The 57267-nt window shown below is 66.5% G+C and carries 51 protein-coding genes, 2 tRNA genes and 1 pseudogene (2 of these 54 only partly in view); 25 read left to right on the top strand and 29 right to left on the bottom strand.

Annotation, left to right across the window (positions count from 1 at the left end; genetic code table 11):
• Positions 1-469 carry the 3' portion of a response regulator transcription factor gene (locus O5K39_RS14630; RefSeq protein ID WP_271144344.1) on the top strand. 149 nt of this gene lie to the left of the window's left edge, so only the last 469 of its 618 coding nucleotides appear in the window; its start codon lies beyond the left edge, outside the window; it ends in the stop codon at positions 467-469.
• Positions 470-485: 16 nt separating this feature from the next.
• Here O5K39_RS14630 and O5K39_RS14625 read toward each other — a convergent pair whose 3' ends face one another.
• Both O5K39_RS14625 and O5K39_RS14620 read right to left on the bottom strand, forming a co-directional pair.
• On the bottom strand, positions 486-3866 hold the full coding sequence (locus tag O5K39_RS14625; protein ID WP_271144343.1) for a hybrid sensor histidine kinase/response regulator: 3381 nt from the start codon (positions 3864-3866) through the stop codon (positions 486-488).
• Between the two features lie 120 nt (positions 3867-3986).
• Entirely contained in the window at positions 3987-5657 is a 1671-nt protein-coding gene (locus O5K39_RS14620; protein ID WP_271144342.1) for an MFS transporter, read from the bottom strand.
• Between the two features lie 776 nt (positions 5658-6433).
• On the opposite strand from O5K39_RS14620, the gene O5K39_RS14615 reads away from it, so the two are divergent.
• Both O5K39_RS14615 and O5K39_RS14610 read left to right on the top strand, forming a co-directional pair.
• A complete protein-coding gene (locus O5K39_RS14615; RefSeq protein WP_271144341.1) occupies positions 6434-8761 on the top strand; it encodes a TonB-dependent receptor in 2328 nt (775 codons plus the stop codon).
• A 120-nt stretch (positions 8762-8881) separates the two neighbouring features.
• Positions 8882-9901: a LacI family DNA-binding transcriptional regulator gene (locus O5K39_RS14610; RefSeq protein ID WP_271144340.1), complete on the top strand. Its 1020-nt coding sequence runs from the start codon at positions 8882-8884 to the stop codon at positions 9899-9901.
• A gap of 58 nt (positions 9902-9959) precedes the next feature.
• On the opposite strand, the gene O5K39_RS14605 is transcribed toward O5K39_RS14610, so the two are convergent.
• The 13 genes and pseudogenes from O5K39_RS14605 to O5K39_RS14545 form a co-directional block, all read right to left on the bottom strand.
• Positions 9960-11132, bottom strand: coding sequence for an MFS transporter (locus O5K39_RS14605; RefSeq protein ID WP_271147167.1), 1173 nt, complete (start codon positions 11130-11132; stop codon positions 9960-9962).
• Positions 11133-11172: 40 nt separating this feature from the next.
• Entirely contained in the window at positions 11173-12150 is a 978-nt protein-coding gene (locus O5K39_RS14600; protein ID WP_271144339.1) for an ROK family protein, read from the bottom strand.
• Positions 12147-13850: an alpha-amylase family glycosyl hydrolase gene (locus O5K39_RS14595; protein ID WP_348637110.1), complete on the bottom strand. Its 1704-nt coding sequence runs from the start codon at positions 13848-13850 to the stop codon at positions 12147-12149. The genes O5K39_RS14600 and O5K39_RS14595 overlap by 4 nt, the downstream gene beginning before the upstream one ends.
• A gap of 374 nt (positions 13851-14224) precedes the next feature.
• Positions 14225-14392 (bottom strand): annotated as a pseudogene (locus O5K39_RS14590) (IS5/IS1182 family transposase); the annotation flags it as partial.
• A 247-nt stretch (positions 14393-14639) separates the two neighbouring features.
• Positions 14640-16826 (bottom strand): M3 family metallopeptidase, encoded by a 2187-nt coding sequence (locus O5K39_RS14585; protein WP_271144337.1) that lies wholly within the window; start codon positions 16824-16826, stop codon positions 14640-14642.
• Positions 16827-16972: 146 nt separating this feature from the next.
• Positions 16973-18817, bottom strand: a complete 1845-nt coding sequence (locus O5K39_RS14580) for a hypothetical protein (RefSeq protein ID WP_271144336.1) — start codon at positions 18815-18817, stop codon at positions 16973-16975.
• On the bottom strand, positions 18814-20982 hold the full coding sequence (locus O5K39_RS14575; protein WP_271144335.1) for a DUF4175 family protein: 2169 nt from the start codon (positions 20980-20982) through the stop codon (positions 18814-18816). The genes O5K39_RS14580 and O5K39_RS14575 overlap by 4 nt, the downstream gene beginning before the upstream one ends.
• Entirely contained in the window at positions 20979-22166 is a 1188-nt protein-coding gene (locus O5K39_RS14570; protein ID WP_271144334.1) for a BatA domain-containing protein, read from the bottom strand. The genes O5K39_RS14575 and O5K39_RS14570 overlap by 4 nt, the downstream gene beginning before the upstream one ends.
• Complete coding sequence (locus tag O5K39_RS14565) at positions 22163-23047, bottom strand: DUF58 domain-containing protein (RefSeq protein ID WP_271144333.1); 885 nt, start codon at positions 23045-23047, stop codon at positions 22163-22165. The genes O5K39_RS14570 and O5K39_RS14565 overlap by 4 nt, the downstream gene beginning before the upstream one ends.
• Before the next feature lie 8 nt (positions 23048-23055).
• Positions 23056-24054: a MoxR family ATPase gene (locus tag O5K39_RS14560; protein ID WP_271144332.1), complete on the bottom strand. Its 999-nt coding sequence runs from the start codon at positions 24052-24054 to the stop codon at positions 23056-23058.
• Positions 24055-24099: 45 nt separating this feature from the next.
• Entirely contained in the window at positions 24100-24822 is a 723-nt protein-coding gene (locus O5K39_RS14555) for a DUF4159 domain-containing protein (protein WP_271144331.1), read from the bottom strand.
• A gap of 13 nt (positions 24823-24835) precedes the next feature.
• Positions 24836-26170 (bottom strand): TldD/PmbA family protein, encoded by a 1335-nt coding sequence (locus O5K39_RS14550; protein ID WP_271144330.1) that lies wholly within the window; start codon positions 26168-26170, stop codon positions 24836-24838.
• 34 nt (positions 26171-26204) lie between these two features.
• Entirely contained in the window at positions 26205-27839 is a 1635-nt protein-coding gene (locus O5K39_RS14545; protein ID WP_271144329.1) for a TldD/PmbA family protein, read from the bottom strand.
• Between the two features lie 227 nt (positions 27840-28066).
• Here O5K39_RS14545 and O5K39_RS14540 point away from each other — a divergent pair, with 227 nt between their 5' ends.
• Positions 28067-28234: a hypothetical protein gene (locus O5K39_RS14540; protein WP_271144328.1), complete on the top strand. Its 168-nt coding sequence runs from the start codon at positions 28067-28069 to the stop codon at positions 28232-28234.
• A 187-nt stretch (positions 28235-28421) separates the two neighbouring features.
• Here the strand turns inward: O5K39_RS14540 and O5K39_RS14535 are convergent.
• The 5 genes from O5K39_RS14535 to O5K39_RS14515 all read right to left on the bottom strand — a co-directional run bounded on the left by O5K39_RS14535 (position 28422) and on the right by O5K39_RS14515 (position 32160).
• Positions 28422-28511: transfer RNA gene (locus O5K39_RS14535), tRNA-Ser, on the bottom strand.
• 87 nt (positions 28512-28598) lie between these two features.
• A complete protein-coding gene (locus O5K39_RS14530) occupies positions 28599-29537 on the bottom strand; it encodes an NAD regulator (RefSeq protein WP_271144327.1) in 939 nt (312 codons plus the stop codon).
• 5 nt (positions 29538-29542) lie between these two features.
• A complete protein-coding gene (locus O5K39_RS14525; protein WP_271147166.1) occupies positions 29543-30136 on the bottom strand; it encodes an HD family hydrolase in 594 nt (197 codons plus the stop codon).
• Positions 30137-30269: 133 nt separating this feature from the next.
• The gene (locus O5K39_RS14520; RefSeq protein WP_271144326.1) at positions 30270-31193 is read right to left on the bottom strand and encodes a methyltransferase type 11; all 924 of its coding nucleotides are present in this window, start codon (positions 31191-31193) and stop codon (positions 30270-30272) included.
• 94 nt (positions 31194-31287) lie between these two features.
• A complete protein-coding gene (locus O5K39_RS14515; protein ID WP_271144325.1) occupies positions 31288-32160 on the bottom strand; it encodes a MoxR family ATPase in 873 nt (290 codons plus the stop codon).
• 981 nt (positions 32161-33141) lie between these two features.
• Here O5K39_RS14515 and lipA point away from each other — a divergent pair.
• The 4 genes from lipA to O5K39_RS14495 are packed head-to-tail and all read left to right on the top strand — an operon-like array spanning position 33142 to position 36233.
• On the top strand, positions 33142-34104 hold the full coding sequence (gene lipA, locus O5K39_RS14510; protein WP_271144324.1) for a lipoyl synthase: 963 nt from the start codon (positions 33142-33144) through the stop codon (positions 34102-34104).
• A 49-nt stretch (positions 34105-34153) separates the two neighbouring features.
• Positions 34154-34609 carry a type II toxin-antitoxin system RatA family toxin gene (locus O5K39_RS14505; RefSeq protein ID WP_271144323.1) on the top strand — a complete coding sequence of 152 codons (456 nt, stop codon included), beginning with the start codon at positions 34154-34156 and terminating at the stop codon, positions 34607-34609.
• Positions 34606-35727, top strand: coding sequence for an NAD(P)/FAD-dependent oxidoreductase (locus tag O5K39_RS14500; RefSeq protein WP_271144322.1), 1122 nt, complete (start codon positions 34606-34608; stop codon positions 35725-35727). The genes O5K39_RS14505 and O5K39_RS14500 overlap by 4 nt, the downstream gene beginning before the upstream one ends.
• Positions 35724-36233 carry a GNAT family N-acetyltransferase gene (locus O5K39_RS14495; protein ID WP_271144321.1) on the top strand — a complete coding sequence of 170 codons (510 nt, stop codon included), beginning with the start codon at positions 35724-35726 and terminating at the stop codon, positions 36231-36233. Before O5K39_RS14500 ends, O5K39_RS14495 begins: the two co-directional genes overlap by 4 nt.
• On the opposite strand, the gene O5K39_RS14490 is transcribed toward O5K39_RS14495, so the two are convergent.
• Positions 36230-36565 carry a hypothetical protein gene (locus O5K39_RS14490; RefSeq protein ID WP_271144320.1) on the bottom strand — a complete coding sequence of 112 codons (336 nt, stop codon included), beginning with the start codon at positions 36563-36565 and terminating at the stop codon, positions 36230-36232. The two genes, O5K39_RS14495 and O5K39_RS14490, sit on opposite strands and share 4 nt — an antisense overlap.
• A gap of 188 nt (positions 36566-36753) precedes the next feature.
• Between O5K39_RS14490 and rpmF the strand changes: the two genes are divergently transcribed.
• The 12 genes from rpmF to lpdA all read left to right on the top strand — a co-directional run bounded on the left by rpmF (position 36754) and on the right by lpdA (position 47159).
• Positions 36754-36936 carry a 50S ribosomal protein L32 gene (gene rpmF, locus O5K39_RS14485; protein ID WP_168048533.1) on the top strand — a complete coding sequence of 61 codons (183 nt, stop codon included), beginning with the start codon at positions 36754-36756 and terminating at the stop codon, positions 36934-36936.
• Between the two features lie 103 nt (positions 36937-37039).
• On the top strand, positions 37040-37654 hold the full coding sequence (locus O5K39_RS14480) for a hypothetical protein (RefSeq protein ID WP_271144319.1): 615 nt from the start codon (positions 37040-37042) through the stop codon (positions 37652-37654).
• 75 nt (positions 37655-37729) lie between these two features.
• Positions 37730-39007 (top strand): phosphopyruvate hydratase, encoded by a 1278-nt coding sequence (eno, locus tag O5K39_RS14475; protein WP_271144318.1) that lies wholly within the window; start codon positions 37730-37732, stop codon positions 39005-39007.
• A 112-nt stretch (positions 39008-39119) separates the two neighbouring features.
• Positions 39120-39437, top strand: a complete 318-nt coding sequence (locus tag O5K39_RS14470; RefSeq protein WP_271147165.1) for a septum formation initiator family protein — start codon at positions 39120-39122, stop codon at positions 39435-39437.
• A 123-nt stretch (positions 39438-39560) separates the two neighbouring features.
• Positions 39561-40586: a pyruvate dehydrogenase (acetyl-transferring) E1 component subunit alpha gene (gene pdhA / locus O5K39_RS14465; protein ID WP_271144317.1), complete on the top strand. Its 1026-nt coding sequence runs from the start codon at positions 39561-39563 to the stop codon at positions 40584-40586.
• The gene (locus tag O5K39_RS14460) at positions 40583-41074 is read left to right on the top strand and encodes a DUF3291 domain-containing protein (RefSeq protein WP_271144316.1); all 492 of its coding nucleotides are present in this window, start codon (positions 40583-40585) and stop codon (positions 41072-41074) included. The genes pdhA and O5K39_RS14460 overlap by 4 nt, the downstream gene beginning before the upstream one ends.
• Positions 41071-42432 (top strand): pyruvate dehydrogenase complex E1 component subunit beta, encoded by a 1362-nt coding sequence (locus O5K39_RS14455; RefSeq protein WP_271144315.1) that lies wholly within the window; start codon positions 41071-41073, stop codon positions 42430-42432. The genes O5K39_RS14460 and O5K39_RS14455 overlap by 4 nt, the downstream gene beginning before the upstream one ends.
• Positions 42429-42755, top strand: a complete 327-nt coding sequence (locus tag O5K39_RS14450; protein WP_271144314.1) for a DUF5076 domain-containing protein — start codon at positions 42429-42431, stop codon at positions 42753-42755. The genes O5K39_RS14455 and O5K39_RS14450 overlap by 4 nt, the downstream gene beginning before the upstream one ends.
• On the top strand, positions 42752-44035 hold the full coding sequence (locus O5K39_RS14445; protein ID WP_271144313.1) for a pyruvate dehydrogenase complex dihydrolipoamide acetyltransferase: 1284 nt from the start codon (positions 42752-42754) through the stop codon (positions 44033-44035). The genes O5K39_RS14450 and O5K39_RS14445 overlap by 4 nt, the downstream gene beginning before the upstream one ends.
• Before the next feature lie 153 nt (positions 44036-44188).
• Positions 44189-44668, top strand: coding sequence for a glutathione peroxidase (locus tag O5K39_RS14440; RefSeq protein ID WP_271144312.1), 480 nt, complete (start codon positions 44189-44191; stop codon positions 44666-44668).
• A 37-nt stretch (positions 44669-44705) separates the two neighbouring features.
• On the top strand, positions 44706-45659 hold the full coding sequence (locus tag O5K39_RS14435) for a DUF3667 domain-containing protein (RefSeq protein ID WP_271144311.1): 954 nt from the start codon (positions 44706-44708) through the stop codon (positions 45657-45659).
• Between the two features lie 96 nt (positions 45660-45755).
• Positions 45756-47159: a dihydrolipoyl dehydrogenase gene (gene lpdA / locus O5K39_RS14430; protein WP_271144310.1), complete on the top strand. Its 1404-nt coding sequence runs from the start codon at positions 45756-45758 to the stop codon at positions 47157-47159.
• Positions 47160-47202: 43 nt separating this feature from the next.
• Here the strand turns inward: lpdA and O5K39_RS14425 are convergent, their stop codons facing one another.
• On the bottom strand, positions 47203-47874 hold the full coding sequence (locus O5K39_RS14425; protein WP_271144309.1) for a hypothetical protein: 672 nt from the start codon (positions 47872-47874) through the stop codon (positions 47203-47205).
• Positions 47875-48148: 274 nt separating this feature from the next.
• Here O5K39_RS14425 and O5K39_RS14420 point away from each other — a divergent pair, with 274 nt between their 5' ends.
• Entirely contained in the window at positions 48149-49516 is a 1368-nt protein-coding gene (locus O5K39_RS14420; protein ID WP_271144308.1) for a DUF4861 family protein, read from the top strand.
• Positions 49517-49520: 4 nt separating this feature from the next.
• Here the strand turns inward: O5K39_RS14420 and O5K39_RS14415 are convergent, their stop codons facing one another.
• From O5K39_RS14415 to O5K39_RS14385, 7 genes are read right to left on the bottom strand one after another with little or no spacing between them, the layout of a single operon-like run.
• Entirely contained in the window at positions 49521-49703 is a 183-nt protein-coding gene (locus O5K39_RS14415; protein ID WP_013269402.1) for a DUF3606 domain-containing protein, read from the bottom strand.
• A 55-nt stretch (positions 49704-49758) separates the two neighbouring features.
• Positions 49759-50859, bottom strand: coding sequence for a PLP-dependent cysteine synthase family protein (locus tag O5K39_RS14410; protein ID WP_271144307.1), 1101 nt, complete (start codon positions 50857-50859; stop codon positions 49759-49761).
• A 47-nt stretch (positions 50860-50906) separates the two neighbouring features.
• Entirely contained in the window at positions 50907-51722 is an 816-nt protein-coding gene (locus O5K39_RS14405; RefSeq protein ID WP_271144306.1) for an MBL fold metallo-hydrolase, read from the bottom strand.
• On the bottom strand, positions 51715-52515 hold the full coding sequence (locus O5K39_RS14400) for a TatD family hydrolase (RefSeq protein ID WP_271144305.1): 801 nt from the start codon (positions 52513-52515) through the stop codon (positions 51715-51717). The genes O5K39_RS14405 and O5K39_RS14400 overlap by 8 nt, the downstream gene beginning before the upstream one ends.
• Positions 52515-53522: a DNA polymerase III subunit delta' gene (locus O5K39_RS14395; protein ID WP_271144304.1), complete on the bottom strand. Its 1008-nt coding sequence runs from the start codon at positions 53520-53522 to the stop codon at positions 52515-52517. The genes O5K39_RS14400 and O5K39_RS14395 overlap by 1 nt, the downstream gene beginning before the upstream one ends.
• Entirely contained in the window at positions 53519-54157 is a 639-nt protein-coding gene (gene tmk / locus O5K39_RS14390) for a dTMP kinase (protein WP_271144303.1), read from the bottom strand. The genes O5K39_RS14395 and tmk overlap by 4 nt, the downstream gene beginning before the upstream one ends.
• Positions 54158-54206: 49 nt before the next feature.
• Entirely contained in the window at positions 54207-54998 is a 792-nt protein-coding gene (locus O5K39_RS14385) for a septal ring lytic transglycosylase RlpA family protein (RefSeq protein WP_271144302.1), read from the bottom strand.
• A gap of 141 nt (positions 54999-55139) precedes the next feature.
• Between O5K39_RS14385 and O5K39_RS14380 the strand changes: the two genes are divergently transcribed.
• The 4 genes from O5K39_RS14380 to O5K39_RS14365 all read left to right on the top strand — a co-directional run.
• A tRNA-Ser gene (locus O5K39_RS14380) sits at positions 55140-55229 on the top strand.
• 533 nt (positions 55230-55762) lie between these two features.
• Complete coding sequence (locus O5K39_RS14375) at positions 55763-56137, top strand: cytochrome c (protein ID WP_271144301.1); 375 nt, start codon at positions 55763-55765, stop codon at positions 56135-56137.
• Between the two features lie 104 nt (positions 56138-56241).
• A complete protein-coding gene (locus tag O5K39_RS14370) occupies positions 56242-57003 on the top strand; it encodes a helix-turn-helix domain-containing protein (RefSeq protein ID WP_271144300.1) in 762 nt (253 codons plus the stop codon).
• A 75-nt stretch (positions 57004-57078) separates the two neighbouring features.
• Positions 57079-57267, top strand: partial view of a pyridoxamine 5'-phosphate oxidase family protein gene (locus O5K39_RS14365; RefSeq protein ID WP_271144299.1) — the 5' end (the start) only. Its footprint extends 327 nt past the window's final position; only the first 189 of its 516 coding nucleotides appear in the window; its start codon is at positions 57079-57081; its stop codon lies beyond the right edge, outside the window.

Genomic DNA, 57267 nt, shown 5'->3' with positions numbered 1-57267 from the left:
GCTGCTGCTGGACCTGAAGCTTTCGGACAGCGAAGGCTTCGCCGGACTGGCCGGCATTCGGGCCGACTTCCCCGCCGCGCCCGTCGCAGTTGTCTCCGCGAGCGATGACGAGGGCACCGTTCGCCGGGCGCTTGCGTTCGGCGCAGCAGGCTTCATTCCCAAATCAGCCACGCTTGAAACCATGGCGGAGGCGCTGGGGTCCATCCTGGGTGGCGACGTCTGGGCACCGGCCTTGTCGGAGCTGGAGCCTGGAGAGTCGATGGAATCCCGGATCGCCAGCCTGACGCCTGCGCAGCTCAAGATCCTGATCGGTTTGCAACAGGGACGACTGAACAAGCAGATCGCTTTTGACCTCGGCGTGACCGAGGCGACGATCAAGGCGCATCTGACCGGCGTCTTCCGAAAGCTGGGCGTTCATAACCGGACCCAGGCCGTGATCGCCGCCCAGGCGCTGACCACAGAGGTCTGAAATGGCCTGACTGGGTTCAGGTCCCCCGTGGGCTGGACAGGAAGGCTTTCAGGATCGCGGGCTTGACGGGCTTGGCCATCAGGATGACGCCGAGTGCCGCCGTGCGAGCCATCAGGGTGGGGTCGGCGTCGGCGCTGATCAGGGCGAGATGGCCGATGCCGCGCGATTTAAGCGCTTCGATCACGCTCAGACCATCGGGACCTTGCCCGAGATGAAGATCGACGAGCGCAGCGTCGAATGGCCCATCGATAGCCAGCGCCGCGGTCGCACTTGAGGCCGTGACGACGCTCATACCCCACCGGGACAGCAGAGCGCTCAGGGCTTCGAGGATGGCCGGTTCATTGTCGACGCAAAGCACTCTCAGGCCTGCCGGCGTCGCCGCTGGAGGAGAGGGCGAGCGCGTCTCCGGGGCCTGGGCCGCCGCCAGGGGCACCGTCACGGTGAAGACCGACCCGCGGCCCGGGCGTGAGCGAAGGCCCAGGGGATGGTCGAGCAGGCTGGCAACCTTGCGCACGATCGCCAGACCGAGGCCGACCCCGGGTTCGTCACCGCCCTGTCCCGGGAGGCGCGTGAACTCGGTGAAGATCGCCTCCTGCTGGTCCTCGGCGATCCCGCGCCCGGTATCGATGACATCGACCCTCAGGGACTGTCCGACCTGGCGTGCGCCCACCAGAATGCGTCCACTGTCGGTGTAGCAGACCGCGTTGCCCGTCAAGTTCTGGAGCAGGGATCTCAGCAGGTCGGGGTCCGACGCGACCCACCGGCTGGAACCGACGACAGTCAGTTGTAGTCCTTTTTCGAGCGCGAGAGGTGTGAACTCACGGCGGATGTCGTCGAACAAGGCCTCGACCGAGAGAGCACGGACAACGGGGCGCACGCCCCCGGCCTCCAGTCGCGAGAGGTTGAGCAGCGCCTTCAGCAATCCGTGCGCCGACTCGATCGAGCGGTCGGCATGCTCGACCAGCCTGCGGGTCTCCGGCTCCTTTGCGCCCTGGCCTTCCTTGAGGGCGGCGATGAACAGGCGGGCCGCGTGCAGGGGTTGGAGCAGGTCGTGGCTCGCTGCGGCGAGAAATCGGGTCTTGGAGGCGTTGGCGTCTTCTGCCGCTTGCCTGGCCTCGACCAGCCGCTCGGTGCGGTCCGCCACGCGCGCTTCCAGCTGCTCGTTGGCTTCCTCAAGCGCCTGGGCGGCGCGACGGAGCTCGGTGATGTCGGTGTAGCTGGTGACATAGCCGCCGCCCGCCATCGGTGCGCCGGTCGATTTCAGGATGCGGCCGGTGGGCTGGGCCCTTTCGTGATCATGGGGTTCGCGACGCCGGAGCGCCTCCAGCCGACGTTCGACCCAGGCATCGAGATCGCCCGGGTCGACCTCGCCCCGTTCGGCGTTGAGACGATAAACCGAGGCCACCGACTGACCGACATGGACGAAGCCCGCAGGCAGGCCGAACATCTCGATATAGCGGGCGTTCCAGGCGATCAGACGCAGGTCCTCATCGACGACGCTGACGCCCTGGTCGATGTTGTCGAGGGTGGCCTGAAGCAGTTCGCGGTTGAACTGGACGGCCTGGGACGCCTCGTCCAGCATCCGGACCACATCCTCGGGCGCACGGCCGCCTCCGGCCAGGGCCGCCGAGATGACCCGACGGGCCGACGACGCCCCGACGGCCCCCGCAAGCATACGCTCCGCCGCGCGCGCCAGGCCGGCGTCGGCAGGTTCTGCGTCCCTGAGGGCTCTGCCCGTCTCCCGTCCAAAGGCGGCGAAGGCCCTCTCGGCACCGGGGTCGCCGACGAACCGGGCGACAAGGACTTTCAGGTCTCCGACCGACGCCCCGAAGGGCACCGCGGACTGCTCACGCCAGTCCGGGCCGAGGCGATCGACGAAGGCGTGGGCCTGGATCCGGTCTATCAGTCGCGGTGGGGCAGCGCGCGAGACGAGAAGATAGACGATCACGTTGAGACCCAGGCTGAGAAAGACGGCCAGCGGCAAGGGGTCGTCGAGACCAAATGGACGGATCGTCCCCGCGCCGAGCGCAGATCCGATCTGCGGCAGGGCGAGCAGGATGAGCCAGACGCTTGTGCCGCAAATGATCCCTGCGACTGCACCGCGCGCATGGCCGCCTCTCCACAACACGGCTCCGAACAGGGCGGGTGCCAACTGTGCCAGAGCCGAAAAGGAGGTCAGACCGATGGACGCCAGTCCGGTCGCCTGATCCAGGGTCTGGAAGTACAGCCATGCCAGAAACAGGATCACGCAGATGACGATCCGTCGGACCTGAAGGATGGTCCGGGAAATGTCAGAGGCGTCTCCCCGCCGCCGCCAGCGCGCCCCGGCAACCAGGGGCAGGATCAGGCTGTTGGACGCCATCGCAGACAAAGCCACCGTCTCCACGATGACCATTGCCGTTGCCGCAGAGAACCCACCGACGAATACGATGGCGGTCAGGAGCCTTTCGCCCTGGCGGAAAGGGATATCGAGCACGAGCATATCCGGATCGCTGATCCCGGAGAACAACCCGCCTGCCGCGACAAGGGGCAGCACGGCCAGGCTGGTCACGATCAAATAGAGGGGAAACAGCCACCGGGCGCGCCGGACGTCCCGGGGCTCACCCGACTCCACGAAGCCGACATGAAACTGGCGTGGCAGGCAAAAGATCGACAGGGTCGCCAGTAGGAGGATGGCGACGAAGCGGGCGTCGATCTCGGGCAGTACGGCAAGTTCGCCCAGGGCGACCGCGACGTCGGTGGTGTCGGGCGCACCCAGCAACAGGATCACGGCGAAGCCCGCCACCGCGACCAGGGCGGCCAGCTTGACCAGGGACTCCACGGCGATCGCCCGGATCAGGCCACGGTTATGCTCCGTCAGGTCGGGCCGGCGCGCCCCGAACAGGATCGCGAAGCCTGCCAGGGCCAGGGCGATCAGGCTGACGGTGACCTGCTCGGACCCGGCCATCTGGGTTCCCGCCGTGACCAGGGTCCAGGCCATGGACATCGATTTGAGCTGGAGGGCGATATAGGGCAGGGAGCCTACGATCGCGACACAGGCCACCAAGGCCCCCAGACCCTGGCTCTTGCCATAGCGGGACGAGATGAAGTCGGCGATGGAGCCTGCGTTTTCTCGCCTGGCGGCGGCGGCGATCCGCTTCCAGACCGGGAACAGGACCACGATCCCGATGATCGGCCCGAGGTAGATGGGGAGGTATTCCCAACCCTGGCGCGCGGCCGTACCCACCGCACCATAGTAGGTCCATGAGGTGCAGTAGATGGCGAGGCTGAGCGCATAGGCCCAGGGGCCAAGGCCACGCCGGGGCCTGCGAACGCCAGGCCGTTCGCCCCGCCAGGCGACGACGAACAACACCGCCATGTAGACGGCGACCATCGCCAGGATCATCAGGGCGTACATCAAGGCCTCACAGACCGCTTAACGCGCCAGGACGCAAGCCGAAGAGCGGACCGGTCCTTCGACCGATCCGCTCCGCGAAGGCTCATATCCGGTGCCGACACGATGTCGATCACAGGCCGATCAATGGTGGATGTCTACGTCCTTGCCTTCCTTGACCAGGAGGAAGCCGAGCACTGCCGTCGCGATCGCAATGACGATCGGATACCAGAGGCCGTAGTAGATGTTGCCCGTGGCGGCCACCATGGCGAAGGCTGTCGTCGGCAGGAAGCCGCCGAACCAGCCGTTCCCGATATGATAGGGCAGGGACATCGAGGTGTAGCGGATATTGGTCGGGAACATCTCGACCAGTGCCGCCGCGATCGGCCCGTAGACCATCGTCACATAGAAGACGAGGATGAACAGGATGCCGATCACGACCGGCTTGTTCACGAGGGCGCTGTCCGCCTTGGCCGGATAGCCTGCGGTCTTGAGCGCCGCTCCCAGGCCCTTGTCCCAGTCGGCCTTCTGGCTCTTGAAGTCCGCAGCGGACAGGGCTTCGCCCCGGAAGCTGGGGATCACGACCGATCCGACACGGACCTCGGCCACCGTCCCGGCCGGAGCCGCGATGTTGGAGTAGGTCACGCCGGCCTTGGCCAGGTAGGATTTGGCCAGGTCGCAGGACTGGTTGAAGACGGTCTTGCCGATGGGATCGAACTGCAGATTGCAGTCGGCGGGGTCTGCATAGACCGTGACCGGCGACGAAGCCGTCGCGGCGGCCAGTTGCGGGTTTGCCGCGTTCGTCAGGGCGTGGAACAGCGGGAAATAGGTCAGGGCCGCGATCAAACAGCCGCCCAGAATGATGGGCTTGCGACCGATCTTGTCCGAGAGCCAGCCCCAGAAGACGAAAAAGGGCGTGGCCAGCAGAAGCGCGATCGCGACCATGATGTTGGTCAAGCCACCGTCGACCTTGAGTATCTTCTCCAGGAAGAACAGGGCGTAGAACTGGCCGGTGTACCAGACCACCGCTTGTCCGGCTGCCAGGCCGATCAGGGCGATCAGCACGATCTTCAGGTTGGGCCACTTGCCGAAACTGTCCTTGAGCGGCGTCTTGGAGCCCTTGCCTTCGTCCTTCATCTTCTGGAAGGCCGGGCTTTCGGCCAGCTTCAGCCGGATCCACAGGGACACGCCCAGCAGCAGGATGGAAACCAGGAACGGAATGCGCCAGCCCCAGTCGGCGAAGGCCGCCTCGCCGATCGTGTAGCGGACGCCGACGATGACGATCAGGCTAAGCATCAGGCCCGCCGTCGCCGTGATCTGGATGAAGGAGGTGTAGAAGCCGCGCTTGCCGTGCGGCGCATGCTCGGCGACATAGGTTGCCGCCCCGCCATACTCGCCGCCCAGCGCCAGGCCCTGCACCAGTCGCATGGCCACCAGGATGATCGGCGCCGCGATGCCGATAGCAGCATAGGGCGGCAGCAGGCCTACGACGAAGGTCGATAGCCCCATAAGCAGCATCGTCACCAGGAAGGTGTTCTTGCGTCCCCAAAGGTCGCCGAGGCGCCCGAACACGATGGCCCCGAACGGACGGACCGCAAAGCCGGCGGCAAAGGCCATGAGGGCGAAGATGTAGCCGGTCGTCTCGTTCACGCCTGAGAAGAACTGGGTCGTGATGATCGCGGCCAACGACCCATACAGATAGAAGTCGTACCATTCGATCACGGTACCGACGGACGAGGCGAGGATGACAAGGCGGGATCGCTTGTCGAGAGCCTTCTGGTCCATTTCGGGCGCACCCACGGCGCTGTCGGTCATTCGTTAGCCTCCCAAGAAGATCTCGCCGTTCATCGGCTGTTCTGTCGCCCCTGAACGGGCGTCAGGTCGATCTGTGGCCGTGTTTGGCCTCATACGGGAGATCGACTTTGGTCGAACACGGTCTGGGCTGTGCCGGCGTGGGGCTGTGGATGAGGATGCGCCGCTATTGAACTCAATCCCATCTGATGGGAGCGCCACTGGCAGGGCCTGCACTCTCCCTCGTCTCAGTGGACGCCTACGCGAGGTGCCGAGTCCCGGATTGTGCGAGATTCGGCTTGGCCGCGTGCAGACACCGGGCGTGTCAGCGCTGGCCTGACAGACATCACCACTGCCGGCCAGATGAAGCCCGACAGAGCGTCACCACAGTCCGGATACACCCTTACAGCGCAGGGGCGGTGCCCAGATCACAGTACCATAGGAATCCAGCAATGAATTCCGCGCCTCGATGTCCCGCTAACCCTGGTCTGAAGCACCGATTGAACCATCGATACGTGAGTTGAGCCGACCCCACGCTGTTCTGTTCGCAGGCAAGATTTGTCAGGCGACCCTAGCCTCGCTAGCGGCCATGCAATCGATTGTAGCAATCGATTGCAGAGCATGTATAGTTCTATCACGGGCTCGATCAGAGGTCTGAGGGAAAAGGGACGACAATGAAGCGGATGACGATTGTTTGCGCAGGCGCGCTGATGGCGGCGCTAGGCACCACCGGGGCCTTGGCCCAAACGGCGGGCTCCCAGCCCGCGGAACCTGAAGCGACCACTGTTGACGAGATCGTTGTGACGGCTGTGGCAGGTTCCAGCACGACCCTGCGCTCCAGCGTCTCGGTTACGACCCTCAGCGCCGAGACAGTAGAGGACTTGGCGCCGCGCTCCACCGCCGAAATCTTCCGCAGTATTCCGGGCATCCGCTCCGAATCGTCGGGCGGCGAGGGCAATGCCAATATCGCCGTGCGCGGCCTGCCCATCTCGACGGGCGGCGCCAAATTCCTGCAGATCCAGGAGGACGGCCTGCCGGTCCTGGAGTTCGGCGACATCGCCTTCGGCAACGCCGACATCTTCACCCGCTATGACGCGACCGTGGCGCGGGTCCAGGCGGTGCGCGGCGGTTCGGCTTCGACCTTCGCCTCCAACTCGCCGGGCGGCGTCATCAACCTGATCACTCAGACGGGCTCGCGCGACGGCGGCAGTTTCGCCCTGACCCGGGGGTTGGATTTCGACACCACGCGCGGCGACTTCCAGTTCGGCGGCCGCATCAGCGAAAGCATGTTCGGCTCGATCGGGGGCTTCTATCGCGCGGGCGAAGGCGCGCGTGACGCGGGCTATACCGGCGAAGAGGGCGGCCAGGTTCGCGCCTCGCTGACCCGCGAGTTCGAGGCCGGCTACGTCCGGCTCAGCGCCAAATATCTGAACGACCGCGCGATCGGCTATCTGCCGTCGCCGATCCGGGTGACGGGCACGAACAGCGACCCCAGCTGGGGTCCGCTGCCGGGCTATGACGCCTCCAGCCAGACCCTGCACTCGGCCCTGTTCCGCAATAGCCCGGGTCTCGACGGATCGAACGGCCCGCGCGTCTCCGACATCGTCGACGGCATGCACCCGGAAGTCCTTTCGGGCGGCCTGGAGGCCAGCTTCGACCTGGGTGCCGGCTGGACCCTGACCGACAAGTTCCGCATCGCCAGGGCCACGGGCGGGTTTGTCTCGCCCTTCACCGCCGGAACCGGAACGCCGAGCGCCATCGCCGCCGGCATCGGCGGCGCGGGCTCGGTGGCCCGCTATGCCAACGGCGCAAATGCGGGCCAAATCGTGCCCACGACCGCTAACGGCAACGGCCTGCTGGCCCAGATCGTCCTGTTCGACGTCGACATCAACGACTTCGGCAACATGGCCAACGACCTGAAGCTGGAACGCGAGTTCGCCGCCGGGACGGGCACGCTGAAGGCGACCTTCGGCTACTACCGCTCCAGCCAGCAGATCGACATGGACTGGCTCTGGAATTCATACCTGCTCGAGGTCAAGGGCGACAACGCCGCCCTGGTCGACGTCTTCAGCAGCGCCGGCGTGAAGCAGACGCAGAACGGTCTGGTCGGCTATGGCGCGACCTTCTTCGGCAACTGCTGCCGGCGGTCCTATGACGTCGGTTATGACATCGACGCCCCCTATGTGGCGCTGAGCTGGGAGGCCGGCCCGCTGATCATCGATGGCTCGCTGCGATACGATTCAGGGACCGCCAGCGGGACCTTCGCCGACGGCATCGTCGCCACCCGCGACATCTCCGGCGACGGGGTGATCCAGATTCCCGAGACCAAGGTCACGGTGATCGATTTCGCCAATACCAAGCCCGTCGACTACGACTGGAACTACGCCTCCTATTCGATCGGGGCCAACTATCAGGTCAGCGACGACATGGCCGTGTTCGGTCGCGCCAGCCGGGGCGGTCGCGCCAACGCCGACCGTTTGCTGTTCGGCCCGGCCATCCTGGCCAACGGAAACATCCGCAGCTCGGACGCCGCCGTCGACATGGTGGATCAGTACGAGGCGGGCGTCCGTTATCGCAGCGGCCCGGTGCAACTGTTCGCCACGGCCTTCCTGGCCAGGACCGAGGAAACCAATTTCGAGGCCACCAGTCAGACCTTCACCGACGCCGAGTACGAGGCCAAGGGGATCGAGGTCGAGGCCTTCTATCGCAACGGCGGGTTCGATTTTTCGGGTGGCGTGACCTGGACCAACGCGGAAATCACCGCCGATCGCCTGAACCCCGCCAACGTCGGCAACACGCCCCGGCGTCAGGCCGACTGGGTCTATCAGGCGACGGGATCCTATAGCTGGGGTGCCCTGCGGGTCGGGGCCAACGTCGTGGGCACGACCGATTCCTATGCCCAGTTCGACAACCAGCTGGTCCTGCCCGGCTATGTCATCGTCAATCCGTTCGCCAGCTATGACCTGACCGAGGACCTGTCGCTGTCGCTGAACGTCAACAACGTCTTCGACGAGTTCGCGGTCACCGAGAGCGAGGAAGGCTCGATTACGGCCGGGGCGGCCAATGTCCTGCGGGCGCGGACCCTGAACGGGCGCACGGCCAGCGTGACCCTGCGGTACACCTTCTAGCTTTCCTGAGCTGAACCCGCCGACCGTCAACCCTCCGACGGCACGGCTGATGCGACTCGCGGCCCGGTTTCGACCGGGCCGCTTTTTCTTTTTGACCCGCAAGTTGGGACGGCTCATTCAATGCCCATGTCGCTTACGAAGAAAACCGTCGGAAGCCTGGCCGATCTGGCGCGCCTGGCGGGGTTATCGACCTCGACGGTGTCGCGTGCCCTGGCCGGCAATCCTGCAATCCGTCGGGAGACGCGCGAGCGTATCGCCGCCCTGGCCCGCGAGTACGGCTATCGGCCCAATGTGGTGGGGCGCAATCTCAGGACAGGGCGGACTCAGGCCATCGCGGTCATCCTGCCGCTGGGTCACGACGTCGGACAGCCGGTGTCGGATCCGTTCTTCATCACCCTGCTGGGGCATCTGGCCGATGCCCTGACGGCGCGGGGCTATGATCTGCTGCTCTCGCGGGTCATTCCGTCGGGTGACGACTGGCTGGCCAACATGACCGACTCCGGCCGGGTCGATGGGGTTCTGATCATCGGCCAGTCGGACCAGATCGAAACCATCGAGGAGGTCGCGCAGCGCTATCCGCCGCTGGTGATCTGGGGCGCGAGTTTTCCCGGACGGGTCCAATGCACCGTCGGCACCGACAACCGCACAGGCGGAGAGATGGCGACCCTGCATCTGCTGAACGGTGGACGGCGACACCTGGCTTTCTTCGGCAATCCGGACTTCCCGGAACTGGGCGAGCGCTACGAGGGGTTCCTGTCGGCGCATCGCAAGGCGGGGGCGGCACCGCCGGAGCACCTGCTGGCCGTACACCTGACGCCCCAGACCGCCTATGAGACGATCGGCGAGTTCCTGGACGGCGGAGCGCGCGTGGACGGCATCGTCGCGGCGACCGACATCATCGCCATGGCCGCGATCCGTGCCCTGACCGAGCGGGGCCTGTCGGTGCCCGGCGACGTGGCCGTGGTCGGCTATGACGACTTGGAAATCGCCATCCATGCCGCCCCGGCCCTGACCACCATCCGTCAGGACATCGGCGCGGGCGCGATCGCCATGGTGGATCTGCTGATGCGGCGGCTCGCGGGCGAGGAGACGGACTCGGTCATCCTGCCCCCCGAACTGATCGTGCGTCAGTCGGCCTGAGGCGACATGGCGTGAATGGCGGAGATCGCGTCATTCGAGATCGCGAAATCGCGCGCTTCTAAACCCCGTACTGGCTGTCGTCGAACCGGGCCAGGCGCGCCTTGGCGGGGTCCAGGACCGCGTTGACCGCCAGCGCCCCGAACAGGATCGCCGCCAGGACCGTCGCCAGCACGAAGCCATAGATCGGCGCGCCGAAGATGTCGCTGACCGCGCCCATGGCGAGCGGCGCCAGGACCGCGCTGACGCAGGTGAAGAACAGGATCACCCCTGCGACCGCGCCGTGTTCCGCCTTGGCGAAACAGCTGATGCCCTTGGAGTTCAGGGTCGGATAGATCACCGACATGAACAGGCCCGACAGCGGCAGCAGCCACACCGCCGCGCCGCGTCCGCCGGCGATAGATCCGGCGAAACAGACCAGGATGGCCAGGCTGGCGACGACCAGCACCGTTGTCCAGCGGAACCGGCTCATCATCCAGGCGCCCAGGAACCGGCCCGCCGCCCTCAGCACGAAGAAGATCGACAGGGCATAGACCGCGACCCAGACGGCGGGCCCGTCGTATCCCAGCAGCAGGGTCGGCATCCAGACGTAGATGGCCGTCTCCACACCCACATACAGCATCGTACCCAGGCTGAAGGCCAGGGCGTAAGGGTCGCGCATCATGCGCACTGTTGACTTCAGGTCGGTTGGCGGCGCGGCGGTCCTCACCGCCGTCGGATAGCGCACCATCAACGCCGTCAGGATCAGGCCGACCGACAGCACGCCGGCGATCACATAAAGCCATTTCCACGAGGCTCCAGCGGCCAACAGGGCGGCGACGATGGCCGGGCCGATGATGGCTCCGACGCCGAAGAAGCCCTCGACCGTGTTCATGGTGGCGGTGTGCGACTTGGTCGAGGTCGAGATGTCGCCGATCAGCGCCAGGGCTGCCGTCTTGAACACCCCGATCGCCGCCCCCGAGACGAACAGCAGGACCAGGAAGAACTCGAACGACCGCCCCACCGCGAACAGGAAGGCCGCGCCCGCGAACAGGGCCAGTCCCAGGATGATGGCGGGCTTCCGCCCCATCCGGTCCGCCAGGAAGCCCAACATCAGCCCGGCCAAGGCTATCCCGCTCATGCTCGCATAGTGAAACGCGCCGCCTGCGGTCATGCCCAAGTCGAACTCGCGGATGACCTCCGGAATGATCACGCCGACCGAATCCGTGGTCATTGCGAACATCATGAACATCATGAACGTCAGCCCCTTGATGAGGCGGGTGTTCAGCGCCCGGTCAGGAGCGGTCGTGGTCTGGGTCACGGGCGTCGTCCTCCACGGACCCCCGGTCGGCCGCCGGTGCGGTCGCCGTCTTGCGGGGTCTCGATTGTTCAAAGATGTCGGCGGCCAGGGCGATCGCGCCCAGAACGCCCGATCGCTCGCCCAGGCCGGGCGGGACCAGATAGGCCGTCAGGGCCGCGGCATCGTCCAGGGCCGGCAGATAGCCTCCGAGCCGCTGCTTCAGGGCTGTGCGGACACGCTCCAGAAGGGCCGGATTGCCGCCGACCCCGCCGCCGATCACAATCCGCCGGGGCGCGGCCACGTAGGTGAGGGTCGCGACCAGTTGCGCCAGATAGTCGGCGATCAGGCTCCAGACCGGATCGTCCGCCGCGACCGTCTCGCCGGGCCGGCCCAGCCGGGCCGCCAGCGCCGGTCCGGACACCAGCCCTTCCAGACAATCGCCGTGGAAGGGACAGGCCCCTGTGAAGGGATCGCGCGCCGGATCGCGCGACACCGGGACATGGCCGGCCTCGGGGTGCATCAGGCCGTGCACGGGTCGACCGCCGCTGATGATCCCGACACCGACCCCAGTGCCGACCGTGACGTAGGCGTGGTCGATCAGGCCCCGTGACGCGCCCCACCGCCCCTCGGCCAGGGCGGCACCGGACACGTCGGTTTCCAAGGCGATGGGCACGCCGAAGCGGCGCAAGCGTCCGATCAGGTCCGCGCCGGTCCAGCCGGGCTTGGGCGTGGGCAGGATGTGGCCCCAGTCCCGGGCCTGGCGATCAAGGCGAACGGGTCCGAAGGTGGCGACGCCGATCGCGTCGAAGGGTTGCCGGCCGTGCTCTAGCGCCAGCAGGTCGGCCACGGCGGCCAATGTCTCGTCCGGCGTCGTGGTCGGGATTCGCACGGGCGCCGACAGGTCGTCCGGGCCCGAGCCGAAGGCCACCATCACCTTGGTGCCGCCCAGTTCGATGCCGGCGAAACGGCTCATGCCCGATCCGCCAGCCAGAGGATGTCGTAGGGCTCCAGCATGATCGACGGTCCGCTCTGGTCTCGGCCCGACACCAGATCGCGGCCTCCACCGGCCCACCCTGGCGGAAGATCGGCCGCCACGCCACGGGGCGACAGATTGGCCAGAACCAGCAGCCGACGCGACCCCTCCACCCGCTCGAACGCCAGCACGGCCTTCTCGGTCAGGGCGACCGGCCGGGCCGGCCCGTAAATGTCGAGCCCATCCAGCGACCGGGCCAGGTCGCCGAATCGCCGCAGCGCCGCGAAGGTCCGCCCCTGGACCCGGTCGGGGTCGTCACGCCCCTCCGCCACGCTCCAGTCCATGACCGGCCGGTGCAGCCACCGACCCTCGTCTCGACGGGCGGCGTCCTGGTCGAAGGCCTCGTCGTTCCCCAGCGCCACCTCGTCGCCCATATAGATCAGCGGCCATCCGTCCAGACCGTGGATGATCCCGTACAGCAGGGTCAATCGACGCGCGGCCAGGTCCTGATCGACGCCGTCGCGCCCGAGACCGACCAGAGCCGCTGCCATGCCGTTCGTAGAGGGCACGCCCCCCGGCGCGGTCTGGAAGGCCCGCCCGCCCGAGAAACCCCCGCCCGCATAGAAGTCGGACCAGCGTTTCAGGTCGCGGGGCTCCGCATAGGCCGCGAGCGCGTTCCAGATCAGGTCGTCGTGGCAGCGAACATAGTTGAGCCAGGCGGCGTGCGCCGGCCGCACCGACGCCGCCTCGATCAGGGTCCTGGCGATGCCCGCGTCCTCGTCGCCCAGCGCACCCCATAGGGCTGTCATCACCCCGTTGTTGTAGGCCAGGTCGCAGCCCGGCGACTGTTGGCCGAAGAACGGCAGGACGTCGTCGATGCTCTCGATCGCCTCGGCCAGCAGGACGATGCCCGGCGCCACGATCGACAGGGCCGCGCGCCAGGCCTCGACGATCCGGTAGGCCTCGGGCTGATTGCGGCACGAGGTCCCCTCGCGCTTCCAGAGGAAGGGCGCGCTGTCCAAGCGAAAGCCGTCGATCCCCTGATTGGCCAGGAACAGCAGCACGTCCAGCATCTCGATGAAGACGGCCGGATTGGCGTAGTTCAGGTCCCACTGGAAAGGGTAGAAGGTGGTCCAGACCCAGCCGCCCATCTCGGGCTCGTGGGTGAAGCTGCCCGGGGCGGTGTCGGGAAACACGTCGATCAGATGCTGTTCCCAGCCGGCGACCGCCGCCTCGGTTGGTTCGACCCGGTAGAAGTCGCGGCACGCGGGATCGCCGGCGCGGGCGGCGGCCGCCCAGGCGTGCTCGCGGGCGGTGTGATTGCACACCACGTCCAGCAACAGGCCCATACCCCGCTCATGAAGGGCTGTAGTCAGGGCGTTCAGGTCGTTCATGTGCCCCAGACGAGGCTCGATCTGGCGAAAGTCCGCGACCGCAAAGCCGCCGTCGCTATCGCCGGGTCGCGATCTGAGCAGCGGGAGCGGATGCAACCAGCGCACGCCGAGGCTCTGGAGATAGTCGAGCCTGTCGATCAGTCCTGCCAGATCCTGTGAAAATCGATCGACGTAGAAGGTGTAGACCACGTTGCCCGACAGAGAGGTCTCATTCGGCGGAACGGCTCTGGCCCGGTCCAACTCGACGAGTGCGGCAGGACGCGTTCGCAGTGCGGCGGCCAGGCGACTGGCGATGCGCGCCAGCACTGGTGTCCTTTCAGGGCCAGAGCCGTAGATGTCCTGAAATCGCGCCTCGAAGACCGACCATGACCGGTGATCGCGGACAGGATCTGAGACGACTACATCACGTGATCTATTCGACATGGACGCCAACCGCCTTCTGACTCAACCGACGGGGCGGACCCCTTCATCTACCTAAACGACGAATGCAATCGATTGCAATAGGGATTGTCGCGCAAGGAGCTATTTAGCGCCAATGAACTCATGACGCCGACGGACCCCATCGAAGCGGAAGTTGAAATGGCGGCGAGGCCTTGGCGTACGCCCTGCATTGAAGGTCGCGTGGATCGCTGGGAGCGTGAGCCGTGGTTGATGAGTTTCAAATCACAGCCCAGCTCGTGTGGGCCATAGGCCGCCAGCGCGTCACGCCAGCGAAGCCCGTTGCGATTGACGAAGGTGATCCCGCTCAGCACCTGGCGATTATTCACCCTGGGCTTGCCGTGGCTATTGGGGAAGCGCGTGCGCTACTGCGCCATCAGCCCGTCCGTCAGCCAATCAAGCTCGCTGATATCAGGTCTCCTCGCAGAGCCTGAGTCAGATCGAGCGCATCACATGAATGGGTCCGAGGCCTGGGAGGCGGTCGGTTTGGACCGACAGAACCCCTTCGGGGCACAGTGGATCGTGACGGATCAGTCGGCCCGGCGGGTCAGCTCTTCAGTACCGCACAGGGGTTGCCCGAAGGGGTCTGCCTCCGAACGGGAGCGAGGGCGCGACGCGTATCCTGGCGTCGCGCCCGTGATCGACGACTGTGCGGTGTCAGGTCGTCGGAAAGCCCCGAACCTTCAGCAGAGCCGACACATCGACGTCGCGGCCCCGGAACCGGCGATAGGCCTCGGCGCGGTCGGTCGTGTTGCCGGGGGCCAGGATGATCGACTTGAAGCGTCCCGCGATGTCCGGATTGAACACGTCGCCGGACTCTTCGAAATAGGCCCAGGTGTCGGCGTCCATTGTTTCCGACCACAGGTAGCTGTAGTAGCCGGCGGAGTAACCGTCGGACGTGAAGAGGTGATTGAACTGCGGCAGCCGGTGCCGCATCACGATCTCACGCGGCATGCCGAGACGATCCAGCGATGCTTTTTCAAAGGCGTCGATGTCGGTGGGCGCCATGGCTTGGGTATGCAGATCCATGTCCACGAGGGCCGAAGACAGATAGCTGACGGTCGCATAGCCCTGGTTGAAGGTGCCCGAGGCGTCGACCTTATCGACCAGCGACTGCGGCATCGGCTGGCCGGTCTCATGGTGTTTCATGAAGCCGTCCAGGATCGGGCGGCTGAGGACCCAGTGCTCATGAACCTGGGACGGATACTCGACGAAGTCGCGGGGCGTATTGCCGTACGACGGATAGGTCACGACCGAGCTGAGATAATGCAGGGCGTGGCCAAACTCGTGGAACAGGGTTTCGGCATCGTCGAGCGACAGCAGAACCGGCTGACCCGGCTCCGGCTTGGTGAAGTTGTTGTTGTTGGAAGCCAGAATCACCTTGGATCCCTCCAGCGTCGAGAAGGCCCGGTAGGTGGTCATCCAGGCCCCCGACCGCTTGCCGGGACGGGCATAGTCGTCGGTGTAATAGAGACCGATCAGGCGGCCCGTTGCCTTGTCGTGGACTTCGTAGGCGAAGACGTCCGGCTCGAACACCGGGACCGTGCCGGCGGGCAGCTTCTTGAACTGGAAGCCGTAGAGCCGCTCGGCCATGTAGAAAGATCCCGCCCGGACGGCGTTCAGCTCGAAATAGGGCTTCAGCTCGTTCTGATCGAGGTCGAACTTCTGTTTGCGGACCTTCTCGGCGAAGTAGAGGTAATCCCAGGGCTCGATGTCGAAGCCGGCGATCGCCTTCATGTCCGCGACCTCTTCGGCCACGCGCGCCTTGGCGGGAGCCCAGACGCGGTCCATCAGCGATTTGGCGGCGGCGGGGGTCCGGGCCATGGTGTCCTGCATGCGTAGTTCGGCGTGGTTGCGGTAACCCAGCAGCTTGGCTCGCTGGTCCCGCAGCGCCACGATCTCGGCGATGGTCGCATTGGTGTCGTTGGCGTCGCCGTTGTCGCCCCGATTGACGAATTTGCGCCAGACCTGCTCGCGCATCGCCCGATCGTCGGCGAAGGTCAGGAACGGATCGACACTCGACCGGGTGTTCATGATGATCCAGCCGGAAATCGACCTGGCTCGGGCGGCGGCTGCGGCCGCAGCCTTGTTTGAGGCCGGCAGGCCCGCCGTTCCGGCCTCGGTCGGGATCACCGTCCAGGCGTTCTCGTCGGCGACGACCTTCTGGCCGAAACGAGTGAAAGCGTTGGACAGGGCGGTATTGATGCGGCCCAGTTCCGCCTTGCCGGCTGCGTCCAGGTTCGCACCCGAACGGATGAAGGCGTCGCGCCGGCGTTCCGCCAGACGTTTCTGCTCGGGGTTCAGACCCGCCGCGTCGGCACCGTCCGCGACGGCCTTGATCCGCTGGAACAGTTTGGCGTTGAAAGTGATCTCGTCGCCGGCGGCCGACTGGATCGGAGACAGTTCGGTGTCGACGGCGTCATAGGCCTCGCCGCCGATGTTGGACGTCATCACGCCGTAGATGTTGTTGGCGCGATCCAGCGCCCCGCCCGCCAGCTCAAGCGCGACCAGAGTGTTGGCGAAGGTCGGGGGCTCGGGGTTGTCGGCGATGGCGGCGATGTCGGCGCGCTGGAGCTCGATGCCTTCCAGCACCGCCTCACGCAGCTTGGCCGGGGTGACCTTGTCCCAGGGCGGCACGCCGTCATAGGGGCCGGTCCAGGGTTGGAGCAACTCGGCGCGCGGCGACGTGCTCGGAAGGACCGCGCGCGCGATACGCGCTTCTTCGGCGACCCCGGCGGCGGATGCGCCGCCCTGGATCGAGGGTCCGGACGCGTCGGCCATGGTCGTGCAGCCGGTCAGGGCCATCAGGCTTGCGCCGCCGATGAGAAGGTTTCGCCGATGCATGGGGTACTCCGTGTCATGATCTTGTGATCCAGCCTTAGGCCCTGCGTCCGCCGGCGTCACCTGAACGCCATGCAATATTGGCGAGCTTTGGGCGGGTCACGGTGTCGGGCCGTAGGTCTGGGCCAGGAGTGGAGACGCGCGCATTGTCACACCGCTTTTCTGTGCTTCAACCAGAATCGCACCGCATGCGCGACGACGCCCGGATCCCTGTTCCGCTCGAGCCACCATAGTCCGGAAAGGACGAACAGGAGGCCGCAGAACCAGGGCCAAGGAGATCCGGGGGCATGAGAGGTGGAGTCAGGCGCGGTGCGGGCCGGCGTCAGGCTGGCCAGCGCCTCGGTGACCGATCGTCTGTTGGCCGCCTCCAAGGACGGCGCGTCTTCGATCGGATGGACATAGAATGGCGTCTCTCGGCGTTGGTCATCCTGGACGACGTGCCAGCCGGCCTGATTGGGCCAGTAGGCGGCGCAGGCGCGATCGCCTGCGGCCGGATCGATCCGCAAGCTGCGGACGCGGCCGTCCTGTCCCAGAACACGGGGTTGGCCGAGTAGATGGCACAAGGCGACACGCGTGCCAACACGGGCGACGCCGGAGAGTTCCGCCCGGCTGTCCTCGCCGGCGCGCCCGATCTGCGAGAAGAGCGCGCTCCACATCTCGCCATACTGGTCCGGGCGTCCGGTCAGGACGAGGGCATAGCTGTCGGTGACGGTCCAGACACCGACACGCCCGCGCCCCCTGGCACGCCAGCTGGCCAGAGCGACGCCATCGGCGTCGCGCAGCAGGGCGATGGCTTCAGAGCCCGTGATGGTCAGATCGCGACGGGCGAGCTCGGGCGATGCTTCGGCATCGTCCGTGGGTTCGACAGGGGCGGTGTCGTCGGGCGCGGCGGTCTGGGCTGTGGGGGCGAGACGCAGCGGGACGGCGTCGTCCCCGCCGCTGAGGTTCAGGCCGAGACCGGCCCAGTCGCGGCGGGTCGCCGCCGAAAGCGGACCGGTGGGGCGCAGGAGCAGGCCCATGCCGTTATTTACGGCCGCGGTCAGGGCGGCGCGCTGGCCACCGGCGAGGTTCTCCCAGCGACGGTCGTCGAGGATGACAAGGTCGAGTCTGTCGAGGGTCGCTGCGTTCAGCGCGATGGGCGCGTCACCGAGTTGGATGCCGCCGCCGATGTCGATGTCGAGGGTCAGCGCAATCCGGGATTCCTCGGCCCAGCGCTTCAGGTATTTGGTCTCGGCGCTCGGGGCACCGGCGAGGACCAGGACGCGAGGCGGGGTTGGGGCAAGGGTCTCGACCGGGACGGCGATCCGTTCGACGACGGCGCCGGATGCGTCCCGCAGGCGGAGATCGAACAGGGCCAGGCCGGGCGCGTGAACAGCGGCCATCAGGGCGAAACGTTGGCCGGAAGCGATGCGGGCGCGGTCGACGACGACGTCGGCGGGATCGACCAGTTCGAGGGTCCCGGCGGCCAGGGTCCCGACCTGTCCGCCGACGACGAAGGTGGCGCCGGGCGCAGTAGGCTCCGGCAGGGCGAGGTCGATCAGGCCACGTGGCAGAGGCGGAGCGGAGAATTCGACCGGGACGGGCAGGGGCGACTGGTCGCGCGGCGTCAGACCCTGGCCTATGATGCGGATGCGAGCGGGCGTCGGATAACGGCGCAGGGCCGTAGCGAGGTCGGGGACGCGGGTTGCGTCGGTTACAGGGCCGGCCTCGGGCAGGGCGATCAAAATGTCGCCAGGCTCGGCTGCGATGGTCGCGGGGGAACCGGCGGTGGCGACGATCATCGTGCCGGTCCGGATGGGGGACGCGGGAGGATGCAGGGTCAGCCAGAGCATTGCGCCAGCCAGGACCTGGAGCCCGATCAGGGTCATCAGACGCCAGCGAGCGGCACGAGCGGGCCCCGCGGAGCGCTGCCACAGGATCAGGCGGACGATGCCGAGGACGACGGCCGCCAGAATGACGAGGGCGGTCCAGAAAGCGGGGCTGGCGAGGCTCATCGCAGGCCGTCCAGATAGCGCTGGCCCCGGGCACCGGGAGCCCCGCGACGGCCGGGCGCGGGCACCGGACGCTCCAGGGCGGTCCACAGCAGGGCGCGCAGACGGCGGCGGCAGTCCAGGCAGGCCGGCTCGTTGCGGACGGTGTCGATGGCGGCACGTAGCGACAGAGGATCGGCCAACCGAGCACCGTTCGCGCGCACCCAGCGATCGAGCGCGCCCAAGGCCAGAGGCCGCGACGTCGAACCAGGCCGCTCCTCCAGCGCGCGCCAGGCGTCGGCGGCGACGGCGTCGGGGGGGGGGCGTTCGGGTGGTTCAGGATCGTCGGCGACGATGTCCTCGCGCTTTCCGGTCAGGCGGCGCGAGAAATCTACCGGCGGAATGTCGGCACCGACGCGAGGCAGGAAGATGCGGGTCGCGCGCTGGGCCTCCTTCAGCAGTTCGAGCGCCGAGTTGGCGTGAGGCAGCGCGGCCTCGGGGCGGCCCTGGCGCAGCTCCCGCTCCGAGGCCCACATGGCGTCCAGCGCGCGGGCCAGGGCCGACCGGGTCTGAGGCTGGAACAGTGTCGCGACGTCGCGGTCGTCGTGGGCATGGCCGAACTGGTGCAGCACGTCGACCTCTTCGCCCATGCTGCCGGCGGCCGGTTCGTCGGCGTGGTCCTCGCCTTCGTGATCGTCATGGTGTTCCTCAGGGCGGGTCCGGGGCGCGGGCGCGTCGGCGGTCGGCAGGGCGGGCGCCGCCGGGGCGTCCGCAGTGGGCAGGATGATGCCACCGCCCGATCCGCCACCTTCGGCCTCCTCGCCCATGAACTGGCCATAGCGGAGGCGCAGCGCGGCCTGTTCCTCGCCGATGACGTTGGAGGCGTCGGTGAAGGGGTCGCCCGTCAGGGTGCGTCGGCGCGCGATCAGGGCCTCGGCATTGATGATGATCTGGCGCTGGCTGGCGAAATAGGCGGGCATGACGCGCATGGCCATGCCATCCAGGCCCTCGGCCATGGCGAGATTGGCGGGCCAGCGCAGGATGACGCTGGGGCCCTCGACTGTGTGCCGCTCGGGGCTGCGGTTGTCGGTGACGACCAGCTGGACGATCAGGTCGCTGCCCGCCGCCATGCCTTCGCGGGCAAGATCGAGCGTGGTCGAGAAGCGCAGTTGCTTGGCCGTGCCCTGTCCGCGCAGGGGCATGGAGCGCTGTTTAAAGGTGATGTTCTCGCCGTCGCCTTGAGTGACAGTGATGCGCAGGGTGGCGGTCTCGATGACGCCGTAGTCGTCGCTGGCTTCGAACACCGGGGTCCAGGCGCGCTGGCCGGGGGTCAGCTGGATCAACTGGCTCTGTGGATCGACGAGGCGGACGACGGGCTCGGCGTCTGCGACGGCGTCGAGACGGTTCAGTCGCTGTTGCGTTAGTCCCGGGGCGGTAATGCGGTACAGCATGGACCTGTCCACGATCCGGGCACCGCTCCAGCGCTGGCCGTCGCGGATCAGGGAAACCGGGGTGTTCTCGGGGAAGTCGAGCCCGGCCATGGACGGCTGGGGCGAGAAGTCGATCAGCCAGTCGACGCGGGCCCCCTCGGGCACACGGGCGTCCAGCGCGGTCTGCTCTCGGACGGGCAGGCCGGTGTAGGCGGGCGGCGTGATGCGCAGGCGAGCGCCGGTCAGCATGGGCGCTGCGGCACCGACGGCGGAGCGGGCGGGTGCGGCGGTGGGAACCTCGGTGCCGTTCGTGGCGGGCCAGAGCAGGATGGCGGCGACCATGATGACGGCGGTGCCCCAGGCGATCAGGATGGGCTGCCGGGACCAGCCGGGGCGCAAATCAACGGTAGCGGCCTCGGGCACGCGACCTTCGAGGCGGTCGCGTTGCAGGGCGGCGAGACCGGCGAGCGTGGCGGGATCGCGGAACAACAGCGAGGCGCTGTCCTCGAAGCGGGGAATGCGGGCATCCAGTTCGCCGATCAGCCAGCGCCGGTCAAAGCGCCGGGAGCGCCAGACGGCGACGGCGGCGAGGCCGATGATGCCAAGGACGGCGACGGCGGCGGCACCAGCCGCGCCGGACAGTCGCCAGCCCAGAGCCGCGACGACGAGGACGGCGGGCAAGCCAAGAGCAACCGTGTCGAGACCAGCACGGGCGCGGGCGGCGCTCTGATGCTTCAGCAGTACTGGGACGGCGGTCACGGCGCGGCCGCCCGAGCTCGGCGGGTCGCAAGCCAGCGCTCTGCGGCGAAGATGATGGCGATCAGCAGGGCCAGCCACGGGCGCAGGTCGAGCGGCGGCTGGTCGTAGGGGGCGGCGCCGCTGAGGGGCGCGTGGTCGACGGCGGCGACGCGGGCGGGCGCGGGGCGGGGGTCGAGCATGGTCTGGAGGGCGTCGGGGAAATCGGGCTCGACCAGTTGCGGGATGGCGGCGGCCTCAAGCACGCGGGTCAGTCGAATGACGCGGCCGCGACCCAGGCGACCGGCGACGGCCAGCGGTTCGCCCGCCGTGCCGCGCCAGACGGGGATGGTCTCGCCCTCTACGGAAATGCGGGCCTCGAGCGCCGCCAGGATAACCCCACCGCCGCGGACCCAGGCCTCGACGGGCTCCGGGACCGGACCGGATGCGAGCCAGATCAGGTGGCGCGAGTTACCCGGCACGGCGCGCCCGATCGCGGCGGCGTCGAAGGCGGGTTCGGCGTTCACCGGGGTCCAGGCCGTGGCGGCGGCGCGGAAATAGCGGACGGCATCCTCGGCTTCCGGCGCGTAACGGACGGACAGCCCGAGCGGGTCCGGAGCGGTGACGCGGCGGACGGGGGCCTCGGCACCGACCGTCCAGTCGACGCGGCGGACGGGGGCCTCGGCACCGACCGTCCAGTCGACGCGGCGGGACAGTTTCGGCCGTTCGGCATCGACGGCCTCGAGGGTCGCGGGGACGACCACCTTGACCGGCGCGTCGGCCGGCAGTTCCGCGTCGAGCTGGCGGAGGCTGATGATGTCATCGGACGCTGGCGGGGCGAGGGTGCCGTGCTCGGGGAACCCGGGAGCGAGCCAGACGACGTGGTCGCCCTTGTCCGTGGCGGCGGCGACGGTTTCGGTATCCGCGCCGGGCGCGACGGCGACGACGGGCCTGGTGTCGACGGCGTTCCGCAGAACAGGCGCGGCCAGCCAGAGAGTTATCATCGCCAGCAGCAGGAGTCGTGCGGCGAGCAGGAAGCGCTCGTCGATCATCAGACTGCGGCGGGGCTTTGGCGCGGCGTCGAGCCAGCGCAGGGCGGCAAAGTCCACGGTCCGGCTCTCGGTCCGGCGTGCGATATGGATGACGACCGGGATCGCCAGGGTCAGCAGGGCCGCCAAGCCTGCGGGGAGGAGCAGGGCCGGGCTCATCGACCGGGCGCGCGGAACAGGGTGCGGATGGGCGTGTCCGCGCTCTCGTCGATGAAGTGTTCGACGTGGCGGATGCCTCGTGTTTCCAGGCGGGCGGCGAGCGCGGCGCTGGCGGCGGCGAAGCGAGTGAGGTAGTCGGCGCGCAGGGAACGGCCGTCGCCGATCAGCTCGGTGCCCGTTTCCGGATCATGGAATCGGTAGCCCTGGTCGAAGGGGAAGTCGCGTTCGTCGCCGGTCAGGATTTGGATCAGGCAGATGTCGCGGCCCGATGCGGCGAGCCGTTCGGCGGTCGCGATACAGCCGTCGTCGAAGCCGTCGGTCAGAATCACGATGATGTCGCGCGCGCCCATCTGCTCGCCGAAGACGCCGACGTCGCGGGTCCAGTCGGCGACGCCCGATGCTTCCAGCGGAGCCAGGGTCAGAAGAACCCGGTCGCGATGGCGGCCGCCGGCGTGGGGCGTCAAGACCATGGGGCCTTCCGCGCGTTCCACCACGACGCCGAACCGGTCGTTTTGATACAGGGCGATCTCGATCAGGCTCGTCGTCAGTCGTCGAGCGGCGTCGAAACGGGACCAGTCGGGGCGGGCGAGATCGGCCTGGGCCATCGAGGCACTGGCGTCCAGGACGATCCAGATGGCGACCGGACTTTCACGCTCGGCGTCGCGGACGAAGAAGCGGTCGGACCGCGCGTAGAGCTTCCAGTCGATGGCGCGCAGATCGTCGCCCCGCTCATAGGCCCGGTACTGGGCGAACTCGAGCCCGCCGCCCTTGTTGCGGCTGTCGTGCATGCCTGCGCTCGCCAGCACCGCCGCGCGACGCGGGACGATGGACAGACGACGAAGGCGACTACGCAACTCCGGGGGCAGGTCGAGCGGAGACATGCCGTGGGTCAGTCGGGCCTGGGCGCGGGCAGGGCGGCCATGAGGGCGGCGACCACATCGTCCGCCGTCTTGCGCTCGGCCTCGGCGGCGAAGGACAGCAGGATGCGGTGACGCAGGACCGGGGCGGCCAGGGCGACCACGTCCTCGCGCGTCGCGGCGAGGCGACCGTGCAGCAGGGCGCGCGCCTTCGCGGCCAGAACCAGCGCCTGACCCGCGCGGGGCCCGGCACCCCAGCGGACGTAGTCCTGCACCGCCTTGGGGGCGTCGGCTGACGGACGGGTGGCGCGAACGAGCGAGGTGATCCAGGTGAGCAGGGCGTCGCCGACGTAGACGTCGCGGACCCATTTCTGCAGGGCGACGATGTCCTCGCCGACCATGACCTGGGGCACGGTGCCGATGCCCGACCCCGTCGTCGCGACCAGGATGGCGCGTTCCTCCTCCGCCGTCGGATAGCCGACGCGGATGTTGAGCAGGAAGCGGTCCAGCTGAGCCTCGGGCAGGGGATAGGTACCGGCCTGTTCCAGCGGGTTCTGGGTCGCCAGCACGAAGAAGGGTTCGTTCAGTTTATGGGTCACCCCGGCGTAGGAAACCGTGTGTTCCTGCATGGCTTCCAGCAGGGCGGCCTGGGTCTTGGGCGGGGTGCGATTCAACTCGTCGGCCAGGAAGAGGTTCGTGAAGACCGGGCCGGGCTGGAAGCGGAAGGATCGATGGCCCGTGCCGTGATCCTCTTCCAGCACCTCGGTGCCGAGGATGTCCGACGGCATCAGGTCGGGGGTGAACTGGACCCGCCGGAACTCCAGATGCAGGGCCTGACCCAGGGTGCGGACCAGCAGGGTCTTGCCGAGCCCGGGCACGCCTTCGATGAGGCAGTGACCGCCGGCGAGCAGGCCGATCAGCAACTGTTCGACGACCTCGTTCTGACCGACGATGGCCTGGCCGATCGCGGCCTTCAGCTTGCCGAGCTGGGCCAGCCGGGTGTCGATCTCGGATTGGGTGGGCGTGGTCATCGAAACTCCGGGGAGGAGGGAGGCGAAAAGGTCAGGCGGCCAAATTCAGGCAGTCAGGGCGTAAAGGATGATGTTGACCGCGAACTTGGTGTTGTCCTCGGCCAGGAAGCGCTTGTTGCGCCAGTCGTAGTCCCACTCGCAGCCGTAATCCTTGTTCGAGTAGAGCACGCCCAGCCGGCCATCGATTTCGATGCCCTTAAGGTAGTCGTGGATGAGGTCGTCGCCCCAGCCGTTCAGCTCGAAGCTGGTCGCCGGCGGGCCGTCCTCGAACTCGAAGAAGCTGCGATAGATGCCGTGGTCGTTGGGCAGTTTCTTCAGGGCCTCGGCACCGAAGATCTCGGCCATCTGGCGCTCGAAGGTGACGGCGAACAGGCCGTCGATGTCGTGGTTGCAGTCATCGACGAAAACGAAGCCACCGTTCCGGACATAACGTTCGAAATTGCGGGCCTCGGCCGTACTGAACTCCACCAGCTTGTGGCCCGCCAGATAACAGAAGGGGGCCGTCAGCATCGCCGGGTCAGCCAGGGCCACGACCCGCTCTTCGGGATCGACCCGCAGGTTGGTGTAGTCGACCAGGGAGGTCAGGATATTGGCCGGCATCCGCTGGTCCACGTCCCAGTCTCCGGAATCGTAGCGCAGGCGGGTGAACCAGAAATCGTAGGTGGCCTGCGCGTCGGCGGCGCGCGGGAAGCCTGCAAGCAGGGCCCCCAGCGCGCCGCCGGTCAGAAATCGCAAGGCGTCGGCGCGTGTCATACTCGAACCCGACACGCACCCTCTCCGGTCAGACGGCGTCGGACAGGGAGGTGAAGGTGAAGTCGCGCAGACGCATCGGCGGGATCATCATCGACAGGTTGGTCTCGTCGCCACCGACCCGGACCGGACGACCCAGCTCGTCGATGTTGTTCAGCATGATCACCGGGGACTCGTTGAAGCGGAAGTTCTTGAGCGGATACTTCAACTCGCCGTTCTCGATGTAGAAGGTGCCATCCCGGGTCAGGCCGGTCAGCAGAACGGTCTGCGGATCCACCATCCGGATATACCAGGTACGGCTGACAAGGATGCCGCGTTCGGTTTCGCGGACCAGTTCCGATATCGATTTGGTGCCGCCCGACATGATCAGGTTGCCGGGGCCGGCATTGGCGGCCTTGCCCTGCTTGTCGGCCCAGTAGCGGTCGTAATTCAGGTTGGCGATCTTGCCGTCCCGGACGAAATCCATCCGCTCGCGCGGCAGACCGCTGCCGTCCCAAGGCAGGACGGGCACCTCGTCGTGCCAGGGATCGGCCGTGAGGGTGACGCGGGGATCGAAGACCTGCTCGCCGATCTTGTTGCCGCCGCCCGCCTTGGACAGGAAGCTCCGGCCCTCGTCGGCCTGACGGGCGCCGAAGAAGTTGAACATGAACGAGATCAGGCCGGCGGCGGCGGCGGGCTCCAGTATGACCGTGTACTTGCCGGGCTCAAGCGCCTGGGCTTCGGAAGAGGCCGAGGCCTTGCGCATGGCGACCTGGATATCGTTGTCGACGTTGAAGTCGCCGGCGTCCTTCAGGCTGCGGCCCACCCAGCCGGAGCCCCGGCCGTCCTCGGTGCGTACGGTGCAGGTGTAGTTGAGGCTGGTCGCGCGCTGATAGCCGAAATTGCCGTTCGAGTTGGCGAAAGCGGTGAAACCCGCGCCGTCATTCAGAAAGCCGGCGGCGATCAGCTTCTGTGATTTGCAGGGATCGATCGAGGCGCGGGCGATCTCGGCCCGGTTCTCCGGCGTGATGGCAGCGGTGGCGGCGTTGAAGGTGTCACTGGCGCGGTAGGCCTGCTTCTGCACCGCCGGCATGAACTCGGGATTCTCCGGCGCGAGCTTGGCCAGTTCCTCTGCCCGCTTCACGACGCGGGCGAGGGCCTCGTCCGAGAATTCGTTGATTGCGGCCGTGCCGACCCGTTTTCCGAAGGCGACCTGGACACTGAGCTGGGTGTCCGAGACCACGCCCGAGGTGGAAACATTGTTGAGGGCGAAACGGATGTTGCCCTGAGTTCCGCCGCCCAACTGGGCCGTGCATTCGTCGGCGGTCGACAGCGCGATCACCTTGTCGAGGATCGTCTTGGCCTCGTCTTGCGTCATGATGCTCATGTGATTTTTCCCATTGTTTGTCAGCGGGGTCCGATCAACCGAGCGAACGCGCGGTGTTGATGACGTTGATCCCGTCGAAGCGGGTCGTCGACGAGCCGTGGCTGACGGCCGAGACCTGGCTGGGCTGGCCCTTGCCGTCGAAGAAGGAGCCGAACATCCGGTAGTCGCTCTCGTCGCAGATCGCCGAACAGGCGTTCCAGAACTCGGGGGTCCGCATCTGGTAGGCGACATCCTCCAGCGGCTTGGTGATCTCGCCGTTCTTGATTTCGTAGAAAAGGGTTCCGCCGAACTGGGCGTTGTAGCGCTGCTGATCGATCGAGAAGGAGCCGCGCCCAAGGATGTAGATGCCGTTCTCGACGTTCTTGATCATGTCGTCGACTTTCATCGGGGCCGTGCCGGGCTTCAGCGAGATGTTGGCCATCCGCTGGAACTGCACGGTCGACCAGCTGTCGGCGTAGGAACAGCCGTCGGATTCGGTCTTGCCGAGGATGTGGGCCTGGTCGCGCGTCGCCTGATAGTCGACCAGCTTGCCGTCCTTGATCAGGTCCCAAGACTTGGTCTTGACGCCCTCGTCGTCGTACTCGACCGCGCCGAGCGAGCCGACCTGAGTCTTGTCGGCGAACAGGTTGACGATCTCTGAGCCGTACTGGAAACGCGCCTCGCGCTTGTCCAGGGTGGCGAAGCTGGTGCCGGCGTAGTTGGCCTCGTAGCCTAGCACGCGGTCGAGTTCGAGCGGGTGACCGACCGACTCATGGATCGTCAGGCCCAGGTGGTTGGGGTCCAGAACCAGGTCGTAGGAGCCCGGACGAACCGAGGTGGCCGTCAGTTTCTCGCGGGCCTGCTGGGCGGCGGCGATCGCGTCCTTGGTCATGTCGTAGGACATGCCGTAGCTGACCACGCCGTTCGAGGCGACGATCTGATCGGCGACGTTGCCGTCCAGATATTCGTAGCCCAGGCCCATTGGGGCCGACAGGCCGTCCCGGGTGCGGAACTTGCCGGTGGCCTGATCGATCGCCGTGACCGTGAAGGGTGCCCAGATCCGGTGCACGTCCTGATCGATGTAGGAGCCGTCCGAACTGGCGAAATACTTCTGCTCATTGACCAGGAAGAGCTGTGAATTGACGAAGTTGGCGCCGCCATTCATCGCCGCGGCATTGACGCCCAGCAGAAGCGCGACCTTTTCGGCGATCGGCACCTCCATGGCGTTGCGACGGATCGGGGTCTTCCAGGAGACCTCGCCGACGCCCGGCGTCGGAGCCAGTCGGACCGGCTGAGTCTGGTGCTTGGCATTGGCCTTGGCGATGGCGACGGCCAGTCTGGCGGCGGCGGACACGGCTTCTGCCGTCATGTCGTTCGTGGCGGCGAAGCCCCATGCCCCGTCGGCGATGACGCGGACGCCCGTGCCCGTTGATTCTGTGTTGACGACGTTCTGGACGTTGGCTTCGCGGGTGATCACGAACTGGCGCATGTAGCGACCGACGCGCACGTCGTAATAGGACGCACCCGCAGCCGCAGCCGCGCTGAGCCCAGCGTCGGCGAGACGCTTCTTGACCCCCAGATCGATGGTTTCAACCAGTTGTTCCGCTGCGATGGCCCGGCCGGAGAACCCGGGTACAAGAAGGCCTCCGGCGCCGATGCCGCATGCGGCGAGGAATGAACGTCGATCCAAGGCTGTTCTCCACCAGATTGCCCGTCACAATACGCAGGGTTCTGCCGGGCTCCGTGACGAGGCCCTCGATTGCGCTGGCGTCATCTTTGACACCCGACCAGCGGACGTCAAATGATCGACGCCGTTAGTCCGTATCATTACGAAAACTTCATACCGCGACCGTGACGATCCAATGACGATCTGCAAGTGATTGGTCTCATGCGTCGTCGGCCGGCAGAGGCCGTTGTTTGACGTCTAATCCTGGAGGCGGTGGCCCGGACCAGGGTCCTGTGGCGCTCAAGGGGCTGGTGTTCGATTGCGACGGCATCTCGATGACCCCGGCCCACACTTACGGCAAGTCGGGGGCTGCGCATCGCTACTATCTGTCCAGCAGCGTCAATCGCGGTCGGGGCTAGTGGCGGCCCGAGGGCATCTACCGTCTGCCAGCGCTGCCCGTGGAGCGCTGGGTGATCGAGACCCTGCACCGGCTGGCACCGGACCATGGTCCCTTCGCGGTCCTGTCGCGTCTGGACGCGGGAAAGCCCGCAAGGCGCGGGCTGGGCAAGGCGGTCTCAAATCATTGATAACTAAGAAGACAAACGATGGCGGAGAGGGTGGGATTCGAACCCACGGTACCCTTCCAGGCACGCCGCATTTCGAGTGCGGTACATTCGACCACTCTGCCACCTCTCCGCGGGGCCGTAAGTACGCTTGGTCGAGCGAGGGGCCTACCTAATGGGGTGGGGGCGTCGCCGCAAGCGGGTTCGTATCCTTTTTTGGTCAGCGTTGCGCGGGGAGGGCGAGGCCGGGGGCCTGGCCGTCGCGGGCGTCGGTGCCGGTGAAGCGGAACAGCTCGGCCGGGCGGCCGCCGGTGCCGGTCGAAAGGCGGCCGGTGGGCTCGACCAGGCCGGTGCGTTCGACGCCGCGGCGGAAATTCTGCTTGTGCAGGGTGAGGCCCGCCACGGCCTCGGCCGCCGCCTGGAGTTCGGACAGGGTGAAGGCGCCGTCGATAAGTTCGAACAGGACCGGTCGGTACTTCAACTTGGATCGCAGCCTGCCGAGGCCGGTGGCGAGGATGCGACGGTGATCGGACACCATTGTGCGGCCGGGGAAGGCATCGGCGGTGCCGGCCGACGCCGCGTCGTCGCGCTGGGCCTCGGGGACGAGGCCGGCTTCGTAGAGGAGTTCGTAGCGCTCCAGCACGCGCTCCTCGTTCCAGCGCAGAGCGCCGCCCAAGGCGAACAGGCTTTCGGCGCGGGCCGGACGACGCGGGTCGGCAGCGGTCCAGGCGGCCAGGGCGTCGGGGATGGCGGGGTCGGCTTGAGTGCGGCGGTCCTCCCACGGGAAGATGTCGTACAGCGGCGTCCAGCGGGCGTCGGCGAGGGAGGCGCCGGCGGCGTCGCGGGTCAGGGCCAGATAGCCGACGGAGATCTCGCGCTGGCGTTCGGGCCCCGGAGTCGGGCGGGGCGAGGCGCGGCCGGCGTCGCCGAAGGTGTAGAGTTGCTCGACGAAGCCGGGGCGAAAGCCGGTCTGGGCGGTGACGAAGGCGCGCAACGACAGCTCAAAGGTCCGATCGTTGGCGGGATCGAACGGCCCGAAGGGCAGGGCCATCTCGCCTCCCGGCGCCGTGGTGGTCAGGACGCAGAGGCGACGGTCGCGGATGGCCATGACCACAGCGGAGAGGCCGATCCGGACACCGTTTTCCGCGCCGAACGACACCGGCGCTATTCCGTGTGCCAGGCGTCGGGGGCGGGGATCAGACCGACGGCCTCGGCCAGGACGCGATAGCGTTCGAGGTAGCGGGCCTGGGCGACCGGGGCGGGCAGGGGCTCGATGGTCAGGTCGTAGCCGGGCGGGGGGCTGCCGAAGATCTTCAGCGATTCGGCGCGGTCGAAACCGGCCAGCTGGGTCGCCTCGAAAAAGGCGCAGGCGCGGTCGGCCTTTTTGATCAGGGTCTTGATCGGCGGCGGGGACTTGGGCGGGAGGCCGAAGCGGACGTGGATGGCGTCTTCCAGTCGGGCCTCGAAGCCCTTGTAGTTCATGCCCAGCGCCGCCTTGAAAGGCGAGATCATGTCGCCGATGACGTATTCGGACGCGTCGTGGAGCAGGGCGGCAAGGCGCCATTTCGGCTCCAGCCCCGGCCTGATGTGGGCGGCGATCTCTTCGACCACGCAGGAGTGCTGGGCGACCGAGAAGGCGTGTTCGCCGATCGTCTGGCCGTTCCAGCGGGCGACGCGGGCCAGGCCGTGGGCGATGTCCTCGATCTCGATGTCGAGGGGCGAGGGGTCGAGGAGGTCGAGGCGACGGCCCGACAGCATCCGCTGCCAGGCACGAGGCGCCTTGTTCGATGGTTTCAGCGACGGCGCGGCCAAGTTGGGAGGTTCCTGTGGTTGGCCGGTCAGGTGACCCATCCCGTCGTGGCGATCAAGTATGTGATGACGTCTGGCCGGGTCATTCCCCGACGTTGAGGGCGACGAGGTCCCTGGCGTCGTCGAAGACGTCGTCGGAGCGGCGCTCGCGGACGCGGACGGTGGCGACGACGATAGGGCCGCCGCGAGGACCACGCGCTTCGTAGCCGACCATGCGCCAGCCGGCGTCCGAGGGGGTGTCGTCGTTCAGACGCCAGGTCTGGCGCGTCGCCTCGCCCGGAGCGCTCGACCGGAACTCCGCGGCATTGTCGACAGCATGGATACTCACGGCCTCTTCGGTCGATGAACCGGGAGCACGCCCCGTACCCGAGATGCGGGCCTGGGAGTCATCGGCGCGGATGGTGAAGCCGCCGATTCGGACATTGGCCTTGTCGCCGTCGGCGTCGACGTGGATGCCCGGCAGGCTGACCCGGGCACGGTCGCCCTCGGCGTCGATCTGCATGCCGGGGGCCGATATGTGGGCGGAGTCACCGCTAGAGGCCGCTTCGGTGGATGCAGCCTGGGCCGTGGCGTCGGCTCCGGCCGCCTCGGCGTCGGCCCGGGCAGCCTCGGCATCGGCACGGGCCACCTCGGCGTCCGACTTCGCCGCCGCCGCCGCCAGCTGTGCGACGGTACGCGGCATTGAGTCGGACAGCAGGGTCTCGAACCGCTTCAGGACGGTGTCGATGGGGTCGTCGCCAAGCTGGACCAGATGCAGCGACACCTCTGCTCCGCGCGGCCCGGCATAGGTACAGACCGTGCCGTCGGCCTGGGCCGAGCCCTTGCGGGTCAGGGAGCCCAGGGTTTCGGGGCATTGCAGAGCGTCGATGACCTTGAGCACGCCCTTGGCCTCGGTGCTGGACCGGGTCGAGGAAATGCGCACTCCATCGTCGCACGCCGCCATCAGGGCGACGGCCCCCACACAGGAGGCCAGGAGCGCAATGCGCGATGGCAGGGTCGGTCTCATGAGATCATCATGCGCTCTGGTCGCGCGTATTCCAGTGAAATCGCGGTAATCGCCGTGACGAAACCTGTTCGACACGGTGTTCGGATCTACCGGCTCAGGTTCCGGGGCGGGACCCTTCGCGACGGGTCAGGAAGGCCAGGCGCTCGAACAGGTGGACGTCCTGTTCGTTCTTTAGCAGGGCGCCGTGCAGGGGTGGGATCAGCTTGTTGGGGGTCTTTTCGCGCAGGGTTTCGGGATCGATGTCCTCGACGAGCAGGAGTTTCAGCCAGTCGAGAAGTTCGGAAGTCGAGGGCTTCTTCTTCAACCCCGGCGTGTCGCGGATCTCGTAGAAGGTCTTCAGCGCTTCGGAGACCAGCCGGCCCTTGATGCCCGGGAAATGGACCTCGACGATGGCCTTCATGGTCTCGTCGTCGGGAAAGCGGATGTAGTGGAAGAAGCAGCGGCGCAAAAAGGCGTCGGGCAGTTCCTTTTCGTTGTTGGAGGTGATGACCACGACCGGGCGGACGGCGGCGCGGATGGTCTCGCCGGTTTCCTGGACGAAGAACTCCATCCGGTCGAGTTCCTGGAGCAGGTCGTTGGGGAACTCGATGTCGGCCTTGTCGATCTCGTCGATCAACAGGACAGGGCGGACCGGCGAGGTGAAGGCCTCCCACAGCTTGCCGGGCTTCAGATAGTTGCGGACGTCGTGGACGCGTTCCTCGCCGAGCTGGCTGTCCCTCAAGCGGCTGACGGCGTCGTATTCATACAGGCCGTTGTGGGCCTTGGTCGTGGACTTGATGTGCCAGGTGATCAGTGGCGCGTTCAGCGCCTTGGCCATCTCATAGGCCAGCACCGTCTTGCCGGTGCCGGGCTCGCCCTTGATGAGCAGGGGCCGTTCCAGGGCGACGGCGGCGTTGACCGCGATCTTCAGGTCCTGGGTGGCGATATAGTTCGAGGTGCCCTCGAACCGGTCGGTCGTCCGCGACATCGGATGCTCCGTGGTGTTCGCGATGACGCCTAGCGAAGGCGGTGCGGGTTAACAACGATAAGGTTGGGTGGAAGAGTGGTTGGTGATTTGTGGCTCGTGGTTGTCGCATCCTCGACGCAGCGCCCATGGCCGCCAGCCGGCGCGTCGCCAGATGCAGCAATCACGAGCCACTAACCACTGACCACTGACCACACACGCCTATTCGCCCTCACGCGATCTCTCGCTGAGGCGATGGGAAGGGTCGGCGGAGCGTCCGGGCCCTCGCCCGGAAAGAAATAGAAAATACCGTTTCGGCGAAAGACAGACGCTCCGCGCATGTGGTTTTCGCAGGAGCTGTACGGCTCGATCGCTCGAACCAGCGGGGGTGTTAACCCTTGCCGCTACCGCGCCCCCGGCGGGAAGGCGGGCGCCTTGCGTGCCCGTCCCCTGAACGATCCGACTCTCTGCGCCAGGCCCTTTGACGATCCGGGGCGACGCAGTCCCCGAAAGAACTGCGCCGGCATCCCCCGGTCCAATCCCGCTCCACACACCCCCGCCGCAACAAGATCGCAAGGCCTTGCGCCCTTCCCCGCGACGGGACGAAGAGCAGTATAGCGGGGGTGGGGACCTGGGCGTGTTCGAGGGGGTCAGAAATCTGCAATCCGTTGCGGGGCAAGGGATTGGCCGCTCGAAGTTTGAAACCTGGAGGCGTCGGACAAGCCGAGAGAGTCTTCTTCTCCCGCGCAGCGGGGGAAGTGTCGCGTCCCTGAGCGAAGCGAAGGCAGCGACGATGGGGGCTGTGCGAAGGGAGTCGGGGAACCTTCCTCATCGGTCCTGGATCGCTGCGCGATCGACGGACCGCTTTCCCCCGTAAAGGACGGAGGAAGAACACGAAGACTGCACCGGCCAAATCGGGCTGCCCCTCCCTGGCGACTTCGCCCCGTCACCCCCCGTAACCGTCCGTGGCTTGCCTAATGGGGCAGGAGCGACGAAATACCGGTCATGGTCACCCTGATCGACACCCTGACGAAGACGCCGGCGGAGCTGCGGCATCCGGAAAAGCAGAACCGGCCGGAGACGGCGGTGCTGAGGAAGCCCGACTGGCTGAGGGTCAAGGCACCGGGGTCGGGGCAGTACAACGCCACCAAGGCGATCGTGCGCGACAAGGGCCTGGTGACCGTATGCGAGGAGGCGGCGTGCCCGAACATCGGCGAGTGCTGGAGCCAGAAGCACGCCACATTGATGATCATGGGCGACACCTGTACGCGGGCCTGCGCCTTCTGCAACGTCAAGACGGGCCTGCCACAGCCGCTCGATCCCGAAGAACCGGCCAAGGTCGGGCTGGCCGTGTCGCAACTGGGGCTGAACCACGTGGTCATCACCTCGGTGGACCGCGATGACGTCGCCGACGGCGGCGCGGCCCACTTCGCCGAGGTGGTGCGCCAGATCCGGTTGCAGGCGCCGAACACGACGATCGAGATCCTGACGCCCGATTTCCTGAGGAAAGACGGGGCGGCGGAGGTCATGATCGATGCGACCCCGGACGTGTTCAACCACAACCTGGAAACCGTGCCGCGGCTGTATCTGAAGATCCGGCCGGGTGCCCGCTACTTCCACTCGCTGCGACTGCTGCAGATGGTCAAGGAGCGCGATCCGAACCAGTTCACCAAGTCCGGCATCATGGTGGGTCTGGGCGAGACCAAGGAAGAGGTCATGCAGGTGATGGACGACATGCGCTCGGCCGGTGTCGACTTCATCACCATCGGCCAGTACCTGCAGCCCACCCGCAAACACGCCGCCATCGACCGGTTCGTGACGCCCGAAGAGTTCAAGGCCTATGAGGCCATCGCGCGGGCCAAGGGGTTCCTGATGGTGTCGTCCTCGCCCCTAACGCGGTCGTCGCACCATGCGGGCGATGACTTCGCGCGGCTGAAGGCGGCGCGGGAAGGTCAGAACCGGCGTTGATCCGGGCTCTTCGCTTCGCTCCGGCCGGGATGACAAGGCATCGCGTCTGATGGCCATCCATCGTGTGACCCGCGTCCTTCCCTACACCCCGCAGCAGCTCGCCGAGCTGGTGGCGGACATCGGGTCGTATCCGCAGTTCGTGAAATGGGTCAGCTCAATGCGGACCTGGAACGCGCGCGAGGAGGCCCCCGGGGTCGATCTGGTCGATGCGGAGGCGCAAGTGGGGTTCTCGTTCCTGAAGGAGCGGTTCTCGACCTGGGTGCGGCATGACCGCAACCTGCCGCGGGTCGAGGTCGGGCTGATCCGGGGACCGTTCAAACATCTGAAGAACCGCTGGGATTTTCATGCGATTCCAGAGGGAACACGGCTGGAGTTCATGATCGACTTCGCCTTCAGGAGCCCGATCCTGAACGCCATGCTGCACGCCAATTTCGATCTGGCGGTTGGAAAGCTGATCGCCAGCTTCGAGGCCGAGGCGGCGCGGCGGTACGGGACGAAGACATGACGGCCTTCGATTTCGACGCGGTCGTGGTGGGGGCGGGGGCCGTGGGCCTGGCCTGCGGGCGGGCGCTGTCTAAGCGCGGGCTGGTCGTGCTGGTGCTCGAGAAGGAAGGCCACATCGGTCAGGGGGTGTCGTCGAGGAACTCCGAGGTCATCCACGGCGGGCTCTACTATCCGACGGGATCGCTGAAGGCGCGGTTCTGCGTCGAGGGGCGGCGGGCTCTGTACACCTATCTGGACAGCCGCAAGATCGACTATCGCAAATGCGGCAAGCTGGTCGTCGCCACCAACGCTGACGAAGTGGCGTCGATCGAGGCGATCTTCGAGCGGGCGGTGGCCAACGGCGTCGAGGGGCTGGAGCATCTGACGGGTGAACAGGCGCGGGCCCTGGAGCCGGCGCTGAACGCCCACGCCGCCATCCTGTCGCCCGAGAGCGGCATCTTCGCCAGCCATGATTACATGCTGGCCCTGCAGGGCGAGATCGAGGACGCGGGCGGTTCGGTCGTGGTCGATACGCCGTTCGAGCGGGCCGAGACGCTGCCGGGCGGCGGATTCACGGTGACGGCCGGAGGGGAAGGCGGCGCGGTCGTGACGACGCGGCTACTGGTCACGGCGCCGGGACTGTCGTCACAGGACGTGGCGGGGCGGATCGAGGGGTTTCCCGCCGACCGCATCCCCAGGGGCCATTTCGGCAAGGGGGTCTATTTCCGGCTGACGGGCAAGGCGCCGTTCGAGCGGCTGATCTATCCGCCGCCGATCTCGGGGGCGCTGGGGACGCACTATCGCAAGGATCTGGGCGGGCAGGCGGTGTTCGGACCGGATCTGGAATATGTCGAGACCGAGGACTATTCGGTCGATCCGGCCAGGGCCGAGGGCTTCGCGACCTATATCCGGCGGTTCTGGCCGGGGTTGCCGGAAGGGGCGCTGACGCCCGACTATGCCGGCATACGGCCAAAGCTGCACGGGGCGGGAGAGACGCAGCCGGACTTCCAGCTGGACGGCGCAGAGGTCCACGGCCTGCCCGGGCTGATGGCCCTGTTCGGGATCGAGAGCCCGGGGCTGACCAGTTCGCTGGCGATCGGCGAGGCGGTGGCGGACCGGCTGCTGGGCGACGCGATTTGATCCTGCGGACGGAACGGCTGGTCCTGCGCCACGCCCGGCCGACCGATCTTGAGGAGCTGCATGCCGTCCTGTCCGATCCGCGCGCCATGCGATGGTGGTCGACACTGCCGCATGTAACGGTCGCCGAGACCCAGGCCTGGCTGGAGGACATGATCGCGGGCAGTGCGGGGGGCAGCGACGACTTCGTCATCGAGCGGGACGGGATCGTCATCGGCAAGGCGGGGTTCTGGCGGCTGCCGGACGTCGGCTATATCCTGCACCCCGACCACTGGGGCCAGGGGCTGGCCGGGGAGGCGGTGGGGGCGGCCGTGGACCATGTCTTTGCGCATCGTCCGATCGATCGGATGACTGCGGACGTCGACCCTGAGAACATGGCCTCCATCCGACTACTGGAAAGGCTCGGCTTCGTCCGGACGGGGTCGGCCGAGCGGACCTGGAACATCGGAGGCGAGTGGAAGGACAGTCTGTATTTCGGCCTGGACCGGGAGACGTGGGGTCGCAGTTAGCGCGAGGGCCACATCGCCATCATGGCGAGGCTCGCCGCCAGCCAGAGCAGAGGCAGCAAGATGCTGATCCAGGCGGTCCGCTGGCGGCGCAGCCCATAGGCGATCCAGCCGCCGATCACGCACAGGACCATGACGACCGGCAGGCTGAGGTTGATCAGGGCGTAGGTGTTGGCCCAGGCCATATCGGTCGTCGTGGTCGAGGCCATCACCGACATCATGCCCCAGAACAGGGCGAGCGGCGCGGCCAGCACGGTGAAGACCGAATCAAGGATCAGGAAGAGCTTGAGTCTGGCCCGACCGGTAATGACCGGGGCGGTGGCGTCGGCGGGCATGGGAGGCTTCCCTTCAATGACAGTCGGGATCAGAACGCGAACCACGGTCCAAAAGATGCCGCCGTTGCGGCCTTGATATCGGCGACCCTTTCGGGCATAAGCCCCCGCTCGCAAGGCGGCTCAGACATGGGCCGCCGCTTGTTTTTCGCGTCCAGCCGGACGCCGAGCCCTAAAAGATTGAGACGGACATGGCTGTTCCGAAGCGCAAAGTATCGCCCTCGCGTCGCAACATGCGCCGCGCCCACGACGCCCTGGGTACCAACGCCTACACCGAGGACAAGGACACGGGTGAACTGCGTCGTTCGCACCACATCGACCTGAAGACCGGCACCTATCGCGGCCGCCAGGTCCTGACGCCCAAGGAAGACTAGGCCCCGTTCAGGCGGCTTATTCGTCATTGATGACGGCGCGCGATGGCTTCGCGCGCCGTTTTCGTGCGTTGTGATGGGATCGTTCGCTGACGAAGGACACCTCATGATGCGTCTCGCCTGTCTCGCCCCGCTTGCCGTTCTGGCGCTCGCCGCCTGTGACCAGGCCCGGGAGCCCGCCTCCGCGCCGCCGGTGGCCAGTGCGCCTGCGGCACCCCCAACACCCGCCCCCGCCGCCGATCCGAATGTGCTGACGGCCGAGGGGTTGGGGCCAGTGCAGATCGGGATGACGACGGCCGAGGTGACCGCCGCGTGGGGCGCGGACGCCAATCCCGATGCGGTCGGCGGGGCCAAGCCCGAGGCCTGCGACGAATATCATCCTGCCAATGCGCCGACCGGCGTGCGGGTGATGATCGAGGAGGGGCGCCTGACCCGCATCGCGGCCAGCCGGGACGCGACGGTCAAGACCGAGCGTGGGTTCGGGGTGGGCGACACCGCGACGGCGATCAAACAGGCCTATGGCGGCGCCGTCATCGCCCAGCCGCACAAATATCAGGACGCGCCGGCCGAGGACCTGTTCGCCTGGAGCCGCGGCGGGTCGACCAACTATGTGCAGGATCCGGGCGCCCGAGGCGTCCGCTACGAGATCGGTTCGGACGGCAAGGTCATGACGGTGATGGCGGGCGGTCCGTCGATCCAGCTGGTCGAGGGCTGTTCCTAAAGACCACGCTGTTCCTTGAAGTCCGGGGCCGTCGCGGGCTAAACGCTGCGGCACACATTTCAGCCAGAGCGCCCCATGACCGACATCGCCGACATCGTCGCCCGCCAGATCCTCGACAGCCGGGGCAACCCGACGGTGGAAGTGGACGTGACCCTGGACGACGGCTCGTTCGGCCGGGCGGCGGTGCCGTCGGGGGCCTCCACCGGGGCGCACGAGGCGGTCGAGCTGCGTGACGGCGACAAGAGCGTCTGGGGCGGCAAGGGCGTGATGAAGGCGGTCGACGCCGTCAACGGCGAGATCTTCGACGCCCTGTCGGGCATGGACGCCGAGGACCAGCGCCGCATCGACGAGGCCCTGATCACCCTGGACGGCACCGACAACAAAGCGCGTCTGGGGGCCAATGCGATCCTGGGCGTGTCGCTGGCGGTGGCCAAGGCCAGCGCGATCTCGGCCGGACTGCCGCTGCACCGCTATGTCGGCGGGGTGTCTGCGCGTGTGCTGCCGACGCCGATGATGAACATCATCAACGGCGGGATGCATGCCGACAATCCGATCGACATCCAGGAGTTCATGATCCTGCCGACCGGTGCCGAGAGCTTTTCCGAAGCCCTCCGTATGGGTTCGGAAATCTTCCACGCGCTGAAGAAGCAGCTGAAGGACGCGGGTCACAACACCAACGTCGGCGACGAGGGCGGTTTCGCCCCCAACCTGGCCTCGGCCGAGGAGGCGCTGAGCTTCATCACCAAGGCTGGGCAGGCGGCAGGCTATCTGGCCGGTGAGGATTTCCACCTGGGTCTCGACGTCGCCTCGACCGAGTTCTTCAAGAACGGCAAGTACGAGCTGACCGGCGAGGGCAAGTCGCTGGATCAGGACGGGATGGTCGGATATCTGGCCGACCTGTGCGAACGGTTCCCGATCGTGTCGATCGAGGACGGCTGTTCAGAAGACGATTTCGAGGGCTGGAAGATGCTGACCGAGCGCCTCGGCGACCGGATCCAGCTGGTCGGCGATGATCTGTTCGTCACCAATCCGGCGCGTCTGGCGGCCGGCATCGGCGAGGGGCTGGCCAACTCCATCCTGATCAAGGTCAATCAGATCGGCACCCTGTCCGAGACTCTGGACGCCGTCGATATGGCCAACCGCGCCGGCTATACCTCGGTGATGAGCCACCGGTCGGGCGAAACCGAGGATTCAACCATCGCTGACCTGGCCGTCGCCACCAACTGTGGACAGATCAAGACGGGTTCGCTGGCCCGTTCCGACCGGACGGCCAAGTACAACCAGCTGCTGCGCATCGAAGAGATGCTGGGCGACCAGGGTGCCTACTTCGGCGACGGAATGCTGTTGAAATAACAGGGTTAACGCGGGCAAGGCGTACGGCTCAGCTAGGTTTTGTTAGGCATTTTCGGTCAGGATCAGTCAACTGTATCCACGCTCAGAAGGAGCGTTCGAGTTGCCCGAACGGATGAAGCCGTATTCGTTGTCCGCGTTCCTGCTGTTGCTGGTCGTCTATCTGGGCGTCCAGGCCCTGACGGGGCAGCGTGGACTCCTGAGCGGGTCTGCGCGCGATGAGTTGCTGCAACAGCGTCAGGCCCAGCTGGCCGAACTGACCGAAGCCCGAGCCGATCTGGAAGTCCGTGCCCGCTATATGCGCACCGGCAGTCTGTCGCGCGACCTGCTGGAGGAGCGGGCCCGCGTCGTGCTGGGTTTCGCTGATCCACGCGACTATGTGGTGCGGGTCAGCGCACCTGTGGTACCGCTCACAAAACCTGTCACGTCCTGAACTATTGTTACAGGCGGAACCGGTCGCTTTGCCTTACGGGATCGAAGGCTGCTAAAGCCCCATTCCGTAACGATAAGAAGCCTGACGCCGTCGTGGCGCCGTGGCTCATTCGGGAGATCCTGGATGGCGAAAGCCCCCGCGAAGACCGCCCCCAAAGCCGCCGCCAAAATCCCCAACACGCCGACCGCGTCGAAAGAGGATCTGCTGCGCTACTATCGTGAGATGGTGCTGATCCGCCGGTTCGAGGAACGGGCGGGCCAGCTGTACGGCATGGGTCTGATCGGCGGCTTCTGCCACCTGTATATCGGTCAGGAAGCGGTGGCCGTGGGCGTTCAGGAGAGCGTCAAACAGGGCCACGACAAGATCATCACCGGCTATCGCGACCACGGCCACATGCTGGCCGCCGGGATGGATCCCAAGGAAGTCATGGCTGAGCTGACCGGTCGCTCGGGCGGATCGTCCAAGGGCAAGGGCGGCTCGATGCACATGTTCGACGTGCCGACCGGCTTCTATGGCGGGCACGGGATCGTGGGGGCGCAGGTGGCGCTGGGCACCGGTCTGGCCTTTGCCGGTCGCTATCGCGGCGACGATTCGGTCAGCTTCATCTATTTCGGCGACGGGGCCTCGAACCAGGGTCAGGTCTACGAGAGCTTCAACATGGCCCAGCTGTGGAAGCTGCCGGCCATCTACATCATCGAGAACAACCAGTACGCCATGGGGACCTCGATTGAGCGGTCCTCGTCGACGACCGAACTCTATATGCGTGGTGCCTCGTTCGGCATTCCGGGCGAGCAGGTCGACGGAATGGACGTGCTGGCGGTCAAGGACGCGGTGGCCCGTGCGGTCGCGCGCGCCCGTGAAGGCGGCGGTCCCTTCATCCTGGAGGTGAAGACCTATCGCTATCGCGGTCACTCGATGTCCGATCCGGCCAAATACCGGTCCAAGGAAGAGGTCGATGAGGTCAAGAAGACCCGCGACCCGATCGACCACATCAAGATGCTGCTCGACGAAGCCGGGGCCAAGGAAGACGAGCTGAAGGCCATCGATGCCGAGATCAAGGCGATCGTGGCCGAGGCCGTGCAGTTCGCCCAGGAGAGCCCGGAGCCGGACCCGTCCGAGCTCTATACCGACGTGTACCTGGAGGCGTGACCTTGGGTCGGCACCTCGCCCAGCTCAATCTCGCGCGCCTGACCCACCCGATGGACGGGCCGGAGATGGCCGACTTCGTCGCGGCCCTGGACAACATCAATGCTCTTGCGGAGCGTTCATCGGGATTTGTCTGGCGGCTGGTCGGAGACGGCGACGACGCGACCGACGTGCGGGCCGAAGGGTTCGACGACGTTCTGGTGAACATGTCGGTGTGGTCCGGGATCGAACCGCTGCGACAGTTCGTCTACAAGACCGCCCACGCGGCGGTAATGGCGCGGCGGTCCAAATGGTTTCCGTCGTTCGGCGGTGCCTACTATGTCCTGTGGTGGATCGACGAGGGTCACGTACCGACCGTCGCCGAGGCCGTCAGCCGATTGAGACAACTCGACGCCGAGGGCGACGGCCCCGACGCCTTTACATTCGACCGGCCGTTCGCGGCCGACGGCGCGCCGCTCGCGTTGCCCGAGATCATCAAGGATTGTGCATGACCGACATTCTGATGCCGGCGCTCTCGCCCACGATGGAAGAGGGCACGCTGACCAAATGGCACATCAAGGCGGGGGACACGGTCAAGGCCGGTGACGTCATCGCCGAGATCGAGACCGACAAGGCCACGATGGAAGTCGAGGCCGTGGACGAGGGCGAGGTGCTCGAAATCCTGGTCGCCGAGGGGACCGAGGGCGTGAAGGTCAATGCGTTGATCGCGCGCCTATCGGGGGATGAAGGCGCGGCCGCTCCGGCCAAGGCCGAGGCTCCTGCTGCGGCCGAGCCGGCTGCCGAGGCGGCTTCCGCCGAACCGGCCACGGCCGCTGCGCCTGCCGCCGCCAAGGTCGAGCTGCGCGATCCGGAGTTCCCGGAAGGCACCAAGCTGATCAAGACGACCGTGCGCGACGCCCTGCGCGACGCCATGGCCGAGGAAATGCGCCGGGACGAGAACGTCTTCCTGATCGGCGAGGAGGTCGCCCAGTACCAGGGGGCCTACAAGGTCTCTCGCGAACTGCTTCAGGAGTTCGGCGACAAGCGGGTCGTCGATACGCCCATCACCGAGCATGGCTTCGCCGGTCTGGGCGTCGGGGCGGCGATGGCGGGCCTGAGGCCCATCGTCGAGTTCATGACCTTCAACTTCGCCATGCAGGCGATCGACCACATCATCAACTCGGCGGCCAAGACCCTGTACATGTCGGGCGGTCAGATCCGGGCCCCCATCGTGTTCCGGGGTCCAAACGGCGCCGCCAGCCGCGTCGGCGCCCAGCACAGCCAGGACTATTCCGCCTGGTACGCCAACGTCCCCGGGCTGAAGGTCGTCGCCCCCTATGACGCCGCTGACGCCAAGGGGCTGCTGAAGGCCGCGATCCGCGATCCCAACCCGGTCGTCTTCCTCGAGCACGAGATGATGTACGGCATCGAGTTCGATGTGCCGGACGTCGAGGACTATGTCGTGCCGATCGGCAAGGCCAAGGTTCGCCGCGAAGGGACCGACGTCACCATCACGGCCCACGCCCGCATGGTCGGCTTCGCCCTGCAGGCCGCCGAGCAACTGGCAGGCGAAGGCATCAGCTGCGAAGTGATCGACTTGCGGACCCTGCGTCCGCTGGACCATGAGACCGTCGTAGAGAGCGTCAAGAAGACCAGCCGCCTGGTCTCGGCCGAGGAAGGCTGGGGCCCAATGGGCGTCGGCGCAGAGGTCGTGGCGCGGGTGATCGAACACGCGTTCGACTATCTGGATGCGCCGCCGCTGCGGGTGCACCAGGAGGACGTGCCTCTGCCCTATGCCGCCAACCTGGAAATCCTGTCCCTGCCGGGCGTGGACAAGATCGTCGCGGCCGTGAAGGCGGTGATGGCGTGAGCCAACGCGAGGAGTTCAGGATCGAGACGCCCGAAAGCGTCGCCGCCGACCCGGACGCCATCGAGGTGACCCGGATGTGGTGGTCGAAGAACGAGCCGGTCATGTCGATCATGCCGGCCTTCAACGATCCGGCGAAGTACGGCGAGATGCTGGCCCAGGCGGCGAAACACATGGGCCATGCCTATGCGGTGCGCAAAGGCGTGGACGAGCGAACGGCCTATTTCCGCATCCTGGAAGGCATGAACGCTGTCATCAAGGCGGACAACGTCCAGACCCAGACCGAACCATTCAAGACGAACTCCCTGAAGGAAGCGTCGCAATGACCGACATCCTGATGCCCGCCCTGTCGCCCACGATGGAAGAGGGCGTTCTGGCCAAGTGGCACGTCAAGGCCGGCGACGTGGTCAAGGCCGGCGACGTCATCGCCGAGATCGAGACCGACAAGGCGACGATGGAGGTCGAGGCCGTGGACGAGGGCACGATCACCGACATCCTGGTCGCTGAAGGGACCGAGGGGGTCAAGGTCAACACCCCGATCGCGCGTCTGGCCGAAGAGGGCGGGGCGGCTGCGCCGGCGGCCAAGACTGCGCCCGCTGCCGAGGCCCTGAAGGCGGAAGCCCCCAAGGCCGCTGAACCCGCCAAGCCCGCCGCCGCGCCCGTTCCGTCTGCGGTACCCGCCGCCAAGGCTGCATCCGGCGAGCGCGTGTTCTCTTCGCCCCTGGCGCGCCGTCTGGCCGCCCAAGCCGGTGTCGATCTGAAATCGGTCAAGGGCACCGGGCCGCACGGCCGCGTGGTCAAGCGCGACGTCGAGGCCGCCGGCAAGGGTGGGACTACCGCCTCGGCCCCGGCCGCTGCGCCCTCGGGCATCGAACCGGCCAAGGTCCAGAGCCTGGCCCAGATGGGCATCCCGGACGGCAGCTATGACCTGATCCCGCTGGACGGAATGCGCAAGGCCATCGCGCGCCGCATGGTCGGCTCGATCCAGCAGGTGCCGCACTTCCCCCTGACCATCGACGTCGAGATCGACGCCCTGCTGGCCGCGCGGGTCAAGGTGAACGCCTTGCTGGAGAAGACCGGCGTCAAGGTCTCGGTCAACGACTTCGTCATCAAGGCCGCCGCCATGGCGCTGAAGGCCGTTCCCGAAGCCAACGCCAGCTATTCGCCCGAAGGCATCGCCATGCATCACCATGCCGATGTGGCCATGGCGGTGGCGATCGACGGCGGGCTGATTACTCCGATCATCTTCAAGGCCGAAACCAAGACCCTGTCGCAGATCGCTGTAGAATCGAAGGATCTGGCCAAGCGGGCGCGCGAGAAGAAGCTCAAGCCCGAGGAATTCCAGGGCGGCACCTTCAGTGTGTCCAACCTGGGCATGTTCGGCATCAAGGCCTTCAGCTCGATCATCAACGAGCCCCAGGGCGCGATCATGAGCGTGGGGGCGGGCGAGCAGCGGCCGGTCGTGAAGAACGGTCAGTTGGCCGTGGCGACCGTGATGACCGTCACGGTCACCTGCGATCACCGCGTCGTCGACGGCGCGACGGGCGCGCGGTTCCTGCAAGCCTTCAAGCCCCTGATCGAAGACCCGGTGACGATGCTGGCGTGATGCCTCTGGCGGATCTGCTGGTGGCACCGGCCCCTTGACCGGGAGCATCGCCCAGGCGGTGTTCACGCTCTCCGGGGCTGAAACCGCCATCGCAGGGCGCCGGCGCGGATCGTCCGAGTGGACCCCGCTGCGGCGGGCCTTTAGGCTTGCGGTATGACAACGGTATATGACTTCACCGCCCGGGCCATCGATGGCGCCGACATTTCGCTTGACCGGTTCAGGGGGCAGGCGCTCCTGATCGTGAACACGGCCTCGCGCTGTGGCTTCACGGGTCAGTATAGCGGCCTGGAAGACCTCCACAGCCGTTTCGCCGACCAGCCTTTCGAAGTTCTGGGGTTCCCCTGCAATCAGTTCGGCGCGCAGGAGCCCGGGTCGGCGGACGAGATCGAAACCTTCTGCACCACCCATTTCGGAGCGTCCTTTCCCCTGTTCGACAAGGTCGAGGTGAACGGGCCGAACCGTCACCCGCTCTATGCCTGGCTGACCGAACAGAAGAAGGGCTTTCTGGGTTCACGGACCATCAAGTGGAACTTCACGAAATTCCTGACGGATCGAGAGGGCAGGGTCGTCGGCAGGTTTGCCCCGCAGGTCACGCCTGGCTCGCTTGAAGCCGAGATCGCCCGCCTCTTATAACGGGGGTCGAAAAGCGGCGGGGAGGGCCATCGTTACCGTGTCTGAGTCCGACCCCGGTCCCTGTCCCGCCTGCAACGTCCCACTGATGGGCCGATATTGCTACGACTGCGGGCAGGACACCCGCATCCGACCGCGTCCGCTGCGACAGATGGTGCTGGAAATCCTCTCCGAGACCAGCGTGATCGACAGCAAGCTGGCCAGGACCGCTGCGGCGCTGGTCGTGGAGCCGGCCCGGCTACTGGGGTCCTATCGCTCGGGTGCCAGCAGCCGCTACGTCACGCCGATCAAGATCTTCGTGGTGACGACCGCCCTGTTCCTGCTGACCCTGAACTTCAGCGGCGTGATGATCTACCAGTACGTTCGCGAGGTCTTGCCGGGGCAGGGGACGATCGTGGCCACGGCCGATCCCGATGGTGTGACCGTCCACGTTACTGCCACCGTCGAGGAAGTCCGGTGGATGCAACGCCGGGTGACGCCCGACATCGATCCCCGGATCACCCGGGCGATGACCGAAGCCGCAGCGCGCGCCACAACCGCCATGGACCGGGAGAACCTGGAGTACGACATCCAGGCCGATAGGGAGCAGTCGGTGGTCTCGGAACGTCTGGCGGCCTGGCTGCCGAACGCCGTGTGGTTGCTGATGCCGGCCTATGCGGGGTGGCTGGCGCTGTTCTTCGGACGCCGGCGGCTGTTCGTGGAACACCTCGTGTTCAGCATGTGGGCCCATTCGACCGCCTTCATCCTGCTGATCGGTCTGGCCCTGGTCAACAAATGGGGTGGGGGTCTGCCGGTGTGGTTGGTGTTGCCGCCCTACCTTGCCTATGTCGCGATCGCGGCGCAGCGGTTCTACGGCCTTGGATGGGTTGATACGATCTGGCGCGTCGGTCTTCACACCGGGCTGTATTTCCTGCTGGTCCTCGCGCCGGCGGCCATCGTCGTCGCCATCACGGCCATGGACTTCAACGCCTTCCTCGAATTCATGCAGGCATGAGTCAGGTCACGGCTGGTTACCGTCTCATTCCAATGGGTTCCGATCCGCGCCATCCGGCGCTAGAAGCACCGACCACCCTTTTGCGGAGACCGAGCCATGGCCGAGTTTGATCTGATCGTCATCGGTTCCGGTCCGGGCGGATACGTCGCCGCGATCCGCGCCAGCCAGCTGGGCCAGAAGGTCGCGATCGTCGAGCGCGAGAACCTGGGCGGCATCTGCCTGAACTGGGGCTGTATCCCGACCAAGGCCCTGCTGAAGTCGGGCGAGAAGTTCGAATCCTTGAGCCACCTCAAGGAATACGGCCTGTCCGCATCGGGGGCGACCTTCGACTTCGACGCCATCATCCAGCGCTCGCGCGTGGTCGCAGCGACGATGAGCAAGGGCATCACCTTCCTGATGAAGAAGAACAAGATCGAGGTGATCGAGGGCTCGGCCAAGCTGGAGAAGGGCGCAGCGGCCCCGAAGGTCGTGGTGGCGCTGAAGGCCGGCGGATCGCGCACGATCGAGGCCAAGGCGGTCATGCTGGCCGTCGGCGCCCGCGCCAAGGCCATCCCGCAGATCGGCCTGGAAGCCGATGGCGACAGAATCTGGGCCTATCGCGAAGCCCTGGCTCCGAAAAAGATGCCGGCCTCTATCGTCGTGATCGGATCGGGTGCCATCGGCATCGAATTCGGCAGCTTCTATCGCGCCCTGGGTGCTGAAGTGACCGTGGTGGAAGCGGTCGATCGCATCATGCCGGTCGAGGACGAAGAGGTCTCCAAGGCCGCCCAGAAGTCGTTCGAGAAGCGCGGCATCAAGTTCCGCACCGGCTGCAAGGTCACCGCCGTCAAGAAGGCCGGCAAGGGCGTGCACGTCTCCATCGAGGCCGGGGGCAAGGCGGAAATGCTTGAAGCCGAGGTCTGCATCTCTGCGGTCGGCATCACCGCCAATACCGACGGCATCGGGCTGGAGGCGCTGGGCGTCGTGCTGGACCGGGGCCACATCAAGATCGACGGCCACTGCGCCACGAACGTGAAGGGCCTCTACGCCATCGGCGACTGCGCCGGGGCACCCTGGCTGGCGCACAAGGCGTCCCACGAAGGCATCCACGCCGCCGAGTATATCGCGGGCTACAAGACCCCCAACGTCGTCTCGCCGATCGCCGGCTGCACCTATGCCCAACCCCAGGTCGCCTCGGTCGGGGTGACGGAGCAGGGGGCCCGCGAGGCCAAGCGCGAGGTCAAGATCGGCCGCTTCCCCTTCCGGGTGAACGGCAAGGCCGTGGCGGCGGGCGAGATCGACGGCTTCGTCAAGGTCATCTTCGACGCCAAGACCGGCGCCCTGATCGGCGCCCACATGATCGGCCACGAGGTCACCGAGATGATCCAGGGCTATGTCACCGCCATCACCATGGAAGCCACCGAGGAAGACATCCACGGCATCGTCTATCCGCACCCGACCATGTCGGAGGCCATGCACGAGGCGGCGCTGGATGCGTATGGGCGGACGATCCACCTGTAGGACTCAGCAGACTCGAGGGTCCTCTTCTCAACGACGGCTGAAGTCAGGTAATCGGTTCTTCTGGCATTTCGGGCAACGTGGTTGTGAGGAGAACTGGCCAAGACGGTTGACCCCAGAATGCGGGGTTTTCCGGCACGCAACCCCAGATCATCACGCAGGTTCGTCGGTCGAACGATTCACCCGGCACTCTGTAAAAGACTCTGCCGAGAAGTTGAGGCCGACCATTGAAGTCTCTGATGGCCACCATTATCGATTCCGAGGGACGTACCTCAGCGGGGAACATTGTGTCCCCGTGCAGGTTGGTGCGCTCTTGGAGTAGCATCGCTCTCATTTCATCTGTCTGATGATAATCACATTGGACAGGCCAGAATCTCACGTTGAGCGCTACCAGAGATCCAACATTTGTAAGCCTGTAAGGAACTCGCAGCATGGTCTGCCCGTTCGCCTGAAAATCGACGTTTGTAGGCTCAAATACCTCGAGCTTGATCCAAGGACGAACCTCCGCCCGCGTGATGCGAACGGCTTCAGCCGCAGCACCAGCGCTCAACGTGGACGCCTCAATAGCCCTGCGGTTCTGCCGTAGCTGCCACATCAGCCCCCCAACAGCAGCAACGTTTACGAAAAGCCCGAATACCGTCGCAAATGCCGAAACGGCCGCCCAGTAAGCCGCTTCACGTTCGGCTAGCAGGCTATCGAATGCGTACGGATCAGCCATCAATCTCCCCCGGCTTGCAGCAGCGTTAACAGGTCCCCCGACACCCGCAAGCTTGTCCCGCCGCCGATTTGGACAACTGGCTGAAATGGCACGAGTTGAAGCCGTCGTCGCTGACCTGGGCGCTCTGCTCGCCCATGTGCTCTGCGCCGTGGTCCAAACGCAATTTGCCCGAACGATCTTTTTACCCGCAGGATCATTTGACACCGGTAGACAAAACGCTCCGGAGCCGCGACATTCGTCCGACAATTCGGCTTGAGACCGACGGAGGACGATCATGGTCAAGGTATCAGCGGCGCTGGCCATCGGGCTCATTGCAGCCGGAGCAGGGGGCTCGGCCTTCGCTCAGGACGGCTGGTACACTCAGGGCGATTTCGTGCCGGTGGAGCGCGTCGCCATCGTCATCGCCAACGATCTGGACGAGGATCGCAAGGATCAGCCCATCGTCATACGGCGCGACCAGTTGCCGATGCTGGCCGACATCCAGGAGCTGACCGCGACCCTGGTGGACCCCACAGGCGAATCCCGACCGGAGCCGACGCCGGCTCTGCTGGCGCGTCAGGGGCCGCATGAGCGGCGGGGCGAGGCGAACGGGCGGGCGATCGACTATCAGTTCGACGACCTGGATCGCGACGGGGTCTGGGACGAGCTGTTTTTCGTAGCGGACCTGAAGGCCGGCGAGCGGCGGACCTTCTATGTCTATAGGGGGTTCCAGCAGCGCGGCTGGAACCCGCACCGGACCCATGCGGCGATCGGCTCCTATATGCGGCACACGGTGCCGTTCTGGGAGAGCGAGAATGTAGGGTGGAAGCTGTGGTTTCCGACCGACATCGACATCTATGCAAAGCGCAAACCCCTGCTGATGTCCAACCGGCTCTATATGGGCAACCTGGATGGATACGGCGTCTCGGCCGAGAATCCGGACTATGGGGCCGACATCCAGTCGGTGGACGACAGCTTCGGCGGCGGCGGGATCGGGGTGTTCGAAGGCGACGTGCTGGCCCGGCCGCGCTTCTCGCCCGGGGCCGATCTGGAACACCGGTTCAACGCGGGCCAGCAGGCGGATACGCGCTACAGCTTCGAGGTCCTGGTCAACGGACCGTTGCGGAGCATGGTGCGGATCCGCACGATGAACTGGGACACGGGGCAGGGGCGATACGCGGTCGAACAGACCTATACCGCCTATGCCGGCCAGAACTACACGACCGCCGAGGTGCGGTTTCCGACTTGGCAGCCGGGGGCGGCGGGGGCCGATTTCGCGGTCGGGGTGCGGCGTCGGCCGGGCGAGAATTTCGTGCGGCAGGCGGGGAATATGGTGGTGACGGCGGCCCCCGAGGCGCTGCGCAACCCGGACGATGTCGAGGGGCTGCAACAGCAGGCACCGATCCTGTACGCCGGCACGGCCCTGATCGTACCCGACGATGCCGGGGGTCGGTATCAGTTCGTGGAATCGCGTGGCGGCAACCACGTCTATCGCATCCCGGCGCGGGCCGACGGGACCTATCGCTATATGCTGGCGGCCGGGTGGAGCGAGGGCGAGGTGCTGAAGACGCCGGAGGCCTTTGCCGACTACGTCGCCGCCAGCGCCCGCAGCTACAACAGCCCGCCGAGGATGGTGGCCGTGCGTGAGGATCGCAAGCCCTGAGACGTCAGCGCTTCTTGCCCAGTTCGGCCGCGATGTCCTTGACCATGCGGCCGGCCTTGCGGTGGGCGGCGGTGATCTGGTCGCGGGTCACGCCCCAGCGCTTCATCCAGTATTCGACGGCCTGGCGTTCCGACAGGTCGAGGCGGTCCTTGTCGATGAAGCCGCGCTTGTCCTTGAGACCAGCCATGTGGGGTTCCGTTAGAAATATGAACAGGATCAGAGGGTAGGGGGCGTATGCTGCATCAGGCCGGGAGGCGGCCATCGGCGAAGAAGGCGTCCATTCTGCGCTCGTACGGCCCGACGTCAAAGCCCTGGGCCGACAGCCAGTCGTCGTTGAAATAGCTGGAGGCGTAGCGGTCGCCATGGTCGCACAGGATGGAGACGATCGAGCCGCGTTCACTGGCCTGGGCCATCTCGGTCGCCAGCAGGGCGCAGGCCCACAGATTGGTGCCGGTTGAGCCGCCGACGCGCCGACCCAGACGGCGGCTCAGCACACGGGCGGCGGCGATAGAGGCGACGTCGGGGACGGCGATCATGCGATCGATGACGCCCGGGATGAAGGAGGGCTCGACCCGGGCGCGACCGATGCCTTCGATGCGGGACGGCGCTTCAGACGTGGTCTGAACCGTGCGGTCGGCCCAGTGGCGGTGGAAGACGGAGGCCTCAGGGTCCGCGACGCAGACCTGGGTGTCATGCAGATTGTAGCGGGCGAAACGGCCGATGGTGGCCGAGGTGCCGCCGGTGCCGGCACCGCAGACGATCCAGCGCGGGGTTGGGCATGGCTCGCGCGACATCTGGGCGAAGATGCTCTCGGCGATATTGTTGTTGCCGCGCCAGTCGGTGGCCCGCTCTGCATAGGTGAACTGGTCCATGTAGTGGCCGCCCAAGTCGCGGGCCAGCTGCTCAGAGGCCGCATAGGCGTCGCCGGGACGGTCCACGAAATGGCACCGGCCGCCGTAGAACTCGATGGCCTGGATCTTTTCCGGCGCCGTGGAGCGCGGGACCACGGCGATGAAGGGCAGTTTCAGCATCCGGGCGAAATAGGCCTCCGACACCGCCGTCGAGCCGCTGGAGGCCTCGATGATGGTCATGCCTTCGCCGATCCAGCCGTTGCACAGGGCGTACAGGAACAGCGACCGTGCCAGGCGGTGTTTCAGGCTTCCGGTCGGATGGCTGGACTCGTCCTTCAGATACAGGGCGATGTCGGCCAGGGCCGGCAGGTCAACGGGGATCAGATGGGTGTCGGCGGAGCGGTTGTAGTCGGCCTCGATCCTGCGCACGGCGTGGGCCGTCCAGTCGCGTGAGACGGGTGCCGAGGTGGCGGTGGGCAGGACGTCGGACATGAATGCAGTTTGCGCCTAAGATATATTATGCGAAATAGTGGACAGGGTCAGAGCGGTATGGTCGTGGACCAGCCGTCGTAAGCGACATCCACATTGCCCGGAACTTTCGACTTCAAGTCATTGTAATCGAGATCGATATGCAGGTTCGTCAGGACGGCGCGCTTCACCTCAGCGCGTGCGATCCAGTCCAGGGCGCGGTCGACGTGAGCGTGTGTCGGATGCGGCGTCCAGCGCAGCGCGTCGACGATCCAGAGATCGGAACCGCGCACGGCGTCCAGGGCATCGTCATCCAGATCGGACACGTCGCTGGAATAGCTGACGCCGCCGACCCGGTCCGGCCCCAGCCGGTAGCCGACCGAGCGAATCGGCCCGTGCGCCTGGTCGAAGGTCACGATTGGAATCGCGCCGCCGGGCCCGTCGACGGACCAAGGTTCGCCGTGCGGCGGGATGGCCCGGGCCTCGAGGATGGCGGGATAGCCGTGCCTGCTCTCGAAGATGTAGTCGAACCGATGCGTCATGGCCGCGTGGGTCGGCGGGTCCATCCAGGCCGGAATGCGCCTGCGGTTGCGGATGGCGAAGACCCGCAGGTCGTCGATGCCGTGTGTCTGGTCGGCGTGGTCGTGGGTGTACAGGACGGCGTCGATGGCCGTGACCGAGGCGGCCAGCATCTGGGTTCGCAGGTCCGGCGAGGTGTCGATCAAGGCCACGGTGTCGCCCTCCGGCCCACGCCGTCGGGCCAGCATGGAGCAGCGGCTGCGCCGGTTCTTCGGCTCGGCCGGATCGCAGGCCCCCCAGTCGCCGTCGCCGCGCGGCACCCCGCCCGACGAACCGCAGCCGAGGATGGTGATCTCCAGCTCAGACATGGTCTGAGCTCCGGCGGGGGTCTGGAATGGCGTCGAACAGGGCGAAGAAGGCATCGGTCGTGCGGCGGTCGGCCTCCTCCGGCGACCAGCCCCGGATCTCTCCCAGCTTCGTCAGGACGTGACCGACATAGGCGGGTTCGTTGCGCCGGCCCCGGTGCGGGATCGGGGCCAGGTATGGAGAGTCGGTCTCGACGATGATGCGGTCGGCGGGCATGGCGCGAATGACCTGACGCACGTCCTCGGCGGCCTTGAAGGTGGCGATGCCCGAGACCGAGAACCATCCGCCGAGTTCCGCAGCCAGAACAGACAGTTCTGGGCCACTGGTGTAACAGTGCATGAGGAATTTGAAGGGCCCCCTCGCCTGTTCCTCGCTGAGAATCTCGGCCATGACGTCGTCGGCCTCGCGGGTATGGACGACCAGGGGCAGGCCGGTCTGGCGGGCGGCGTCGATGTGACGGCGAAAGACCTCGGCCTGGAGGTCGCGCGGGCTCAGGTCATAGTGGAAGTCCAGGCCGCATTCACCGATGCCGACGACGCGCGGGCGCTTGGACAGTGTGACCAGATTCTCCGCCGTCATGTCCGCGTGGTCCTTGGCCTCATGCGGATGGGCACCGACGGTACACCAGATGTCGTCATGGGCCATGGCCAAGGCGTGGGTGGCCTCGAAGGTCGAAAGCTTGTCGGAAATCTCGACCATCAGGCCGACGCCGGCGGCGCGCGCGCGGTCGATGACGGCGTCGCGATCCTCGTCGAACTGGTGGGCGTGCAGGTTGACGTGGCTGTCGATCAGCATCAGGCGGCTCTACCTCGCCCCATGGCCCGGCTGTTGATCTTGACCCGCGCCAGATCGGCCAGGGCCCCGGCCAGCGCATCGCCCCGGTCGAGGTTGAGCCCGGCGGTTCGATCGGGTAGTTCCGACAGGCGACTCCAGAGATCGGCCCAGTCGCTCCCCTGCCCCGGCGGCTGATTCAGCGCCTGGGCCTTCACGGCTGCGATCAGCCGGTCCATCAGGGTGTCGAAGCGGCCCTGTCCCTCGGGACCCCGGAAGGTGTCGGCGATCTTCTGCTGTTCGGCGCGATCGACGGCACCATCCTTGACCCAGCGGCAGGCCAGACGGTCAGCGTCGAGCGCGGGGCCGCCGGACAGGGCCAGGGCCGCGCCGGGTGACCCCGCGGCCATGGCGGCAATCCGTTCGGCCTCGTCCTCGTCGACGTCGGACCGGTCGAGAACGAGGCGGCGCAGGGCATCCTGTGACCAGACAGGAAAGGCCAGGCGACGGCAGCGCGACCGGATGGTGGCCAGCAAACGGCCCGGGGCATGGGTGACCATCAGCAGGACGCCGTGCTCGGGTGGTTCCTCAAGAATCTTCAGCAAGGCATTGGCGGCGTTGAGATTCAGGTCGTCGGCGGCGTCGATGATCGCCACGCGGGCCTGGGCCTGGGACGGGCTCTTGGAGAAGAACTCGGGGAGGTCGCGGGCCTGATCGACCGAGATGGATTTCTTGGTCTTGCCGCCATCGACCAGCCGTTCCAGCACCAGCAGGTCGGGATGGGACTGGGCCGAGATCAGGCGGCAGACCGGATCGTCGGGACGGCTGCCCAGCGGGCCGCGCGACGGGTCGGGCGCTGCACCCAGCAATCGCCGAGCGGCGCGATAGGCGAAGGTCGCCTTGCCTACGCCCTCGGGCCCGCACAGCAGCCAGGCGTGGTGCAGACGGCCGCGTGTCCGCGCGTCCTCAAAGGCCCGTTCGGCGTCCGGCGACGGCTGCAGGTCGAAGCGGTCGCGCGGATGCTCGCTCATGCCGCCACGGCGGTCAGCAGGGGCTGGATCGCCGCCTGGACCCGGGCGAAGACGACGTCGGGATCCCCCTGAGCGTCGACGACGCGGCAGCGGTTGGGGTGGGCGGCGGCGATGGCGGCGAAACCCTCGCGCAGGCGCTGATGGAAGGCCTGGCCCTTGGATTCGAAGCGGACTTCGGACGCATCGCCCCGGCCCAGCGCACGGGCCAGGCCGATCTCGACGGGCAGGTCGAAGATCAGGGTCAGGTCGGGTTGGTCGGCACCGACGACGGCGGCGTCCATCTGCTCTATGAAGGCCGCATCGACCCCGCCTCCGGCCCCCTGGTAGGCGCGGCTGGAATCGGCGAACCGGTCGCACAGGACCCACCGGCCGGCGGCCAGGGCCGGCCGGATGGTCCGCTCCAGATGATCGGCGCGGGCGGCGTACATCAGCAGGGTCTCGGTCATCGGCGACCAGCGCTCGGCCGCGCCGTTCAGGACCAGGTCGCGAATCTGCTCCGCACCGGTCGAGCCGCCGGGCTCGCGGGTGCGGACGACGTCGATGCCCTGGCTGCGCAGGGTTTCGGTCAGGCGGGCGACCTGGGTGGACTTGCCGGCCCCCTCGCCGCCTTCGAATGTGATGAACCGTCCGCGCATCGGGGCACAATGACGGCGGGGACGCCCGGGGCCAACCCCGGGGACGAAATCAGCGGCCGGATATCAACAGCGCATCGCGCACGCCGCGCGCCACGATGCCCTGCCGGGCCTGTTCGGCGGCGTTGGCGTCGTCCCAGGGTCCGACCAGGACGCGGAAATAGCGGCGACCATCGACCCGGGCGGCGCTGACCCTGGCCCGATCGCCCAGCGATTCGGCGGCCAGATGGGCGGCGTCGCTGTTGGAGAATGATCCGGCCTGGACCCAGAAGCGGTCGTCTGCGTCGCGGCCGCGCGATCGAGCCGGTTCGGCCGGGCGAGAGGAGGCGTACTGAAGGCCTGCACCACCACTGCGGGGCGCGGGCCCGATATAGCGGACGCGGACCTCGCCGACGCCTCGGGCCAGCAGGCCGATCTCCTCGGCGGCGGCGCGCGACAGGTCGATGATGCGGTTCTCGGCGAAGGGCCCGCGATCATTGACCCGCACGACGGCCGAGCGGCCGTTGGCCAGGTTGGTCACCTCGACCAGGGCCGGCAGAGGCAGGGTCTTGTGGGCGGCGCTGAGTGCCGTCATGTCGAACCGTTCGCCGCTGGCGGTCGGGCGACCGTTGAACTGGGCTCCGTACCAGGAGGCCATGCCGGTCTCGTCATAGTTCGGCTGTTCGGCCGGGCGGTACCAGCGCCCGCGCACCTGATAGGGCCGCATGGTCCCGGCGACGATGGGCGCAGGGTCGCGGACGACCGGGACCCGTGATCCGCCCCCTGCCCCACCGAGGCCGGCGCACGCGCCCAGCAACCCGGTCAGGGCCAGGATCAGCGCACCCCGTGTCCAGGCGGCTCTCATGAACGGCTCTCCGGCGGCCGGAAGCGCCCGGCGAGACCCGGATTGTGCCGTCAGACATTTCCGTTTTGGTTAATCGGCCCAAGGCCTGCTATGGACCCGCCGCAGCGCGAACGCCTCCGGGCGATCGCGGCGTCGCTGTCAGGAAGAGTGTCCGAGTGGTTTAAGGAACCGGTCTTGAAAACCGGCGACGGGGAAACCCGTCCGTGGGTTCGAATCCCACCTCTTCCGCCATCGTTTTTCTCTATTGATACAGCACGGTACGGCCCGGCCCGCTCCGTGCGGGCTTTCCCGCGTCCGATGTCCGCCGTTGAAGGCAGGTGACAGCGCGAAATTGCGCCAGCGGGGAGCCTGATTGACGGCACCTGCTACAGTTCTCCGTCTGCATCGGACCCTGTGGCCAGAAGCCAGTGACTGCGCTTCAGCGCCTTGATCAGGGCCTGGCTCCTCCGGCTGCGCTTCGGTGCCTCGCCGCTCAACCACGCTTTCCCGCCCCGGAACTTCAGCCGCCTCGTAATGTGCACCCCCTGCCGCTCGCCCTCGACCTGGATCTGCTCGCCCTCCACAAGGGCGCGGTGAACATGCATCGCGACCTGAATGTCGCCGCACTTTCTCCGGAAGTACGAGGGCTTCCGAGGCTGGCGAAACGCGTGTCATCTATCCTGTTCGCTGCAATCAAACCGCGTGACCACGATCGGCGCCTTGATCCTGATCAACGACCTGGACGGACCTGCATGGGAGGTTGGCTGCAGGTCAGGAGCCCGTCCATGAAGTATCTTGTCGCCCTCGCCTTGCTCATCGGGGCGCCGAGCTGTGCCGTTCAGCCGATCGTTCCGGTTGCCCGGGAGTCATTGGTCGCTGCCGCGATTCCGAACATCACTACGGAGCAGCGCGGAGCGGCCTATGCCAGAGCGAACTGCGCCGGCTGCCACGCGATCAACTGGACGGATAAAAGCCCGCTGGCGAGCGCACCGCATTTCAGGGACCTCACTCTCCGCTATCCGGTCGACGACCTGGCCGAGGCCTTTGCCGAAGGGATCGACACAGCGCACGCGGCGATGCCCGAGTTCATCATGTCCGCAGAGGAAAATTCAGATTTGATCGCCTATCTTAAAAGCATTCAGACGCATTCATCTCGGTGATTCACACCAAACTCACAACTTTTAGCTTAGCCGTTTTGCGATCATATTTGACTCAAATCAATAAACCGACTCGGTAAACCCTGCATTCTAGTCCACACTGGGGCATGGTCGTTGCTCTGAAGCCTTCGCTTGCGCCGCGCCCCCCGCCCCTGTCAGGCTGTGTCGATCGACCGAAAAGCAGCGATTGCGACAGCTGCGGGGCACGTGCGCTGAGCGTTTGCGGTGCTGCTGAGGACCCGGACCTTCAGCGACTCGGCGGCCTGGCCGAGGTCATCAAGCTCAAATCCGGTGCCGTCCTGATCCGCGAGGGCGAGCTTGCGCCGCATGTCTTCAACATCACAAGCGGCTCGCTGAGGGTCTACAAGCTTCTGCCGGACGGGCGCCGACAGATCACCGGGTTCCTCTTCGCCGGCGACTTTCTGGGCCTGGCGATCGGCGAGACCTATGTCTTCTCGGCCGAGGCGATGGAGGTTTCGACTGTCTGCCGTTTCCGCAAAGGTCCGTTCCGCGTTCTGGTCGCGAGCTCGCCACCGCTCGAGCATATGCTGCTTCACCGGACGTCGCACGAGCTGGCGGCGGCGCAGAACCAGATGCTGCTGCTGGGCCGCAAGACCGCGATCGAGCGGATGGCCTCTTTCCTCCTCGACCTGCCGGGTCACGACCCTGCCCGCCCCAGCGCGCCGGGACATGTGCGGTTGCCGATGAAGCGCGGCGAGATCGCCGACTATCTGGGGCTGACGATCGAGACGGTCAGCCGCGTGCTGACCCGAATGAAGGTCAAGGGTCTGATCTCCATACCGTCGCAGAATGAACTCATCGTCGAACGCCCGGAACGGCTTCGTCAGCACGCCTCCGGAGAGGTCTGACCGTCGGAAATTGCGCCAGATCAAGGTTGTCGACCTTAGCTAGCGGTAGATCGGCTGATCGCCGGAGCGCCCCCCATGACAGTTGAACCCTCTCCGCCCATTCACGGTGCGGCAGTGGAAACCATCGCGCGATTGCTGGAGCATGAGCGGCTGATGAGCCTGGCGACCAATCGGCCCGATGGCTGGCCCCAGGTGACCACCGTCGGCTATGTGAACGAAGGCCTGAACCTGTATTTCGTTACCGGTCGCGAGAGCCAGAAGCTG

Origin of the sequence: Brevundimonas sp. NIBR10 (assembly GCF_027912515.1) — a bacterium.
Taxonomy (GTDB): Bacteria; Pseudomonadota; Alphaproteobacteria; order Caulobacterales; family Caulobacteraceae; genus Brevundimonas.
Note: the sequence above shows the minus strand (reverse complement) of the source record. Positions and strands in the feature narration are given on the sequence as shown.

Coding starts and splice junctions, on each gene's coding strand:
- O5K39_RS14625 (WP_271144343.1), bottom strand. CDS start 3,866: ATGTACGCCCTGATGATCCTGGCGATGGTCGCCGTCTACATGGCGGTG.
- O5K39_RS14425 (WP_271144309.1), bottom strand. CDS start 47,874: ATGGCTGATCCGTACGCATTCGATAGCCTGCTAGCCGAACGTGAAGCG.
- O5K39_RS14550 (WP_271144330.1), bottom strand. CDS start 26,170: ATGAGCATCATGACGCAAGACGAGGCCAAGACGATCCTCGACAAGGTG.
- O5K39_RS14385 (WP_271144302.1), bottom strand. CDS start 54,998: ATGAGAGCCGCCTGGACACGGGGTGCGCTGATCCTGGCCCTGACCGGG.
- eno (WP_271144318.1), top strand. CDS start 37,730: ATGACCGACATCGCCGACATCGTCGCCCGCCAGATCCTCGACAGCCGG.
- O5K39_RS14505 (WP_271144323.1), top strand. CDS start 34,154: ATGGCCATCCATCGTGTGACCCGCGTCCTTCCCTACACCCCGCAGCAG.
- O5K39_RS14470 (WP_271147165.1), top strand. CDS start 39,120: ATGAAGCCGTATTCGTTGTCCGCGTTCCTGCTGTTGCTGGTCGTCTAT.
- O5K39_RS14525 (WP_271147166.1), bottom strand. CDS start 30,136: ATGCTGTCGGGCCGTCGCCTCGACCTCCTCGACCCCTCGCCCCTCGAC.
- O5K39_RS14400 (WP_271144305.1), bottom strand. CDS start 52,515: ATGCTGATCGACAGCCACGTCAACCTGCACGCCCACCAGTTCGACGAG.
- O5K39_RS14520 (WP_271144326.1), bottom strand. CDS start 31,193: ATGAGACCGACCCTGCCATCGCGCATTGCGCTCCTGGCCTCCTGTGTG.
- O5K39_RS14480 (WP_271144319.1), top strand. CDS start 37,040: ATGATGCGTCTCGCCTGTCTCGCCCCGCTTGCCGTTCTGGCGCTCGCC.
- O5K39_RS14420 (WP_271144308.1), top strand. CDS start 48,149: ATGGTCAAGGTATCAGCGGCGCTGGCCATCGGGCTCATTGCAGCCGGA.
- O5K39_RS14445 (WP_271144313.1), top strand. CDS start 42,752: ATGACCGACATCCTGATGCCCGCCCTGTCGCCCACGATGGAAGAGGGC.
- O5K39_RS14620 (WP_271144342.1), bottom strand. CDS start 5,657: ATGACCGACAGCGCCGTGGGTGCGCCCGAAATGGACCAGAAGGCTCTC.
- rpmF (WP_168048533.1), top strand. CDS start 36,754: ATGGCTGTTCCGAAGCGCAAAGTATCGCCCTCGCGTCGCAACATGCGC.
- O5K39_RS14560 (WP_271144332.1), bottom strand. CDS start 24,054: ATGACCACGCCCACCCAATCCGAGATCGACACCCGGCTGGCCCAGCTC.
- O5K39_RS14600 (WP_271144339.1), bottom strand. CDS start 12,150: ATGAGCCGTTTCGCCGGCATCGAACTGGGCGGCACCAAGGTGATGGTG.
- O5K39_RS14610 (WP_271144340.1), top strand. CDS start 8,882: ATGCCCATGTCGCTTACGAAGAAAACCGTCGGAAGCCTGGCCGATCTG.
- O5K39_RS14375 (WP_271144301.1), top strand. CDS start 55,763: ATGAAGTATCTTGTCGCCCTCGCCTTGCTCATCGGGGCGCCGAGCTGT.
- lpdA (WP_271144310.1), top strand. CDS start 45,756: ATGGCCGAGTTTGATCTGATCGTCATCGGTTCCGGTCCGGGCGGATAC.
- O5K39_RS14565 (WP_271144333.1), bottom strand. CDS start 23,047: ATGTCTCCGCTCGACCTGCCCCCGGAGTTGCGTAGTCGCCTTCGTCGT.
- O5K39_RS14605 (WP_271147167.1), bottom strand. CDS start 11,132: ATGATGTTCATGATGTTCGCAATGACCACGGATTCGGTCGGCGTGATC.
- O5K39_RS14410 (WP_271144307.1), bottom strand. CDS start 50,859: ATGTCCGACGTCCTGCCCACCGCCACCTCGGCACCCGTCTCACGCGAC.
- O5K39_RS14515 (WP_271144325.1), bottom strand. CDS start 32,160: ATGTCGCGGACGACCGACCGGTTCGAGGGCACCTCGAACTATATCGCC.
- O5K39_RS14500 (WP_271144322.1), top strand. CDS start 34,606: ATGACGGCCTTCGATTTCGACGCGGTCGTGGTGGGGGCGGGGGCCGTG.
- O5K39_RS14415 (WP_013269402.1), bottom strand. CDS start 49,703: ATGGCTGGTCTCAAGGACAAGCGCGGCTTCATCGACAAGGACCGCCTC.
- O5K39_RS14370 (WP_271144300.1), top strand. CDS start 56,242: ATGGTCGTTGCTCTGAAGCCTTCGCTTGCGCCGCGCCCCCCGCCCCTG.
- O5K39_RS14395 (WP_271144304.1), bottom strand. CDS start 53,522: ATGAGCGAGCATCCGCGCGACCGCTTCGACCTGCAGCCGTCGCCGGAC.
- pdhA (WP_271144317.1), top strand. CDS start 39,561: ATGGCGAAAGCCCCCGCGAAGACCGCCCCCAAAGCCGCCGCCAAAATC.
- O5K39_RS14585 (WP_271144337.1), bottom strand. CDS start 16,826: ATGCATCGGCGAAACCTTCTCATCGGCGGCGCAAGCCTGATGGCCCTG.
- O5K39_RS14570 (WP_271144334.1), bottom strand. CDS start 22,166: ATGAGCCCGGCCCTGCTCCTCCCCGCAGGCTTGGCGGCCCTGCTGACC.
- O5K39_RS14440 (WP_271144312.1), top strand. CDS start 44,189: ATGACAACGGTATATGACTTCACCGCCCGGGCCATCGATGGCGCCGAC.
- lipA (WP_271144324.1), top strand. CDS start 33,142: ATGGTCACCCTGATCGACACCCTGACGAAGACGCCGGCGGAGCTGCGG.
- O5K39_RS14580 (WP_271144336.1), bottom strand. CDS start 18,817: ATGAGCCTCGCCAGCCCCGCTTTCTGGACCGCCCTCGTCATTCTGGCG.
- tmk (WP_271144303.1), bottom strand. CDS start 54,157: ATGCGCGGACGGTTCATCACATTCGAAGGCGGCGAGGGGGCCGGCAAG.
- O5K39_RS14490 (WP_271144320.1), bottom strand. CDS start 36,565: ATGCCCGCCGACGCCACCGCCCCGGTCATTACCGGTCGGGCCAGACTC.
- O5K39_RS14455 (WP_271144315.1), top strand. CDS start 41,071: ATGACCGACATTCTGATGCCGGCGCTCTCGCCCACGATGGAAGAGGGC.
- O5K39_RS14405 (WP_271144306.1), bottom strand. CDS start 51,722: ATGTCTGAGCTGGAGATCACCATCCTCGGCTGCGGTTCGTCGGGCGGG.